At 72.5% G+C, this 57,346-nt stretch carries 46 protein-coding genes and 1 pseudogene (1 of these 47 cut by a window edge); 28 read left to right on the forward strand and 19 right to left on the reverse strand.

Annotation, left to right across the window (positions count from 1 at the left end; genetic code table 11):
* Positions 1-42: 42 nt before the first annotated feature.
* Positions 43-1,059 carry a ScbA/BarX family gamma-butyrolactone biosynthesis protein gene (locus tag ACZ6KY_RS26380; protein WP_469312760.1) on the reverse strand — a complete coding sequence of 339 codons (1,017 nt, stop codon included), beginning with the start codon at positions 1,057-1,059 and terminating at the stop codon, positions 43-45.
* Between the two features lie 376 nt (positions 1,060-1,435).
* On the opposite strand from ACZ6KY_RS26380, the gene ACZ6KY_RS26385 reads away from it, so the two are divergent.
* Positions 1,436-2,617, forward strand: coding sequence for a cytochrome P450 family protein (locus ACZ6KY_RS26385; RefSeq protein ID WP_469312761.1), 1,182 nt, complete (start codon positions 1,436-1,438; stop codon positions 2,615-2,617).
* 124 nt (positions 2,618-2,741) lie between these two features.
* Here the strand turns inward: ACZ6KY_RS26385 and ACZ6KY_RS26390 are convergent, their stop codons facing one another.
* Positions 2,742-3,743 carry an NAD-dependent epimerase/dehydratase family protein gene (locus ACZ6KY_RS26390; RefSeq protein WP_469312762.1) on the reverse strand — a complete coding sequence of 334 codons (1,002 nt, stop codon included), beginning with the start codon at positions 3,741-3,743 and terminating at the stop codon, positions 2,742-2,744.
* Positions 3,744-3,896: 153 nt separating this feature from the next.
* Here ACZ6KY_RS26390 and ACZ6KY_RS26395 point away from each other — a divergent pair, with 153 nt between their 5' ends.
* On the forward strand, positions 3,897-4,622 hold the full coding sequence (locus ACZ6KY_RS26395) for a ScbR family autoregulator-binding transcription factor (RefSeq protein WP_469312763.1): 726 nt from the start codon (positions 3,897-3,899) through the stop codon (positions 4,620-4,622).
* A gap of 21 nt (positions 4,623-4,643) precedes the next feature.
* On the opposite strand, the gene ACZ6KY_RS26400 is transcribed toward ACZ6KY_RS26395, so the two are convergent.
* A complete protein-coding gene (locus tag ACZ6KY_RS26400) occupies positions 4,644-5,636 on the reverse strand; it encodes a ScbA/BarX family gamma-butyrolactone biosynthesis protein (protein WP_469312764.1) in 993 nt (330 codons plus the stop codon).
* Positions 5,637-6,759: 1,123 nt separating this feature from the next.
* Between ACZ6KY_RS26400 and ACZ6KY_RS26405 the strand changes: the two genes are divergently transcribed.
* The 11 genes from ACZ6KY_RS26405 to ACZ6KY_RS26455 all read left to right on the forward strand — a co-directional run bounded on the left by ACZ6KY_RS26405 (position 6,760) and on the right by ACZ6KY_RS26455 (position 18,609).
* Positions 6,760-7,398, forward strand: coding sequence for a ScbR family autoregulator-binding transcription factor (locus tag ACZ6KY_RS26405; RefSeq protein WP_469312765.1), 639 nt, complete (start codon positions 6,760-6,762; stop codon positions 7,396-7,398).
* A 267-nt stretch (positions 7,399-7,665) separates the two neighbouring features.
* Complete coding sequence (locus tag ACZ6KY_RS26410; RefSeq protein ID WP_469312766.1) at positions 7,666-8,523, forward strand: AfsR/SARP family transcriptional regulator; 858 nt, start codon at positions 7,666-7,668, stop codon at positions 8,521-8,523.
* A 95-nt stretch (positions 8,524-8,618) separates the two neighbouring features.
* On the forward strand, positions 8,619-9,563 hold the full coding sequence (locus tag ACZ6KY_RS26415) for an SRPBCC family protein (protein WP_469312767.1): 945 nt from the start codon (positions 8,619-8,621) through the stop codon (positions 9,561-9,563).
* 59 nt (positions 9,564-9,622) lie between these two features.
* On the forward strand, positions 9,623-11,035 hold the full coding sequence (locus tag ACZ6KY_RS26420) for a hypothetical protein (RefSeq protein ID WP_469312768.1): 1,413 nt from the start codon (positions 9,623-9,625) through the stop codon (positions 11,033-11,035).
* Positions 11,032-11,925, forward strand: coding sequence for a 4'-phosphopantetheinyl transferase family protein (locus ACZ6KY_RS26425; protein WP_469312769.1), 894 nt, complete (start codon positions 11,032-11,034; stop codon positions 11,923-11,925). Before ACZ6KY_RS26420 ends, ACZ6KY_RS26425 begins: the two co-directional genes overlap by 4 nt.
* Positions 11,926-12,050: 125 nt before the next feature.
* A complete protein-coding gene (locus tag ACZ6KY_RS26430) occupies positions 12,051-14,096 on the forward strand; it encodes a condensation domain-containing protein (protein ID WP_469312770.1) in 2,046 nt (681 codons plus the stop codon).
* 105 nt (positions 14,097-14,201) lie between these two features.
* Positions 14,202-14,402 (forward strand): acyl-CoA carboxylase epsilon subunit, encoded by a 201-nt coding sequence (locus tag ACZ6KY_RS26435; RefSeq protein ID WP_469312771.1) that lies wholly within the window; start codon positions 14,202-14,204, stop codon positions 14,400-14,402.
* A 328-nt stretch (positions 14,403-14,730) separates the two neighbouring features.
* Entirely contained in the window at positions 14,731-15,588 is an 858-nt protein-coding gene (locus tag ACZ6KY_RS26440; RefSeq protein ID WP_469312772.1) for an AfsR/SARP family transcriptional regulator, read from the forward strand.
* A 136-nt stretch (positions 15,589-15,724) separates the two neighbouring features.
* A complete protein-coding gene (locus tag ACZ6KY_RS26445) occupies positions 15,725-16,456 on the forward strand; it encodes a phosphopantetheine-binding protein (RefSeq protein WP_469312773.1) in 732 nt (243 codons plus the stop codon).
* Between the two features lie 119 nt (positions 16,457-16,575).
* On the forward strand, positions 16,576-17,448 hold the full coding sequence (locus tag ACZ6KY_RS26450) for a 4'-phosphopantetheinyl transferase family protein (RefSeq protein ID WP_469312774.1): 873 nt from the start codon (positions 16,576-16,578) through the stop codon (positions 17,446-17,448).
* A gap of 339 nt (positions 17,449-17,787) precedes the next feature.
* Positions 17,788-18,609 carry an AfsR/SARP family transcriptional regulator gene (locus tag ACZ6KY_RS26455; protein ID WP_469312775.1) on the forward strand — a complete coding sequence of 274 codons (822 nt, stop codon included), beginning with the start codon at positions 17,788-17,790 and terminating at the stop codon, positions 18,607-18,609.
* 155 nt (positions 18,610-18,764) lie between these two features.
* On the opposite strand, the gene ACZ6KY_RS26460 is transcribed toward ACZ6KY_RS26455, so the two are convergent.
* Entirely contained in the window at positions 18,765-19,040 is a 276-nt protein-coding gene (locus ACZ6KY_RS26460; protein ID WP_469312776.1) for a hypothetical protein, read from the reverse strand.
* Between the two features lie 235 nt (positions 19,041-19,275).
* Between ACZ6KY_RS26460 and ACZ6KY_RS26465 the strand changes: the two genes are divergently transcribed.
* The 3 genes from ACZ6KY_RS26465 (at position 19,276) to ACZ6KY_RS26475 (ending at position 23,807) form a co-directional block, all read left to right on the forward strand.
* Positions 19,276-19,665 (forward strand): hypothetical protein, encoded by a 390-nt coding sequence (locus tag ACZ6KY_RS26465; RefSeq protein ID WP_469312777.1) that lies wholly within the window; start codon positions 19,276-19,278, stop codon positions 19,663-19,665.
* Between the two features lie 381 nt (positions 19,666-20,046).
* On the forward strand, positions 20,047-22,113 hold the full coding sequence (locus ACZ6KY_RS26470) for a condensation domain-containing protein (RefSeq protein ID WP_469312778.1): 2,067 nt from the start codon (positions 20,047-20,049) through the stop codon (positions 22,111-22,113).
* A gap of 458 nt (positions 22,114-22,571) precedes the next feature.
* Positions 22,572-23,807: a helix-turn-helix domain-containing protein gene (locus ACZ6KY_RS26475; RefSeq protein ID WP_469312779.1), complete on the forward strand. Its 1,236-nt coding sequence runs from the start codon at positions 22,572-22,574 to the stop codon at positions 23,805-23,807.
* 57 nt (positions 23,808-23,864) lie between these two features.
* Here ACZ6KY_RS26475 and ACZ6KY_RS26480 read toward each other — a convergent pair whose 3' ends face one another.
* Positions 23,865-24,071, reverse strand: a complete 207-nt coding sequence (locus tag ACZ6KY_RS26480) for a toxin-antitoxin system HicB family antitoxin (protein ID WP_469312780.1) — start codon at positions 24,069-24,071, stop codon at positions 23,865-23,867.
* On the opposite strand from ACZ6KY_RS26480, the gene ACZ6KY_RS26485 reads away from it, so the two are divergent.
* Entirely contained in the window at positions 24,058-25,392 is a 1,335-nt protein-coding gene (locus ACZ6KY_RS26485) for an RNA-guided endonuclease InsQ/TnpB family protein (RefSeq protein ID WP_469312781.1), read from the forward strand. The genes ACZ6KY_RS26480 and ACZ6KY_RS26485 overlap by 14 nt on opposite strands.
* A gap of 13 nt (positions 25,393-25,405) precedes the next feature.
* Here the strand turns inward: ACZ6KY_RS26485 and ACZ6KY_RS26490 are convergent, their stop codons facing one another.
* A complete protein-coding gene (locus ACZ6KY_RS26490; RefSeq protein WP_469312782.1) occupies positions 25,406-30,178 on the reverse strand; it encodes an AMP-binding protein in 4,773 nt (1,590 codons plus the stop codon).
* Between the two features lie 299 nt (positions 30,179-30,477).
* On the reverse strand, positions 30,478-30,933 hold the full coding sequence (locus ACZ6KY_RS26495) for a hypothetical protein (RefSeq protein ID WP_469312783.1): 456 nt from the start codon (positions 30,931-30,933) through the stop codon (positions 30,478-30,480).
* Positions 30,934-31,332: 399 nt separating this feature from the next.
* On the opposite strand from ACZ6KY_RS26495, the gene ACZ6KY_RS26500 reads away from it, so the two are divergent.
* The 4 genes from ACZ6KY_RS26500 (at position 31,333) to ACZ6KY_RS26515 (ending at position 35,300) form a co-directional block, all read left to right on the forward strand.
* A complete protein-coding gene (locus ACZ6KY_RS26500) occupies positions 31,333-32,586 on the forward strand; it encodes an aminotransferase class V-fold PLP-dependent enzyme (protein WP_469312784.1) in 1,254 nt (417 codons plus the stop codon).
* Positions 32,587-32,869: 283 nt separating this feature from the next.
* On the forward strand, positions 32,870-33,331 hold the full coding sequence (locus ACZ6KY_RS26505; protein WP_469312785.1) for a nuclear transport factor 2 family protein: 462 nt from the start codon (positions 32,870-32,872) through the stop codon (positions 33,329-33,331).
* 287 nt (positions 33,332-33,618) lie between these two features.
* Positions 33,619-34,374, forward strand: a complete 756-nt coding sequence (locus ACZ6KY_RS26510; protein WP_469312786.1) for a thioesterase II family protein — start codon at positions 33,619-33,621, stop codon at positions 34,372-34,374.
* Positions 34,371-35,300, forward strand: coding sequence for an AfsR/SARP family transcriptional regulator (locus tag ACZ6KY_RS26515; protein ID WP_469312787.1), 930 nt, complete (start codon positions 34,371-34,373; stop codon positions 35,298-35,300). Before ACZ6KY_RS26510 ends, ACZ6KY_RS26515 begins: the two co-directional genes overlap by 4 nt.
* Before the next feature lie 68 nt (positions 35,301-35,368).
* Here ACZ6KY_RS26515 and ACZ6KY_RS26520 read toward each other — a convergent pair whose 3' ends face one another.
* The 3 genes from ACZ6KY_RS26520 to ACZ6KY_RS26530 all read right to left on the reverse strand — a co-directional run bounded on the left by ACZ6KY_RS26520 (position 35,369) and on the right by ACZ6KY_RS26530 (position 38,568).
* Positions 35,369-36,028, reverse strand: coding sequence for a hypothetical protein (locus tag ACZ6KY_RS26520; RefSeq protein ID WP_469312788.1), 660 nt, complete (start codon positions 36,026-36,028; stop codon positions 35,369-35,371).
* Entirely contained in the window at positions 36,025-36,936 is a 912-nt protein-coding gene (gene argB, locus ACZ6KY_RS26525) for an acetylglutamate kinase (RefSeq protein WP_469312789.1), read from the reverse strand. The genes ACZ6KY_RS26520 and argB overlap by 4 nt, the downstream gene beginning before the upstream one ends.
* 279 nt (positions 36,937-37,215) lie before the next feature.
* The gene (locus ACZ6KY_RS26530) at positions 37,216-38,568 is read right to left on the reverse strand and encodes a lysine N(6)-hydroxylase/L-ornithine N(5)-oxygenase family protein (protein WP_469312790.1); all 1,353 of its coding nucleotides are present in this window, start codon (positions 38,566-38,568) and stop codon (positions 37,216-37,218) included.
* A 525-nt stretch (positions 38,569-39,093) separates the two neighbouring features.
* On the opposite strand from ACZ6KY_RS26530, the gene ACZ6KY_RS26535 reads away from it, so the two are divergent.
* Positions 39,094-39,738, forward strand: a complete 645-nt coding sequence (locus ACZ6KY_RS26535; protein ID WP_469312791.1) for an FMN-binding negative transcriptional regulator — start codon at positions 39,094-39,096, stop codon at positions 39,736-39,738.
* A gap of 28 nt (positions 39,739-39,766) precedes the next feature.
* Here the strand turns inward: ACZ6KY_RS26535 and ACZ6KY_RS26540 are convergent, their stop codons facing one another.
* From ACZ6KY_RS26540 to ACZ6KY_RS26580, 9 genes and pseudogenes are all read right to left on the reverse strand, one after another.
* Positions 39,767-40,531: an LmbU family transcriptional regulator gene (locus tag ACZ6KY_RS26540; protein ID WP_469312792.1), complete on the reverse strand. Its 765-nt coding sequence runs from the start codon at positions 40,529-40,531 to the stop codon at positions 39,767-39,769.
* A gap of 313 nt (positions 40,532-40,844) precedes the next feature.
* A pseudogene (locus tag ACZ6KY_RS26545) lies at positions 40,845-41,000 on the reverse strand (ABC transporter permease); the annotation flags it as partial.
* Positions 40,997-41,962, reverse strand: coding sequence for an ATP-binding cassette domain-containing protein (locus tag ACZ6KY_RS26550; protein WP_469312793.1), 966 nt, complete (start codon positions 41,960-41,962; stop codon positions 40,997-40,999). The pseudogene ACZ6KY_RS26545 and the gene ACZ6KY_RS26550, both read right to left, overlap by 4 nt.
* Before the next feature lie 29 nt (positions 41,963-41,991).
* Complete coding sequence (locus tag ACZ6KY_RS26555; protein WP_469312794.1) at positions 41,992-42,678, reverse strand: DUF4097 family beta strand repeat-containing protein; 687 nt, start codon at positions 42,676-42,678, stop codon at positions 41,992-41,994.
* A gap of 218 nt (positions 42,679-42,896) precedes the next feature.
* Complete coding sequence (locus tag ACZ6KY_RS26560) at positions 42,897-44,186, reverse strand: acetylornithine transaminase (RefSeq protein WP_469312795.1); 1,290 nt, start codon at positions 44,184-44,186, stop codon at positions 42,897-42,899.
* Positions 44,183-45,334, reverse strand: coding sequence for a bifunctional glutamate N-acetyltransferase/amino-acid acetyltransferase ArgJ (gene argJ / locus ACZ6KY_RS26565; protein ID WP_469312796.1), 1,152 nt, complete (start codon positions 45,332-45,334; stop codon positions 44,183-44,185). Before argJ ends, ACZ6KY_RS26560 begins: the two co-directional genes overlap by 4 nt.
* A gap of 56 nt (positions 45,335-45,390) precedes the next feature.
* Positions 45,391-46,419, reverse strand: coding sequence for an N-acetyl-gamma-glutamyl-phosphate reductase (argC, locus tag ACZ6KY_RS26570; protein WP_469312797.1), 1,029 nt, complete (start codon positions 46,417-46,419; stop codon positions 45,391-45,393).
* 39 nt (positions 46,420-46,458) lie between these two features.
* A complete protein-coding gene (locus ACZ6KY_RS26575; RefSeq protein WP_469312798.1) occupies positions 46,459-47,604 on the reverse strand; it encodes a serine hydrolase domain-containing protein in 1,146 nt (381 codons plus the stop codon).
* 294 nt (positions 47,605-47,898) lie between these two features.
* Positions 47,899-48,639, reverse strand: coding sequence for a thioesterase II family protein (locus ACZ6KY_RS26580; RefSeq protein WP_469312799.1), 741 nt, complete (start codon positions 48,637-48,639; stop codon positions 47,899-47,901).
* Positions 48,640-49,083: 444 nt separating this feature from the next.
* Between ACZ6KY_RS26580 and ACZ6KY_RS26585 the strand changes: the two genes are divergently transcribed.
* From ACZ6KY_RS26585 to ACZ6KY_RS26610, 6 genes are all read left to right on the forward strand, one after another.
* A complete protein-coding gene (locus ACZ6KY_RS26585; RefSeq protein ID WP_351867713.1) occupies positions 49,084-49,299 on the forward strand; it encodes an MbtH family protein in 216 nt (71 codons plus the stop codon).
* 142 nt (positions 49,300-49,441) lie between these two features.
* Positions 49,442-50,131: an LmbU family transcriptional regulator gene (locus tag ACZ6KY_RS26590; protein ID WP_469312800.1), complete on the forward strand. Its 690-nt coding sequence runs from the start codon at positions 49,442-49,444 to the stop codon at positions 50,129-50,131.
* A 126-nt stretch (positions 50,132-50,257) separates the two neighbouring features.
* Positions 50,258-51,826: an amino acid adenylation domain-containing protein gene (locus ACZ6KY_RS26595; RefSeq protein WP_469312801.1), complete on the forward strand. Its 1,569-nt coding sequence runs from the start codon at positions 50,258-50,260 to the stop codon at positions 51,824-51,826.
* Positions 51,826-52,053 carry an acyl carrier protein gene (locus tag ACZ6KY_RS26600; protein ID WP_469312802.1) on the forward strand — a complete coding sequence of 76 codons (228 nt, stop codon included), beginning with the start codon at positions 51,826-51,828 and terminating at the stop codon, positions 52,051-52,053. Before ACZ6KY_RS26595 ends, ACZ6KY_RS26600 begins: the two co-directional genes overlap by 1 nt.
* Before the next feature lie 76 nt (positions 52,054-52,129).
* Positions 52,130-53,317, forward strand: a complete 1,188-nt coding sequence (locus ACZ6KY_RS26605) for an NAD(P)/FAD-dependent oxidoreductase (protein ID WP_469312803.1) — start codon at positions 52,130-52,132, stop codon at positions 53,315-53,317.
* A gap of 45 nt (positions 53,318-53,362) precedes the next feature.
* On the forward strand, positions 53,363-57,346 hold the 5' portion of the coding sequence (locus tag ACZ6KY_RS26610) for an amino acid adenylation domain-containing protein (protein WP_469312804.1). The gene runs 3,789 nt beyond the window's last position; 3,984 of the gene's 7,773 nt are visible here — the first part of the coding sequence; it begins with the start codon at positions 53,363-53,365; its stop codon lies beyond the right edge, outside the window.

Consider the following 57,346-nt stretch of genomic DNA (forward strand, 5'->3'; position numbering starts at 1 on the left):
GTGGGGGGTGTTTTCCCGGTCCGGTCGGTGGTCGGTGGTCGTTCAGTTCGGGGCGTCGGGTGTGCCTGAGACGGTGGCGGTGAAGACGGTGTATTCCTGCTGTACGCCGGTGATCCGTATGCTCGAACCGCCGGTGGGTTCCTCGCGGTGCGTCGCCTCGATCCATACCGGCGAGGTGAACTCCGCGTACTGCCGGAATTGTGCGTGCACCGAGGAGGGGGTGAATCCTTTCGGTCCGCCGAGCGCGGTGGCTGCCTGCCAGGCCGCCTCCAGCAGGACCATGCCGGGGTAGTGGTCGCCGGCGTGGTCGAAGAGGACCGCGTGCCGCGGATCGGGGTCGAGGAGCCAGTGGCCGGGCCGGTCGCCGGTGGCGAGGACCACGTCGGCGGGCGCGGACTTGCCGACGGCGGCCGCGGGCAGGGTGTGCCGGGGCCGCGTCCGGGTGTACAGTCCGGCCGTCGTGGCGGTGCCGCGCAGCCGGCGGTAGGTTCCCTGCGAGATGCAGGTGAAGCGGCCGCCGCCGACGGCGCACGGCCGGCCGCCGCGCTCGATGGTGATGGCCATCTCGAAGCCCGCGAGCCGTTTGCCCCTGCGGACCACATCGGAGCAGGTGGCTGTCAGGGACAGTTCGCTTGGGCCCCGTCCGATCACCATGTTCTCGGCGGAGGTGGTCAGGTACAGCTCCGACAGCAGGAAGTGGTGGCCCAGAGGTACGTCGAACTCGGCGTGCGCGAGGAAGAGCCCGGTCTGGCGGATGGTCTCGGCCGCCTGCAGGGCGTCGTGGTGCCTGCCGTCCGCGCTGGTGAAGAACGGGTGCATGCGCGGCCACTCGCCGGTGAGGGCGAACCGGTCGTCGCCGAGCTTCTCGCAGCCGGTCAGGAAGACCTCCGCGTGGCAGGCCCGGTGCACGTACTCCCGGGGAACCGTGGTCGTCAGCATGGCCGGCAGGCCGGTCGGGCCGGCCAGGTCTGTCCAGTCGGTCAGGCCCGTCACGGGCGGTGCTTCCGGCTCTGGTGACGGGGTGACGAGAGCTGTCGTACGGGTCGTCAGAGCAGTCACGCGCTCTCCGCCTCTCTCCACAGAAGTCAAGCAGATGGGGGAAGAACTGGTAGGCCAAATAAGATACGGACTAACCGGTTTTATTTTCAACCCCAATTCGGCATACTGTGACCAGAGCTCGCGCGCCCCGCCCCCGGCGCAAGCGGTGGAAGGCCTTCCGCTAAAGGGGCGGTCCCCGGCGCGGGCCCGTCGGGTCTTTCAGACGAATACCGCACGTACGGTTTTGTTGATCGCGTGGTCCTGGACGTCTGGGCCCGCCTCGCCGACCGGAGGGTCGATGTCTCGTCAGCAACGGTGCCCGTACACATTCGATCCGTCAGGACGGGATCTCCACGGTGAGGCCGCCCGGCTGAGGGAGCGGGGGCCCGTCGCCCGGGTGACCCTGCCCGGTGGTGTCGAAGCGTGGGCGGTGACCGGTCACCAGGAGATCAAGGCCCTGCTGGTCGACCCCCGGATCTCCAAGGACGCCTACCGGCACTGGCCCGCGTGGGTCGACGGGGAGATCGCGCAGACGTGGCCGCTGGCGATCTGGATATCGGTGCAGAACATGGTCACCGCCTACGGGGACGACCACAAGCGCCTGCGCGGGCTCGTCGCCGCCGCCTTCACCGCCCGTAGGGTCGTCCGGCTGGCGCCCCGCGTCGGGCAGATCGTCCAGGACCTGCTCGACCGGCTCGCCCGGCTGCCGTCGGACCGGCCGGTGGACCTGCGGCAGGAGTTCGCCCACCTCCTGCCCGCGCAGGTGCTCGCCGAGCTGTTCGGCATCCCCGAGGAGCACCGCGCGAGGCTGCGCCGGATCATCGCCGGTTTCTTCCGCACCTCCGCCTCGCCGGAGGAGGCCCGGCAGAACGGCGTCGATCTGTACCTGACGATGAACGAACTGCTCGCCCTCAAACGCGGCACCCCCGCCGAGGACCTGACCAGCGCGCTGATCGCGTTACGCGACGAGGACGGGACCCGGCTGACGGAGAAGGAACTCGTCGACAACCTCATCCTGCTGTACACGGCGGGCTACGAGACCACGGTGAACCTGCTCGACAACGCGATCGCCCTGCTGCTGGCCCACCCCGGGCAGCTCGCGCTCGTCCGGTGCGGGCAGGCGACCTGGGAGGACGTCGTCGAGGAGACCCTGCGGATGGACGCCCCCGGCGCGAACGGGATCCTGCGCTACGCGGTGCAGGACGTGGAGATCGGCGGGGTGGTGATCCCCAGGGGCGACCCGCTGGTCATCTCCTACGTCGCCGCGGGGCGCGACCCTTCGGTGCACGGGGCGCACGCCGACCGGTTCGAGGTCACCCGGGACAGCCGCCGTGACCACCTTTCCTTCGGCCACGGACCGCACTTCTGCCTCGGCGCCCAGCTGGCACGGCTCGAAGCGACGCTCGCGCTGAGCGGCCTGTTCACGCGGTTCCCCGCGCTGGCACTGGCCGTGCCCGCGCGGAGCCTGCGTCCGCTGGAGTCGTTCATCTCCAACGGGCACCGTGAACTGCCCGTGCTGCTCGGGCCGTCCGCCGCGGCGGGGGAGCTGGGGCAGGCCGCGGTCCTCGCGCACCCCTAGGACGTGCCCCGGCGCCCGGTCGTGCGCCGGGCGCGCCCGGGCCGGGACGGGCGCCGGGCGTGCCCCGGGCCGGGACGGGCGCGGCGCGGCGGTACGGTCACCGCCGGAGGACGGTCGTGCCCGGTCAGGCGCAGGCCCCGGGCCGGGCGGGGGCGGCCGGGGGCGCTCCCGCCCGCCGCGATCGCGGCCCGGAACGGGTCGTGGCGGTCTCGCGCAGCAGCGGGCCGTACCACCCGAGGTGCGCGGCGAGGCCGTCGGCGGGGGCCGGGCCGGGATCGCAGCCCAGCTCCCGCCAGACACGATCGCTGGCGAACCAGTGGTCGGTGGCGAGCATCCCGAGGTGGTGCAGGGCCGCGGGGAAGCCCTCGGCCAGTTCCCCGGCCCGCCCCAGCGGCAGCAACTCGCGCTCCGGCAGGCCCAGTTGCTCCGTCACCAGGTCGATCAGAGCCGAAGCGGGCACCGGGCGCGGGTGGTTGACGTGGACGGCCCCCGGCAGGCCGTGTTCCCGCAGGGCGGCCGCGACGGCGGCCTCGGCCAGCACGGCGACGTCGACGGCGGAGTGCACCGAGGGGCACGCCACGCCCGCGCCCAGGAACCGTACGAGCTCCGCCAGCCCGGGAAGCACCCATCGGTCGCCCGTGCCGTAGACGAGGTGCGGGCGCAGTACCGTGCCGCCGGCGGCCAGTACGTGCCGCTCGGCGGCGGCACGGGTGCGGCTGGTGGCGGACGCCGGGGCCCGTACCAGGCCGGCGGGCTCGGCGTCGCGGAACGGGCCGCGTCCGTACACCGCGGCGGTGCTGACGTACACGATGCGGCGCACTTTGTGGCGCAGCGCCTCGTCGACCAGCGCCCGGGTGCCCAGGTCGTTGACCCTTTGCAGACTCTGCGCGTCGCCGTCCACGAGGGACGCGCAGTGCACGACGGCGTCGATCCCCTCGCACAGGCCCTTCAGCGACGCGGGGTCCGTGAGGTCCGCGCGCACGGCCTCGGCGCCCTCCTGTCCGTCAGGAGCGTTTGGACCGCGGTATACCAGCCGAACCCGCGCGGGCGGTTTTGTAAGGGCGGCGCGGACCACATGACGGCCGACGAAGCCGTTCGCCCCGGTGACCAGTACGTTCTTCGACATGTGAGGCTCCTCGGGGCGTCCGGCGGGGGCGAGGGCATAACGAAATACGTCAAGTGATCATCATCGGCTTGTGAAAATACGGACTACCTGGTTTTGTTCTAGTAGCGAGCGGGCACCTGGTGCCGTACCCAGCAACAACCAGGGAGGGCCTTCATGGCACGGCAGGAGCGCGCGATCCGGACGAGACTGGCGATCGTGACGGCAGCTGCTTCGGTCTTCGACGAGTACGGATACGAGCGCGCCACCATCGGCGAGATCCTGGCCAGAGCCGGGGTGACCAAGGGAGCGCTCTACTTCCACTTCCCGTCCAAGGCGGCCCTGGCCGAGGGCGTGCTCAGCCAGCAGTTCAGTCTGATCACGGTGGAGCCGAGCGCCTCCAAGCTGCAGGAACTGGTGGACACCGGGCTCACGGTGGCCTATCACATGCGCAGGGATCCGCTGGTGAGCGCGGTGGCGAGACTGAGCCTGGAGCAGGACGTACGGGCCCAGTTCGGCACCGCGGCCATCACCCAGTGGATCGACGCGAGCGCCTATCTGCTGACCGAGGCCAAGAAGCAGGGCGAGCTCCTTCCGCACGTCGTGCCGTCGGAGACCGCCTGGCTGTTCTCGGCCGCCTGGACCGGCGTGCAGGTCTATTCGCAGATCCTGTCGCAGCGGGAGGACCTCGAGGCGCGGGTGGTGTCGCTTTTCGGGCACCTGCTGCCCGGCATCGCGGTTCCGGGCGTCCTGACGAGCCTTGAGATCACCACCGGGCGGGCGATGGAACTCGGCGCCAGGAGCGAGGCGCGGGCACGGGAGGCGCTGGCCGACGATCCGGCGGACGACGAGGCGGCGGACGAGGGAGCGCCGGCCGGGGAAGCGGTGGCGGCGGCGAGCTGACCGGCCGGGTCGCCCGCCCGGTCAGCTCGCCGCCGCCACCGTCACCGTGGAGCGGAACACGGCCTCTCCGTCCTGATGGCCCGTCACGAGCACCGATTCCGTGGCATCCGCGCCGGTGCCGGGGACGCGGCACGCCTCGATCACACAGTGACCGGCCAGTTCGGTGGCACGTCCGAACTCGGTCGTGATGTCCAGCAGCACGCAGGAGCGCCCCAGCGTCACGGCCGTGGCCTGGCGGGCGGCTTCGAGCAGCATCATGTCCGGCACGTGGTCGATCTGGCGGTCGAAGAACACGGGGTGCCCGATGTCCACGCGCAGCAGCCACCGGCCCGGTTGTCCCATGGCGGACAGGACGGCGTCCATGGGCGAGCGGCGTCCGGCGGTCTGCGGGGGGACCGGGGCCGTCGGCGCGGTGACCTGGGGCCGGTCCTTTTCGGGCAGGTGGTGGGAGCGTATCCGCCGGTCCGCCGGCGGGGTGAGGCAGGTGAGCGCGCCGCCGCCCGTCGCCGCCAGGTGACCGTCGCGGTGGATCTCCACCTCGACGCGGAGCCCTGTCAGGGTGCCGTCGTGCCGCTCCGCCGACCGGACGGCGACGCGGAGTTCGAGCGTGGCGGGCGTCCAGCCGATGCCGAAGTGCTCGGGACGGGCGCTCACGCCGATGTCCCCCACCAGCAGCTGCCGGTCGAGTGGAACGCCGTACTCGGCGTGGGCCAGCAGGATCCCGGCCTGACGGATCGTCTCGGCGGCGATGAGCGGGTTGTAGCAGCCGTCCGCGGCGAAGAAGCTGTGCCCGCGGGGCCACTGGGCGGTCACGGCGAAGTGGTGGTCGTCCACCCGCTCCCAGCCGGTGAGCATCACCTCGGCGACGCTCGCGCGGTGGACGAGTTCCTTCGGCACGGTGGTGGTCAAGGGCCGGACGAGCAGGGCCCGCGTCCCGGAAGGCGTGGCCGGGTCGCTCTGCGCGCCTGTCGTGCCGGGTATCGCGTGATCGATGCGGAACGTGCTCACAGACATGGTTTCCCCCTGAACCCCATGGGCCTGGTGCCGAGGGAACCTCCTCGGCAGGGCAAAGATACATACCATCCGGTTTAATTTCCAGAAGGAGTCGGCAGTCGGGCCTCACGACAAGGGGAAGGACGCGTTCCCGGCCCGGATCGCCCGTCCCGGCCCGGGGCCGGGACGGGCCCCGGGGGGTCCCGTGCGGCATCGGACCGCGTGGCGGCCGCCGTCCGGCGGCGGGCGGGGCGCGCGGTCCGTTCCGTGTTCCCGGTGATCCCGGAGCCGTTCCCGGGCGGCCCGGCCGACCGCTCCTGCGGGCCCGGGGCGAAGGCCGGCGGCTGGAGGGAGCGGGGCCGGGCGGCCCGTCGAAACGGAACCGCCGGCCGGCCGGAACCCGGTGGGGCGGGGAGCGGGCGCCCCGCATCGCTCCCGGTTCCCGGATCGGCGGCAGGGGTCCTCGCAGGTCTTTACATAAACCGCCTAAGCGGTTTGTTATGATGTTCGTCCATGGGTCGGGCCGGACGTCCTCGGTCGTGTCCCAGGAAGGGACCTGACATGGCGATGGCGACGGCACCGGTCGAGCCGGGGCTGACCGGCGTGCGGGGCCGGGGGGCCGCACCGCGTACGGTCCTGGGGTCTTTCCCGAGGGCCGGGCAGCCGCCCCCGGCCCCCGGGCCGCCCCCGGCCCCCGGGCCGGGCCCGGGGACCGGGAGGCCGGACGCGGACGGACGCGGACGCGGCCGTCACGGCCGGTGTCCCCGGCCCGGCCGCCGCCGGGGCGGTGACCTGTGAGGAGGGCACCCGCAGCGATGCGGGCGGCGTCGGCGCCCCCGCTTCGTCCCCGCTTCCACGGGAACGGCCGGCAGGCCCTGCCGGCGGCGCCCGGCGGTGACCGCGCGGACCGGCGCGGCGACGTCCCGCCGGACCCGGTGCCCGCCGTCGCCGGCGGCGGCGAGTACCCGAAGGCGCCCGGGCGCCGCTCGCGCGACGGGGCCGGGGGACCGGCCGTTGCCCCGCGACGCCCCGTGCCGGTCCGTCCCCCGGCGATCCCCCCGCGCGCACAGCAAGCCGCCGTATCAGGAACGACCCGAGGGCGGGCCGGTGGCGTCACCGGCCCGCCCCAGTCAGGAGAACCGTCATGGTGAAGCAGGAGCGTGCCGCGCGCACGCGGCAGGCTTTGGTGCAAGCGGCCGCCGAGGTGTTCGCGCAGGACGGCTTCGCTCTGGCGTCGCTCAACTCCATCAGCAGGAAGGCCGGGGTGAGCAACGGCGCGCTGCACTTCCACTTCGAGAGCAAGCAGGCCCTGGCCCGCGCCGTGGAGGACGAGGCGGCCGCGGTCGTGCGCACCGTCGCCGGGCCGGCCCCGGCCGACGGGCCGAATCCGCTGCAGCGGCTCATCGACGCCACCCATGCCCTGATGGGGCGGCTGGACCGGGACGTCGTGGTCCGGGCCGGTTTCGAGCTGGGCAACGACCTGCCGCGCCGGGACGGCGCCGTGGACCTGCGGGGGGTGTGGCAGGGCTGGGTCGAGGAGGTGCTCAGGGACGCGGAGCGCGAGGGCGTGCTCGCCGAGGGCGTGTCCGCGGCCGACGCGTCGGTCGCCGTGGTGGCGGCGACGGTGGGCTTCGAACTGCTCGGCGCGGACGACCGCACGTGGATGTCCCCGGCCACGATCATGCAGTTCTGGGACCTGCTGCTGCCCCGGCTGGCGGCGGCCGACGGTCTCGGCCGGCTGGTGTCCGGCGGCACACCCGTCACCGCGTCCGGCCGAGCATAAACAGCACGGAAGGTCTGTCAGTGAACCCTCGATCGCTTGACTCGCGGTGGAATCTCCAGGGGTCCCGCCGTCGAGGCCGACCCTTCTGCCGCGGCACCCGTGACGGGAGTTCGGCTGTTTTCCCTGGTCGGGCTGATTGACCTGGGCCTGAGGATCAACCCGGAAGGAGAAAATAAAACAGCTCAAGCGGTTTGATATTGACAGACTGTGTGTGCTGTTTTTTACTGGGCGGGGCCGGACACCGCACAGGGAGCAGGGGGAGACGGCGTGGACATCGATGTACTCGGCACACTCGCCGTACGGCACAACGGCGTGTCCATCACGCCGACGGCACCCAAGCCGCGCCAGGTGCTCGCCCTGCTGGCACTGCACGCCGGCCAGGTCGTCCCGGTGGGCGTCCTGACCGAGGAGTTATGGGGGGCCGAGCCCCCGCGCAGCGCCCGCGCCACCCTGCAGACCTACATCCTGCAACTGCGCGAACTCATCACCGCCGCCCTGCAGGACGGCGCCCGGGACGGCACCGGGGAGGACACCCGGGACGGCACCGGGCCCCGCCGCACGGCCAAGGACCTGCTGCTGACCGTACCCGGCGGCTATCTGCTCAAGGGCGACGACGGCATCAGCGACGCAAGGGAGTTCGGCCGGCTCGCCGGCACCGGATACCGGGCCATGGACGCCGAGGACCACCCCCGGGCCGCCCGGCTGCTGCGCGAGGCACTCGGTCTGTGGACCGGTCCCGCCCTCGCCGACGTGCACTGCGGTCCCCATCTGCGGCCGCACGCCAAGCAGCTGGAGGAGAGCCGGCTGTGCGCCATGGACCAGCGCGTCGAGGCGGACCTGCGGCTCGGCCGGCACCGGGAACTGCTCGCCGAACTGACCGTGCTGGTCAACCAGTACCCCACCCACGAGAGCCTGTGCGGTCAGTACATGCTCGCGCTGTACCGGTCCGGCCGCCGCGGCGAAGCGCTGGGCGCCTACCAGCGGCTGCGGGCCACCCTGGTGCGCACCATGGGCCTCGAACCGTCGTCCGCGCTCGCCAAGCTGCAGCGGTCCATCCTGGTGTCCGGCCCCGACCCCCTCCCGGCCCGCCCCGCGACGAGCCCGTCCGTGGCTCGCGCGGGCTGACGCCACGCCGCCCCCCCGCGCCCTCTCCATCAGGAATCGAGCGCCGCTCAGGCCCGGCCGTGCAGCGTTGATCACATCGGGAGGAGGGGTCGCGCATGGCGTCGCAGCGAGTGCACTCCGCCCAGCACACGGTCTCGGTCACGGCGCCCGCCGGGGTTGTCTACGGGCTGCTCGCCGACGCCCCGCGCTGGCCGGTCCTGCTGCCCGGCTTCGTCCACGTCGAGCGTGTCGACTTCGACGGCACCGAGGAGAGACTGAGGCTGTGGCAGCTGCGCCACGGCCAGGTGTGCTCCGCGCTCGCCCGTCGCGTGCTGCGGCCGCGGGAGCGCCGTATCGAGTTCGAACTGCAGGACGCCCTTCTGCCCGGTGCACCGACGTCCGGAACCTGGAGCGTGGCATCCGACGGCGCCGACCGGTGTCTGCTGACCCTGCGCCACGAGCGGCCGGCCGAACCCCGGCGGACCTGCGAAGCACTCGCGAGCGGTGTGAGAGCCGAGCTGGCGGCACTGCGCGAGGCGGCCGAGCGCTGGGACCGGCTGGACGAACTGCTGCTGTCCTTCGAGGAGAGCGTGTACGTCTGCGGGGCCCCGGAACTCGTCTACGACTTCCTCTACCGCATCGAGGACTGGGCCGAACTGGTTCCCGACGTGGAGTGGGCACAGGTCACCGAGGACCAGCCGGGAGTACAGACGGCGGTCCTGCACACCTGTGCCCCGGAGACGGGGGAGACGCTCGTGTCCCAAGCCGTACGGCTGTGCTTCCCGGCCGCGGGGCGGATCGTCCACAAGGAGACCGTGACGCCCGACCTCCTCGCCGCACACTACGGGGAGTGGTACCTGGAGCCCGACGCGACCGGAGTACGGGTCGTCTCCACCCATCAGGTGATGCTCCGCGAGAGCGCCGTGGAGGCGGTCCTCGGCGCGGGAGCTCTCCTCGTGGATGCCCGCAGGCACACGCGCGAATGGCTGGGCAGGTCGAGCACGCAGGCACTGGTCCTGGCCCGGTGGCACGCCGAGAGCGCCGTACGCCGGCTGCGATGAGAGTCCGCCTGGCAAAGACCGTCACGGCGACCGGTATCACGACGACGAGGAGATCGGTGATGTCCCTGACCCGGCCGCTCCCGCCCGCCGGGCAGCCCCGGACCACGCGCGACACCCCGGGCGCCGCGGGTGAGGCGGCCGGCGCGGCACCGTGCGCGGCGCGCCTCGAAGCGCTGCTCGGCGACTTCCGGGACCCCCGCAACCCCTACGGCCGGCAGGCCCTGTGGGCCACGGGGCGGGCGGACCCGCCCGCCCCGCCCGCCGGCCTGCCCGGTGTCGTGGACGTGCCGGCCGCCGACCGGCTCGCCCGGGTCCTGCGCCCGCTCTTTTGCCGGGATCTCGCCCTTGCCCACGCCTGGAGCATCAGCCCGCTGCTGAGCACACCGGTGCCGCACCCGGCCGCCGCGCTGCTCGGGCCGGCGGCGCTCCTCGCGGTGACAGGCGGCGTCCTGCGCAGCACGACCCGCATCGTGGACGGCCTCGGCAGGCACGAACCCGCTGCCAGACAGTGGCAGCCGGTCCTGGCCTCGGTCTTCGCGGACCTGCTGGCCTGCGAGAGCCTGACCGCCGTGGCCCTGCGCTCCTGCCCCGGCCCGGACACCGCCGGCCCGGCGACGCCGGAGCGGGAGGCCGAGCGGCCGCTCGCCGCCGTCGTGGGGTACCTCGTGCCCGAACTGGTGGGGGAACTGCTGGGCGATCTCGAACTGGTGCTGACCGAGTGCGGTTTCAACGGCGACAGCCTCGAACGGCGCACGCTGGCCAGGATCCTGCGGGACCGTGGCTTCGCCCGGACCGACCGGACGGCCGCCGGTGCCGCCCGGACCCGGATCGTGCAGGGGCTCAGCGCGGCGGGCGGCTCCCGGCCGGACGACGGCCCGCAACGCGCGGCGCTGTTCCGGATCACCGAGGAGGCCCCCGCCGGGACATCGGGCACCGGCGGCCTGCGGTTCGTCGCGGCGGCACTCGCCGACGCCGCCGGCCGTCCGGTGGGCGAAGGCGGCACCGGAGCCCTCGCCCGCGCCGCCCGCAGACTGCTCGCCGAGCAGCGGGCGCTGCGGGCCGCCTGCGCGGCCACCGCCGTGCACGACCCCGCGGACCCGGCGGCGCGTGCTCTGGCGGACCGGCAGGCCTGGCTGACGCTGGCCGCGGCGACGCTGGGCGTGCGGGAGGCGGCGGCCGGGGGGCCGAAGACCACGGCAGGCGGGCGCGAGAGCGCGGCCGGGGGGAGCGGTCGGCCTCCACGCCGGTCATGTGATGAATCTGCCGTACGCAGGACGGCGGCCGGGGAGCGTACGGCCTTCCTCGGCGGAACCGACTGGGCGCTGCTGGCACTCGGGCGGATCATCGCGCGGCTCGCACTGCCCGTGCCCGACCGTTCGCCGGACCCGCAGCCGGGCGTGTGGGAGGAACTGGCCCGGCGCGCGGCGCACGGCGTGGACTGCGACCTGTACGCGACGAGCCTGCCGTGGTGAGCGGAGCCGGCGCGGCGCACGGCCGGACCCCGCAGGCGCTGTTCCCCCCGCCGTACCACGTTCCCGGGCCGGACGGGCCGTGGGAAGAGGTCCAGGAGCGGATCGAGCGGACGGGCCGGGCGGTGGTGCACACCACCTGGGGCCAGTGGCTGACACCGGTCCTGCTCGATCCCGGGCTGCGCACGCTGCTGGGCCGCGACTGGCCCCGCTACCGGCAGCATCCGGCCCCGGACGGGCGGCTGGGCATCGCCGTCTCCCGGACGGTGCTCAAGCACACGGCCGCCGCGGCTCTCCAGGTCCCCGCCGAACGGCTCGACCTCGCCTCCCTGCCCGGCGGACGGCCCGTGCTGCGTGGGCTCGGCGAGGACCTGCAGGTGAGCCTCAGTCACACCGGCGAGCTGATCGTGGTCGGTGTCGGCCGCACCGGTCCGGTCGGTGTGGACGCCGAGCCCGCCGGGCGCCGGATCTCCTTCGAGGCGATGCGCGACCACGTGTGCACCGCCCGGGAGGCCGAACTGCTCGCAGCCCTGCCCGAGGAGGAGCGCACCGAAGGGTTCCTGCGGCTGTGGACGCTGAAGGAGGCGTACACCAAGGCGCTCGGCCACGGAATGCGGCGCCGGTTCTCGGCGGTCGGCTTCGAGCGGGACGCGACAGGAACCGTCCGGCTCACCGGGGACACGTCCGGGCAGTGGTCCTTCGCCACCCATCTCGTCGAGGGGCGCTTCCTGGTGAGCGAGGCACACCGGCGGGACGCCGCGCCGGAGACGCCGCAGGGGACAGGGGCTCCACCGCCCGCGGACGGGCCGGCGCGGCCGCCTTCGGCGAAGCCGCCGCAAGGTGCCCGGGTCATCGGTTTTCCCGGGCGGCGGCAGGGCTGCGGGCCGTGGTGAGCGCACGCGTCCGCCGGAACTGTCGGGGTGCGGCCGCAAGAGCCGTGCAGAAACGATTCGAAAAGGGGGGTCGGGGTGCCGGACACGGCTGCTGAGGCAGACGTGCCGGCTACCCCGGGGAGCGGATGAGGAGTCATTACTCGCCCGACGGCGTCGTCCCCGCCGTGGTGCACGAACCGCCCGGCACCCAGGCCTGGTCGCCGCTCGTCTTCGAGCTGTGCGGACTCACCCGCACGCATGCCGAGGCGGTCGCCGCCCGCGTCGCCGAGCGCCATCGCGCGTACGACGTCGAACTGGCCGCGGTACCGGACACCGAGCGGTTTGGCAGGCATCTCCTGCGGCTCGTGTCCCGTGCCCCGGCCCGGGCGGACGGGCCGCTCACCGACGACCTGCTGGCCGACCTGCTGGCGCCGCCCGCGGCGGACACGGTCGCCGTGAGCGGACATCAGCGGGCGCTGCTCACGGCGGCGCTGAGCAGCCCGGCAGGCCCCGGCCGGTATGTGGAGCAGATCTTCTGGGACTGGTCGGGGCCGCTGGATCCCGGCCGGTTCGCCGCCGCCTGGCAGTCCGTCGCCGAGCGCGAGGCGGTGCTGCGCGCGTCCTTCGACTGGGCCGGCGCCGCCCGCCTGGTGCTCCACGACCACGCGGCCGTGGAGGTCGTACGCCATGGGCACGCCGACATCGGCTGGAGCGGACTGCTCCGCCAGGAGCGGGCCCGCGGCTTCGAGCCGTACCGGCCGGGTCTGCTGCGTGTCTGCCTGCTCGAGGGGAAGCGGGACACGGGCGGCGCCCAGCGGCCGCCCACCCGGGTGCTGATGACGTATCACCGGGCCCTGCTCGATGAGCGCGGGGCACGTCTGCTGGCCCGGCAGTTCTACCGTTCCTACCTCGCCGGGGGCGTGCTGCCCGGCGGGGACCGGCGGCCCGACATCCGGGACTACGCCCAGTGGCTCGGCCGCCAGGACCCGGCCGGGGCCCGGGAGTACTGGGCGGCCGCCGCACCGCCCGTCGGCGCCGCCGTCCGTGTGGGCCGTTTCGGCGGGCCGCCGCGCAACACCGGGGGGCCGGACAGGATCAGGTTCAGGCTCGAACCGCCCCACACCGCCCGGCTGCGCTCGTGGGCCGCGGTCCGCGGCGCGGGGGAGAGCGGCGTCCTGCACGTGGTGTGGGCCCTGTTGCTGTACCGGGCGGCCGGGGCCGAGGGGCCGCTGCCGGTGGCCTTCGGCGTGCATCTGTCCGGGCGGGACATGGCGCTGCGGGCCGCGGCCGACATGCCCGGACTGCTGGGCGGCCCGCTGCCGATGACGGTCACCGTGGACCCCGCCGCGCCGCTGACGGAACTGCTGCTGCGGGTGCGGGACACCGCGCTCGACCTCACCCCCTACGCCTGGGTCTGCGGCAGCCGGATCCGGGAATGGAGCGGGCACCCCACCGGATCCGGCCTCACCGAGACCACCGTCCGCTTCGACCGCCACCCCGAACTGCCGCAGAACCTGCGGGCCGAGCTGACGGCGCAGGGCATAGGGGCGGGCGCGCCGCACAGCGCCGGAGGTGACACGAGTCCGCCGGTCACCCTCGTCGCGCACTGCGACGCCGACGGAGCCCTCGCGCTGAGCGCTCTCTACGACAGGGCCAGGTTCACCGGCACCGCCGTTTCCGGCATGCTCGCGCAAGTCCTGCACCTGCTGCGCAGTCTGCCCGGACACCCGGACGAGGGGTTCACCGTCGGCGACGCGCTGAGCCTGCTGGGCACCTTCGACGTGCCCCTGATGGCACCGCCCGAACCCGTCGGCACCGGGTCGGCGCTCACGGTCCTTCGGGCCGGGGAGCCCGGGGCGGACGTCGTGTGCCTGGTCTCCGTTCCCGGTGTCACGCCCGGTGCCTACGAGACGTTCGCGCGCGGGTACGACGGACCGGAACGCGTGGTGCTGCTCGGTACGACGGGCCGTCAGGTGCTGTCCGGCTCCCGGAGCGAACTGCTCCATGGCGGGCGGCGGTTGATTCTGTGCGGGGCCGGTCCGGCCGGCCGGACCGCCCATGAGATCGCCCGTCGTACGGCGGCGCGGACGGGTGCCGCCCCGGCCGTGGTCATGACCGGGGTCGGTGGCGCCGCCGAGAGCGCGAAGGCGTTGTCCCGTGCCCTGCGGGCGGTGCGGGCGCGCAGCGTCTGACCGGTGGCTCCGCTCCCGCGCCTCTGCTGGGCCGCATCGCCTCCAGCGGGCCGAGAGCACCCCTTGAGCGCCATGGCCGACGGTGACCGGGACGGAGGAGGCGCCATGGGCGGCACGGACCGCGCGGAACCGGTTCTGCGTGTCGAGCGCGGCACGGCGACCGGCGAGGAACTGGCCGCACTCGTCCTCGTGCTGCTGGCCCGGTGCGGCCGGGGGGCGGCCGGGAGCGTACAGCCGCGGCGTGCGGCCGTTCCGCGCTGGTGGCAGCGGCCAGGGGACCACGAGGAAGCGCGCAGCCGGCGGTAGGTGACGAACACCGCCCCCGGTCTTCCCAGCAGGCGAAAGAACAAGACCTTGTGGTCTGTTTGAGAGGCCTTGACGGAGGTCATCGGCCTGTTCTCTGGCGGGAGATTCCTCCCTGTATGCGAGATGCGCACACGCCTCCGTGCGGGCGGGAGGGGTGTCAAGGTGGCGGCAGAATGCGAAAGTTGGCAGGTGGGCGGTCGTTTTCGAGATCTGCCACACTTCTGCTCGAGGGCAAGAAAAACAGGACGTGCGGTTTCGTATTGACATACCGTTCGTGCTGTTTTTAACTCGTGAAGTGCCAGGAGCACACATGGACTGAGGAGACGGCGTGGACATCGACGTACTGGGTGCACTGGACGTGAGGGAGAACGGGGTGTCCGTCGCTCCGACGGCGCCGAAACCCCGCCAGGTTCTGGCGCTGCTCGCGGTGCACGCGGACCGTGTGGTGCCGGTCGCCTCGCTCGTGGAGGAACTGTGGTCGGGCCGGCCACCGCGCAGCGCACGCACCACCCTGCAGACCTATGTGCTGCAACTGCGCGAACTCATCGGGGCGGCGCTGGCCCGCGGCGCCGGACAGCAGGCCGGTGCAGGGCCGGAACACCGCACCGCCAAGGACGTCCTGATCACCCTGCCGGGCGGGTACCTGCTCGCCGCCGGCGGCGGTACCAGCGACGTCCGTGAGTTCGACCGCCTGGCGGGACTGGGCTATCGAGCCATGGACGCCGGTGACTTCGCGGCCGCCTCCCGCACCCTCGGCGCCGCCCTGGACCTGTGGTCGGGATCCGCCTTCGCGGACGTGCAGACCGGGGTCCAGCTCGCCATGGAGGCCAGACGCCTCGACGAGAGCCGGCTGTGCGCACTCGACCAGCGCATCGAGGCGGACCTGCGGCTCGGCCGGCACCGCGAGGTCCTCGCCGAACTCACGGTCCTGACGAGCCGCTACCGCACCCACGAGAACCTGCACGCCCAGTTCATGATCGCCCTGCACCGCTCGGGGCGGCGAGGCGAGGCGCTCAACGCCTACCTGCACCTGCGCACCACCCTCGGCCGCGACCTGGGCCTGGAACCCTCCCCGCGGCTGCGCCGGCTCCAGCACTCGATCCTGATGGCCGAACCCGAGACCCCGTCGGCGCCGACCCGCGCCGTGCGCCACCCGGACGCCGGACCCCAGGCCGTCGGCCGGTAACCGGCGTACCCCTGATCGCTCCGACGGCGATGCGGACATTCCCGCCCTGCTCCGCAGGAGCTTCGTCTCTCCCCCGCAAGCGGGAGGCACCCCCGCCCCGGCCGAAAGCCGGGGTATCCACGAAAGGGACGACCTGATGACCAGCGAGCCGACAGCATCTCCCGACGGCCGCGGAGACATCCTCGCCGAACTCACGGCCGTGCTGGCCGGTGTCGTGCACGCCGACCCCGACCGGGTCGACCCCGAACAGCCCTTTTCCGTCCTCGGCCTGGACTCCCTGCTCACCGTCGAGTTCGTCTCGGCCCTCGCCCAGCACTTCGGCGTCCGGATCGCCGGGGCGGACCTCTACGCGTACGCCACACCCGCCCTCCTCGCCCGCCATCTGGCGGCTCTGCGCCATGGCGCGGACGACGCCCCCGCGGTTCAGGACCCCGGTGCCGCAGCGGCGGTGCTGGAGGTGCTGCGCCACCAGCTGGCCCGGATCCTGCACTGCGACCCGTGGGAGATCGAGGGCGGCGCCGCCTTCGCGGAGCTGGGCATCGACTCCATTCTGGCGGCGGACTTCGCCGCCGGCGTCAACCGCGCCTACGGCCTGAGCGAACGTCCGGTCACCGTCCACGAGCATCCCAGCCTCGCCGCGATGGCCGCCTACATCGCCTCCCGCACCCGGGACACACCGGCCTCCACGGCACCGGACACCCGCAGCGACGCACCGGCCGCGGCGCCCGCCCCGCAGCAACCGCCTGCCACCACGGCACAGCGGCCCACGCTGTCCCCGGAGGAGGTGGTCGCGCTCCTCGACGCGGTGCGCGGCGACCGGATCGGCGTCGGCGAGGCCGCCGCACTCCTGGCGAACCGTCCGGCCTGAACGGCAGCCACCACCTGCGGGGCACCGGCAGCTCTCCGCCCGTTTTCGCCCCGGCGTCCCCGCACCGCGACGTCGCTCCGTCCGCAGCGGGACGGCGAACCGAGACGGACTGGAACGACATGACCATCACCGCACCGCAGCCGCCGGGCACCGGACCCGCCCCGCACCACGAGACGGTGCCCCCGGTGAAACTGTGGCTCTGCCCCAACGACGCCCTTCCGCCCGCCATCGCCGCCATCCTGGCCTCGCACTGGCTCGACGAGCGCGAGAACGAGACCGCGGCCCGGTTCCTCTTCGAACGCGATCGCCGGCAGTACCTCGTCGCCCACACCCTGGTGCGCCGCGCGCTGGCGCTCGAGGCCGGACTCGCCGAGGCCGAACTGGTCATCTGGCGCTCCTCACGCGGGCGGCCCTTCCTGCAGCCCCTTCCCGGCGGCCTGCCCAGAGGCGGCGGCCACCTCGACTTCAACCTCTCCCACTCAGGTGGCTACAGCCTGCTCGGCATCGTCCGCAGTCAGCGCGTCGGCGTCGACGTCGAGAGCCTCGGCCGGGAGACGGGCGCGCTGGAGACCATCCTGACCACCTTCACCCCCCAGGAACAGCGCTGGGCGGCCGAAGTGCCCAAAGGACGGCGGCGGGACCGCCGGGTGCTCAGGCTCTGGACGCTGAAGGAGGCCTACTCCAAGGCCCGCGGACTCGGACTCGGCCTGCCCTTCGACGAATTCGCCTTCACCCTGGACGACGACCGGGGAGTCCTCGCCTTCCAGCCCCCCGCAGACGACCTGACCGGACGCTGGCGATTCCTGGAACTGGAACCGGTGCCCGAGGTGCTGGCCGCGGTGGCCGTACCCGCGGACGACAACCCCGCCCCCCACCTGGAACTGCTCCAAGGATTCCCCTGGGACCGGGCCGCCCCGCACACCATCGCCCTGCCGGAGCCCGTGGGCGCACCGCACGGCCATGTTTCCGGGGTGATCGCCGCACAGGTCTGATCCGGCCTGCCGACGCGCGCGAGGGGACCGGTCCGCACGAAAACACGGTGCGAACCGGCCGCGCCCTGTCCGCGCCGGCGAGCGGAAAAAGAAAAAGGGTGCATGCGGCCGGAGAACGGCCGCCGCCTCGGAAACCGGACCGGAATCCAGCGTTGATTTCCGGTATGGGCATGTTCTCGAGCGCCGCGCGCTCAGCGCAACACCCCACGTGGAGCACCGCTGGAGGACCGCTACAGGAAACGCTCGCGGGGCACGGACACGGCTAGCGTGCCTGGCGGCGGAGATTTCCGGCCACCAAAAGGAACTGGACAAGGAACTCGACGAGGTGGGGAGGCCACCATGGAGATTCAGGTTCTGGGTCCGTTGAGTGCCGAGGTCAACGGGGGATCGATCGTTCCGACGGCCAGCAAACCGCGACAGATCCTGTCGCTGCTGGCGCTCCATCCGGGACGGGTCATGCCTGTTCCCACGCTCATGGAGGAACTCTGGGCAACCGAGCCTCCGGCGAGCGCACTGACGACCCTTCAGACATACATACTCCAACTGCGCAGGAGGCTCGGCACGGCCATGGGCCCGGGCGCGCCGGGCGGCGCGAAGGACGTTCTCGCCACGCGGCACGGCGGGTACCTGCTGCAGATCGACAAGAGCTGTGTCGATGTGCACGCCTACGAGGAACTGATCCGCCAGGGTCAGTCCGCGTTCACGGAAGGGGACGACGAGGTGTCCGCGGCGCGGTTCCGCGCGGCACTCGACCTGTGGACCGGCGCACCGCTGGTCGACGTGAAACTCGGTCCCGTCCTCGAGATCGAGGTGATGCGGCTGCAGGAGAGCAGGCTGGTCACCGTCGAGCGGCGCATCGACGCCGACCTGCGGCTCGGCCGCCACTCACAGCTGATCGCCGAACTGACCGAGCTGACCGCCCGCCATCCGCACCACGAGGGCCTGCACTCCCAGGCCATGGTGGCGATGTACCGCTCGGGCCGGCAGGCCACGGCGCTGGAGGTCTACCGCAGGCTGCGCATCCGGCTCATCGACGAGCTGGGCGTGGAACCCTCCCCGCAGCTGCAGCGCATGCACCAGGCCATGCTGGCCGTGGACCCGCAGCTGGACATGCTGGCAGGGCCCCGCCACGGATCGACGTTCGACCTGTTCGCGGCGTGAGGGACGGCGCCGTCCGGCCCACGGCCGGCGCGGCCTCCACGCCCCACCGCACCGCCACCGATCCGTCGCCGAACGGCCGAACCTGCCGTCGGCTCCGGCCGTTCGGCGCTGTCCCCGCGATGCCGTCGTCCTCCTCGTCGGCGTACCGCCTGCCGCTACCGGGGCCGACCGATGCCGGCCGGCGCAGGGGCGGCGCCCGACCCGCCGGGGACGGGCGGGGCAGTGGACAGGGCGCCGAGGATCACGGCCCGCACGGCGGGGCGCGGGACACCGGTGCCGCCCAGCAGACCCGCGGCATACAGGCCGGCCACATCCTGCCGAACGGCGACAGGCGCGATGCCGGTCAGCTGCGCGATGCGTTCAGGCGTGGCCGTGTCGTCCAGCAGGGCGCCGGCGCGGGCGACCGCTGCGGCGGTGGAACCGTGGCGCAACGCGGGGCGGAATCATTGCCGGGGAGGCCACATCACATGCGGCGAGTCGCCGACGAATCCGAGCGAGGTGATTTTCGAAAAAGAGGAGAAGGGGGATCGGCTGCGGGATCATCGCAATGAATTTCCGGGGACGACAGCAGGCCATTTCCTCGCGCCTCACCGGGTTTACTCATCCTCCGTTCCCGTTCCAGCACGGACGGCCATGATTTCCGGGTCGGCCGTACGACCGTACGGGATGACGGACCACGAGGAAGGGCTTCTCGTCATGGAGCTGACGCTGACCGAGCCCCTCAGCGGGGCGCTCCACGAACTTCTCACCGCGCGCAGCCTGTGCGAACGCAACAGGGAACTCGTCCTCGCGCTGGTCGCGGCGGGCAACCGGGGCGAGGTCAATCACCTCACCCGCCACTGGGCAGGCGCCGCCGGAGCGGACGAACGGACTCTGCCCGACGGTCTGGGGCTGGCCATCGAGAGCGTCATCGCCGACAACGACGCCGTCGTCCTGCGGGCGACCGCCCGCGCCGAAGGGGCGGCCTGGTCACTGGTCGCCGAGCTCCACTTCGACGCCACGGGCCGAGTCGAGCAGTGTCATGACCTGCTCGTTCCGAAGAAGGCAGCGAGCTGACGCGGCTTCAGACCTCCGCCGGCCGCCCTGCCAAGCAGACGGCTTCGGGCCGGCACCGGCCGATGCCCGGGCGCCGGAAGCAACGGCCGGGCCATGGCCGGGATCGCCGGGCCGGGATCCAGCTGATCGAGGACATCCGGGCGTTCCGCCTGACCGGCTTCGACGTGCCCGGCCGTCTTCGCCCCCGGCGCACCGCCTGAATCGAGGACCGTTCGGGGGCCACTGGAGGAAACGGACGGCCAGGACGCGGCGGAGCTAACGTGACGGGGCTGGGCCCTGGCTCCCTCAGCGCGCGCCGGCCCGCCCAGGCCCGCACGCCGACTTCCCGAGCCGAGGGAGCAATTGCTCGTTCCGTACGGGGGTGTCCGGAAGGGGGAGGCGATGAACAGCGACCGGTCCGCCGGTGTGTGCGCGGTGATCGACCCCGAACAGGGTGACCACGGCACCATGGAACTGCACGGGACGCTGGAGACCGCCTCCTTCCACCGCGCCCTGCACCGCGTCGCGGAGATCCGTCCGGGTGCCCGGCACCCGCAAGCCCGGCTGGTGCGGCACGGACCCGGCCTGCACACCGTCGAACTCCCCGGCGGCGGAGCGTCGGCGCCCGCCGTCGCCGGTCTCCTCGCCGACCTCCTCACCGCAGCCCGCGAGCCCTGCCCCGGTGCCGGGCCGGCCGCCGGACCGGCGGGCCCGCTCTGCCGGACGCTGCCGCGCACCGAGCCGGTCACCCCCCTGCAGCAGCAGCGCCTCGCCGACGCTCTGGCCTGGCCCGGCCACCAGGTCGAGCAAGTCCTCTGGCGCTGGTACGGCCCCCTGGACACCGAACGCTTCGAGGCGGCCTGGCACGCCGTGCGCGAGCGGGAGAGCGTACTGCGCACCGCCTTCGTATGGGACCCGCGGCCGCGTGCCGTCGTCTTCGACCGCGGCTTCACACACATCGTCCGTCACCCTCACGGCACGGTGATCCGGCGCGCGGCACTGGCGGCCCGTGAGCGTGCCCGCGCCTTCGACCTGCGACACCCGGCAGCGGTGCGCCTGGCACTGCTGGACAGCGGCCCCGAAGACACGGCGGCGCCCTTCACCGACGTACTCGTCACCTATCACCGTGCCCTGCTGGACAGCTGGAGCGCGCGGCTGCTGATGCGCGAGTGCTGCCGCGCCTACCTCGCCGACGGGGCACTGCCCGGCGGGGAACGCCGTCCCGACCTCGGCGACTGCGCCCGCCGGCTCGGCTCCCAGGACCCCGGCCCGGCCCACGACTTCTGGCGCGGGCCCGCCCACCGGACCGCCGCGCCCCCGTCAGGACCGGCCCGGTCCGCAGGCAGCGGCGGCACCGGTGTGCTCCGTGCCACCCTGTCCCCGGCCCGCAGCACGCACCTGGCCCACTGGGCGGAGCGCTGGGGCGTCACGGAGAGCAGCGTGCTCCAAGCGGTGTGGGCGCTGCTCCTCTACCGCGCCCGCGGCACCGCGCCCGCTCCCGCGACCGTGGGCTTCGGCCTGGACCTTCCCGGCCGCGGGCTGCTCCTGGAGGGCATCGAGGGCGTCCCCGGCCCGTTCGAGAACGCGCTGCCCGTCACCGTCTGCGTCCACCCGGCACTGGAACTGCCCGGCCTGCTGCGCGCACTGCGCGACCTGGTGATCGACCTGTCCGCCCACGAACGCATCACGGCCGGCGGACCGGCCGCCGCGGGCGGCTCCGGGGCACGGGCCGGCGGCCTGCTCGCCTTCGGCTGCGGCCCGCGACTCGAAGCCGCCTGCGGCGACGAACTCGCCGCGCACGGCATACGCCTCGAGGAACAGGAGGCCGCCGGGGCGCCCGCCGGGTACGCCCTGCGCCTGCGCGCCGGCCACGACGCCCGCCGCGGTCTCGTCCTGACCTGCGTGTACGACCGTGACCTCGTCAACGACGGCGCCGCCCGCACGCTGCTGGCGCACACCGTACGCCTGCTGCGCCTGCTGCCCGCCACGGCCACCGCGACCACCACGGTCGCAGACGCACTGGCCTTGATGCCGGACACGGCCACACCCCGGGTACCGGACGGTCCCGTCACCTGGGACGCGGCGCCCCTCGTGCCGCTGCGCGGCGCGTCGGCGCCCGCGGCGGCCACCGTGTGCCTGATCGACGCCCCGGGCGCGCCGCGTACCGGGCACCGGGAACTGCTACGGCACTACCGAGGACCAGAGGCCCTGACCGCGCTCCCGGTCACCACCGGCCGGCAGGCCGCCCAGGCCGACGTGCTCGCCCGGCTCGCCCGCTCCACCGGCCGGCTGGTCCTCGGCGGGTACTCCGGCGCCGGCGCCCTCGCCTGCGAACTGGCCCGGCAGGTCACCGGACCCGGGGTGCGCCCGCCCCTGGTCGTGATCGGCGGCGACGAACACGATCCGGACGGGCCCCGGCGCCTGGCGAGTGCTCTGCAGCGGGCGAGCGCGTCAGCCGCCCAACCCTGAAACATCCCCTCCGTCTCGTTCACCCGCCCTACCCGCACGATCGCGGGAAAGACCGTTTCTAGGGCCAGTCGATGTCGTCGTCGCACGACGTGCCGTGCATCGGTGCCGGTCGGCCGGCGGGGCCCTTGCGGGCGGCGCGGCGGGCAGGAACCGCGTGTTTCATGGGGACTCCCGTGGACGCGAACGAGGACAGCTCCCGTGAGCGAGGACGGGCCGGTGCGCAGGTACCGCCTCCCGGCGCTTGAGATATTGCCTGCAACCGCTGGAGAACCACTCGAGGAACACCGGACGAATCCATGAGATTCGCACGAACTCCGAGGCACGCCATCTGGCAAAACATTGCCTGCCCCTTGCCCCGACCCCTACGCTCGTTGCGACCCCCGGTGGCACCGGGGCGACGGTGCGCCCGGTCCTGCCCCACGGGCCACCCCCACCCGCCCGTCCCAGGGAATGGTCCTATGCTGCGTCAGCCCGCGTTCGGCCGTCGTCTTCGCAAACTGCGACAGGCCGGCGGGCTGTCCCAGACCGCCCTGGCCGGTGACGGCATGTCCACGGGCTACCTCTCCCGTCTGGAGTCCGGCGCACGCCAGCCCACCGACCGGGCCGTCGCCTATCTCGCCGGACGGCTCGGCCTGGACGCGGCCGACTTCGAGGAACCCGCCGGCGGCTCGCTGGCCCACGCGCTGTCGCTGGTCTCCTCCACCGGTTCCGACGGGGCGATGGAAACGCTGCGCGAAGCTCTGGCGGCCGAGGGACACGAGACGCCGGTGCTGCGCTGGCAGGCGCTGTGGCAACTCGCCGGGCAGCGGCGGGTCCAGGGCGACCACGACGGCGAGCGGGAGTATCTGGACGAACTGGTACAGCTCGGCGAATCGGTCGGGCTGGTCGCCCTGCGGGTCCGCGGCCTGACCCGCTTCGCCCGCTGCCTGCGCACGCTCGGCGAGATCGCCGCCGCCCTCGACGCCGCGATGGCGGCCCACCACCTCGCCCGTGAGGACGACCTCGACGCGGAGGACCGCGCCGCGGTGCTGCTGGCACTGGTCTCGGTGGAGGCCGAGGCGGGCCGGATGCCAGATGCGCGGGCCCACGCCGACGAACTGGTGGAGCTCGTCGCGGGCCGCTCCGACACACTGTGGGCGGAGGCCATGTGGACCGCCGCGGCGGTACGCCTCAGACAGGGCGACCACACCGCCGCGCAGGGCTACCTGGAGGAGGCGCTGGAGAAGTTCAGCAGCCGGGACGACCTCGTGCTGTGGCTGCGCCTGCGGTTCACGGCCAGCCGGCTGTACCTGCAGAAGCAGCCACCCGACCCCCGGGCCGCCGAGCGGTGCCTCACGGACGCCGAGCCCGCACTCGCGTTCGTCGGCACCCCGGGCCTGCGCCAGGACATGCTCGCGCTCAAGGCGGACGTCGCCTTCTCCTGCGCCCGCTACGACGAGGCCCGTGTCCTGCTCGGCGAACTCGCCGAGATGGAGCTGATGATGAGCTACCGGGACCGGGTGCACCTGGACATCCTCCGCAACCAGCTGCGCATCCGCTCCGGTGACCGCAGCGGCGTCCAAGGACTGCGGGACCTGGCCGAGCAGGCCCAGGCCAGTGCCAACATCGACCTGGCCGCGGAGATCTGGCGCATCCTCGCCGAATCCCTGGCGGACTCCGCCACGGAACGCGGCCCGGCCACGTCCGGAGCGTGACCGCCCGGTCCGCAAGGGTCCCTCACCACCTCGTTTCCTTGCAGGGTGTCCCGGCCTTCAGGCCGGGGGTGAATGCGAGCTACTGCGGAGCAGGGCAGGGGCAGAGGAATCGCCGTCAGGGCGATTCGTCGTCGCCTTGACGGCGTCGAGGGCGATCTCGGGCAGGTGCAGGATCTCGGCGTTGAGGGCTGCCCGGTCGGCGGCCGCCCGGGCGGTGAGCCGGGCATGGCGTTCCTTGGGAATGCGAAGCGTGAATTTGAACATTCCGCTGTTATTGCGCTATTACCGTGACGGCATGGCGAAGTTCCGCATGTACCCCACGAGTGCGCAGGAGCAGCAGATGTTGCTGCACTGCGCGCATGCCCGGTACGTGTGGAACCTGGCGGTCGAGCAGCATGCGCACTGGTATCCGGGCCGCAGGTCAGCGCCGGGTTTCGCTGAGCAGTGCCGGCAGCTCACCGAGGCGCGGCGCGAGAGCGAGTGGCTCGGCAGTGGGAACGTGGACGTTCAGCAGCAGGCCCTGAAGGACTTCGCCACGGCGAAGAACGCCCGCTTCACGTCCGGGTTCGGTGAGCCGACGTGGCGTAAGAAGTACCGGCACGAGGGCTTCCGTGTCATCGGCACCGACCGCGTCCCGGAGGTGACCGAGGATGGCTCGCCGAGGCTCAACGCGAAGACCGGCAGGCAGGTCATGGGCCGCTCGGTGGTGGTGCACCGGCTGAACCGGCGGTGGGCGCGGGTCAAGGTGCCCGGCTGTGGCTGGGTCCGCTTCCGCCTCACCCGGCCCGAGCTGCCCCAGGCGAAGACGTTCCGTGTCACCTTGCGCAACGGCCGCTGGCACATCGCCTTCGCGATCGTTCCCGTACCGGTTGCCGCGCCCGGTGCGGGAGAGGTCATCGGTGTCGACCGGGGCGTGAACATCACGGCCGCACTGTCGGACGGGCAAAAGCTGAACTGCCCGCAGCTGACCGTGAAGGAACGCGCGCAGGTCCGTAAACACCAGCGACGTGCCGCACGCGCCCCGAAGGAAAGCGGACACAAGACCGCCGCGTACGCCGAGGTGGCCAGGCTCACAGCGCGTGAGGCCGACCGGCGCAAGGACTGGTGCGAGAAGACCTCGACGATGCTGGCCCGCACCTACCGTCTGGTGCGGTTCGAGAAGCTGAACATCAAGAACATGACCCGCTCGGCCAGCGGAACCACCGAGCAGCCCGGCAGGCAGGTCAGACAGAAGGCCGGACTGAACCGGGCGATCCTCGCCCAGGGCTGGGGCCTGCTCCGCCAACGCACCGAACACAAAGCTCCGGGCCGGGTCGAAGACGTCCCCGCCCCCTACACCAGTCTGCGTTGCAGTGTCTGCGGTTGGATCGACAAGAACTCGCGCAAGAGCCAAGCCGAGTTCGTCTGCTCCTTCTGCGGCTTCACCTGCAACGCGGACACCAACGCAGCCATCAACGTCGCGGCAGGACAGGGTGGGATTCCCCGCCCCCGGCGATCAGCCGGTGCCGGAGGGACGACAGCGGTCACCAGCCGTTCGAGTATCCGTGAACCTCAACCCAACTGGGTTGGAATCCCCCTATCTTAAGAGGGGGAGGATGTCAATCGTACAGATCCTGCGCCTGCGTCTCGTACCAGCCCTTTGGCACCGCGGCCGCCACCGGCCACGCGGCCCGGTGGCCGCTCGCGTCGGCCAGCACCACGAAGGCGGCGGACGCGTCGTCGAACGGGTCGTCGTGGGCCGCAACGTCGAGCACCCGCAGATTGCCGTACTCGTCCAGGCGGGCGGCGCGGCCGGTGCGCCACATGCGGGCGGTCGTGCCGTCCTGACCGCCGAACGGGTCGGGCAGGAACCGCCTGCCGCTCGCTGCGGGCGCCCCGGTGTAGCCCCGGGCCACGCCGGCGCCCGCGATGTAGAGGGATCCGGTCCCGCCCGGGCCCACCGGGCGCAGCCTCGCGTCCAGGAGGTAGGCCCGGTGGCCGGGGGCGGGGCGGGCCGGGGCGCCGGGCACGTGCTCGACGACGAGCCTGGCCTCGGCCCAGCCGCCGCTCACGGTCAGTTCGGTGCCCTCGGTCCGGGCGAGCGACACCAGCGCGCTCAGCACGTCGTCGGCGCCGCCCAGTACCACCCGCGCTCCTTGCCGGCGCAGCCATCCCAGCACCTCGTGCGGCACGTCGCGGGTGAGCGAGCCGTCCGGGACATGCACGCGCGCGCCGTGGACCAGGACGCTCAGCAGCCCGATCGCCGTGTCCCCGTCCGGATAGCCGCGCACCAGCCAGGCCGCGTCGGCCGGCCTCGCCGTGGTGACGGCCTCGTCGCCCACCGCGACGGTGCCGTGCTCGCCGGGCAGCAGCAGGAGCGGGTCGCCGCCGCCCAGCGGCCGGGTCCGGTCGGCCTGCGCCACCGGCCAGTGCCCGGTCGCCGGCCGGCGGCCGGCGACCTCCTCGCGCACCAGCCGGACCGCGCCGGGCACGGCCGGCAGCAGCAGGTCCGCGGTCTCGTCGAGCAGCAGCACCACGGGATGCAGCGACTCGTCGAGGTCCAGCGACGGGTCGGCCGGCAGCAGCGCGGCTCCCGTCTTCGCCACGGCCACCGCGGCCACCGCGAACCCGGCCGGTGAGGACAGCGCGGTCAGCACACAGGTGCCGGGACCGGCCTTGTGCTCGATCAGGGCGTGCGCCAACAGGTCCGAGCGGGCGTCGAGTTCGCCGTAGGCCAAGCCCTCCAGAGCGAGCGCCTCCGGGGTCCGCGCCACCTGCGCCGCGAACAGTGACGCCACGTCCTGCTGCGCGAGCGGCACCTGGGCACCCGCCCACACCCCGCCCCCGGCGGCCGCACCGGGCAGCAGCCCCAGCCGGCTCAGCCGCGCCGTGGGCGCATCGAGGGCCGAGCGCAGTACGGCGGTCAGCTGACCGGGGAAGGAGGCCGCGGCCGTCTCGCCGACCGTCTCGTGGCGGAAGGTGACGGTGACGGCGATACCGGCCGGGTCGCCCGCCGGGCTCTGCCGTTCCGTCAGCGTCAGCCCCAGGTCCGCGGCCGGCACCGCGGGCGTGCAGTGCTCGGCCTGCACGGACAGCCCGGCCGCCTCGAACCGGCCCACGCACTCCTGCACCACGGCCAGCGCGACCCCGCCGGGCAGCGCCGCCAGTGCCGCCTCACCGTCCCGGTACGCGGCCAGGTCCCGCTCGCGGACCCGGCGCAGCAACTCGGTGAAGGCCGGATCGCCCGAGGCGTCGACCGTCAGCGCCAGCACCCGGCCGTAGGGGCCCACGGCCTCGCGCAGCGCGGCCGTGTCCCGCGCCGGCACGGGCGCGGCCACGGTGACCGGGTCCTGCGCACCGAGCCGGCCGAGGAGGGCGACGAGCGCGGCGTGCACCACCATGAACAAGGTGGTGCCCTGCTCGGCGGCCAGCCGCGTGAGCCGCGCGTGCAGTTCCGCGTCCAGGCCGGTCTCCAGGGTGCCGTAGGAGGCGTGGCCGGAGCGCGGCCCGCTGCCCGGCAGTGCGGCGGGCCGCCGATCACCGAAGCGCGCACGGGGCGCCGCGTCCAGCCCGGCAGGGCAGCGGTGCGGGGCGCCACCGGTGGCCCGCGCCCCGTAGGCCCGGGCGAGGTCGGCGGCCAGCGGCACATGGGACCACAGGTCGACCGAGTCGGCGGGCAGGGCCAGTTCCAGCAGGTGGTCGTCCACCGCCAGCGCGCGCAGCCGGGTACCGGCCGAGCCCAGCCGGGAGTTGCGCAGTGACGTATGGCGCCGCCCGAGATCCTCCAGGGCCGCCTCCAGGGCGCGCCGGTCCAGCGGACCGCGCAGCCGCAGCGAGAACTCGCGGCTGTCGCCGGCCGTGTCGCCCGGCCCGATCACCGCCGCGGGCGCGTCGCCGACGAGAGCGGCGAACGCGGCCGGAGTCGGCGCCTCGTACAGCGCCCGGCTGCCCGGGTCGGTGCCCAGAGTCTCGCGGACCCGGGACAGCAGCCGGGCCGCCGCCGACCAGTGGCCGCCGATGCGGAAGAAATCGGACTCGGCGTGCACCCGGTGCCGGGGCAGGCCCACCACCTCGGCGAACAGATCACGGACGATCTCCTGGACCGGCGTGCCGGGCCGGGTGCCCGGGCGGTCGGCGGTGCGGGCGGGTTGTGGCAGGGCCGCGCGGTCCACCGCACCCGCGGCGTCCAGCGGCAGCTCCGCCAGGGTCATCAGCACGGACGGCACCATGTGCTCCGGCAGCCGCTCCTGCAGATGGGCGCGCAGGACGACCTCCAGATCGACGGTGTGCTCGAAGGCGGCCGGAGTGCTGGCGCAGTCCTCCGCCCCGGTGCACTCCGCTGTCCCGTCGCCGCCGTCCGTCCCCGTGCCGGGCGTCGTGTACACGCCCGTCACCACACCTGCGGGCACCTGCGCGGGATCGAGGAGGACGATGTCGAGGAGCTCGGGGCTCTCGCCCCAGGTGGGCAGGGCCCGGTAGCCCAGACGCTCGGCCCTCTCGCACAGTGCCTCCGGGTCGGGGGCGGGCGCGTCCTGCGGCGGCAGGTCGATGCTCTCGCGGGGATCGAAGAGGGACTGCATGGCCGCGTACTCGTCGCACACCCGGCGGTTGGGCACCCCGGCCAGCCGCAGCACGGCAGGACGCGCCGCCGTGAGCCGGTCCACGGCATCCAGGCCACCGGCGACGTCGGTGCCCCAGCGGACGACGGGCGCACCGGAGAGGTCGGCGACCGGCTCGGCGGTGGAGAGCACCACGTCGTAGCGGTAGCGGGTCAGCTCGTTGTGACGCACGCCCCGCTTGACCCGTGCGTCGACCGCGCGCACGGCGGACAGGTCCCGGGCGAGCGCGTCGAACAGGGCGGGGGAGAGCAGCAGTTCGGTCTCCGTGGCGGCCTGATGATCGATGGTGCGGCGCAGCGCCTCCCGGTCGCCCTCGGCGGCACCCGGCCGGGCCAGCGCGATCCCGGTCCGCAGGCAGCGGGCGAGGTCGAGGCTGCGCACATCGCCGAGGAGGAGCGAACCGCCCGGGGCGAGCAGCGGCAGCAACCGCTCGACGACGGTACGCAGACGGACGAGGCCCGGGAAGTACTGGATCACCGAGTTGACGACGATCGTGTCGAAGTGGCCGACGGGCAGTCCACCGGTGTCCTCGGCGCCGCGGCAGTCCAGCCGCACCTTGTCCTTCAGGAACGGATCGGTCTCCACCTGCGCGGTGAGCGCGGCGACGGCGGCGGGGGAGAAGTCGGTGGCCCAGTACTCGTGGACCTCCTCGTCGCGGGCGAGGTGGGCCAGCAGCAGTCCGGTGCCCACACCGATCTCCAGGACCCGGCGGCGCGGCAGCTCCCGTATCCGGTCGACAGTGGCGTACTGCCACTCCCGCAGGTCCTCCAGGGGGATCGGCAGACCGTCGTAACTGCTGTTCCAGCCGGTGAAGTCGTCGCCCGGCTCGCGCAGCGCGGCGTCGGCGTGCAGCGCTTCGTGGATCTCCTTCCACCGGGCGATCTGCGCGTCCTCATCGCCGGCCGCCGGAGCCGCGGCGGCCGGCACCACATGGGCCACCAGCCGTCGGTCGCCGTCCTCGCACTCGCGCAGGGAAACCGCGGCGGCGGACACCGCCGGGTGCGCGCTCAGCACCGCCTCGACCTCACCGAGTCCGAAGCGCCGGCCGCACAGCTCGACCCGGTCGTCCGTCCGTCCGGCGAGCTGCCGCCCACCGTCCTCGCCCGGGCGGCCGACCAGCCGGTCGCCCGACGCCAGGGCGGTCCACACCCCGAAGGCGACCGCCTCGAAGGCCGGGTCGGCAACAGCCCGGGCCGCCATGCCGTCAGGGTCCGGCCGCGGGCAGCCGGTGGAGCGCACGAGGTCCAGCACCGCGCGGTGCGGTACGACGATGCCCTCGGGGGCACCGGTGGTGCCGGAGGGGTAGCAGACGCACAGGGTGTCGTCCGGGCCGGTGCTCCGCTCGGGCAGGGCGTCGGCGCGCCGGGTGATCTCGGGCGCTTCGGCGTCCAGCGCGAGGACCACCGTGTCCAGGCCCGTGTAGTCCGCGGCGTCCGTGCTGTCGGTCAGCACTGCGGCGGCCGCGCTGTCGCGCACGATCAGCCGGCGCCGCTCGGCCCGGTCGGCGGGGTCGACCGGGACATAGGCCGCTTCGGCCCGCACGATCCCGAGGAACGCGGTCACCGTCTCCGGGCCCGACCGCAGCGAGGTCACCACCCGGTCGCCACGGCCGATGCCGCGGGCCCGCAGGTGGGCGGCGAGACGGTTGGCCGCGCGGTCCAGTTCCCGGTAGGTGAGGCGGCCGCCACGGCCGTCGGCCTGGTGGGGGTGATGCACCGCGACCGCGTCGGGGTGTACCTGGGCCTGCTGCTCGATGAGGTCGGAGATGGACATCGGGTACCCGCTCCTTGGTGACAGCGCCTTCCGGCTTGGCAAAAAGTTGCCTGAATATTGGCAAGAGTTACCTGAGGTGGCGTCCTGAAGTGGTCGAGCGGTGCTGGAGTCGCTGGTGGCGAGGGGGTGTTGTCGCCAGAGCGAAAGGCGCGGGTTGCCAAGGCGCACGGATCGGGTGATCGACCGACGATCATCCGGACGTCCTGCGTAAGGACTTCGCCCCGAAAACGCCGAAGCCCCCGCTGGGCATGGCTGCCTGCGGGGGCGTCACGGGGCGGGCACGGCTGCCCAGACGTGGATCAGACGCTGGCGACGGCCGGGGCGGTGGGCCAGTTGATGTCGCCGGCCTGGACGGCGGTGGGGGCGACGGGCCAGCGGGTGTCGGCCTGGACGGCGGTGGGGGCGACGGGCCAGTTGGTGTCGGCCTGGACGACGGCCGGGGCGGTGGGCCAGTTGATGTCGCCGGCCTGGATGGCGGTGGGGGCGACGGGCCAGTTGGTGTCGGCCTGGACGGCGGCCGGGGTGGTGGGCCAGTTGATGTCGCCGGCCTGGATGGCGGTGGGGGCGACGGGCCAGCGGGTGTCGGCCTGGACGGCGGTGGGGGCGGTGGGCCAGTTGATGTCGCCGGCCTGGACCGTGGAAGCCGTCTTCGCCGTCGTCGGCCAGCCGATCGCATTCGCGGCGGTGGCGTCGGCGGCGGCGGCGAAGGCGGTGAGGGCGGTGGCGGCGATGGCGATGCGGGCGATGCGGTTCATGGCGGGCTCCTCTGTGTCAATTTCGTTTTCGTTGCTTGGCAACCTTCTGCCAAGAAGATTGGCAACAAAGGCTCGCAAATCGGTCGTGAATGGGTCGATTCGGACTCAAGGTGCACGCCAGGAGCGCTTCAAGGGGTGGCTCAATGCGGCGGAGTTGCCTAGAAAAAGCCGCTCTGAGCTGCGGAAACAGGGATTCTTGGCAAAGCTGGAAATGCTCTGGCAACGCTTGGCAATTCCTGGGGGACCAGGCTGGACGCGGTCGAGATCCCTGCCATCGATCCCGTACTAGAGCCACGCCTGAACCGGTGTTGCCCGAGGTTGTCAAACCTACGACAGGCAAGGCAATCTGTTGCCACGAACTAGGCAATCATTTGCCACGCCTGTGGGAGGAGGCCTGAAGTGAACGAGAAATCCCACGATGACCGCAGGATCCACCTCGACCCGGCCGGCGCGGGCCGCATGCCCGCCGCCGTACGGGCGGTCCTCACCGAGTGGACGCGCTTCGAGGACCGCTACGGCCCGTACGAGCTGGACGAACGCCTCGACGACGTCCTGCACCGGGAGATCCACCAGCGGCTGGCCGCCCGGCTCGGCGTGCTGCCCGAGGACACCTTCCTGTGCACCGGCGCCGCCGACGCGTTCGCTGCCGTGCTGTCCAGGCTGCCGCTCGGCCCGCGCGACCGCGTCTGGACGACTCCCTACGAGTCGGCCGCCAACCTCAGCGCCGTCTTCGCGCTGCGCGCGCGCACCGGCTGCCGGCTGGAGGTCGTACCGCTGCGCCCCGACGGCGACCTCGACCTGGAGTGGATGGCACGGCACATCGGCGACAACGTCGCCCTCGTCTGTGTTCCGTATGTCCCCTCGGGCTGCGGCATCGTCCAGCCCGTCGAGGACATCGGGCGCATCCTCGCCCCGCACCGCTGCCTGTACGCCGTCGACGCCTCGTACGCGGTGGGCCAGCTTCCCGTGGACGTCGCCCGCATCGGCTGCCACCTCCTCACCGTGGACGGCTGGAGGTTCCTGCGCGGCCCGCACGCGGCCGGATTCGCCGCCGTGGCACCGCGGTTGCGTGAGGCGCTGGCCCCGCATGGCGGTCCGCCCCTCGTGCCGCCGCACGGCGCCGCGGCCGCCGCGCTGAACGAGGCCCTGGCCCTGCACACGGCCGTGTCCCCGCGCAACGACCTCGCCGCCGGCCTGCGTGCCGCCGTCCAGGACACGGCCGGCACCGAACTGATCGCCCCCGGACGCCTCCAGAGCGGCATCGTCACCTTCCGGCACGAGAACGTGCCGGCCGCGCTGGTGCGCCGCCGGCTCGCGGACCGCGGAGTGGTCGTGGGGAAGACGGTCGCCGAGGAGGTCCCGCTGTACCTGCCGAAGCTCGGTGTCGTCACGGCCGTGCGAGCGTCCGTCCACCACGACAACTCGGCCGAGGACATCGAGCTGTTCGCCGACACCCTCAAGGACGCCGTGACCGGGACACGTCCGCTTCCCGCGCCCGCCCGGCACCCGCGGCCTGCCGCACCGGCGCCGCACGCCGTGCCGTCCCGGCCGGCGGCGGCCGGGACCCCGCACGGGCCGGCGGCCGGCCGGCGGCACCTGACTCTGGTGCCGGGCCGGCCGCGGGACACCGGCCTGCTCCGACCCGGGGCTTGAGCGGCACGCGGACCGGCCGGTGCGGACGCGAACGCCCCTCTGACGTCCGTCACCGGCCCCCGGCCCGGGCGCACGCATGGTCCGGTGCGGCCGCGGGGGAGACACGGACCGGCAGGAGCCCGGGGAACGGACCGGCGCGCAGGAGCGCTTGAGGCGGTTTTGAAAGATGCTCGATCGCAGCCTCGAAGACTGTCCGTACCGAATGCGGATCGCGGGGAGACCCCGGGATCCGCCCCCGATGTCCCCCACCCCGAGGACGCGGACCAAAGCGGAGGCTTGTGGCATGACCGTCGAGCTTGTGGGCACCGCCGAACGCACCCTGCCCGGCCGGGAGTTCGCCGCCCTGTACGCGCAGGCGCAGCGGTTCTACGCACACCAGATGCGGCTTCTGGACGCCCACGACACCCAGTCCTGGGCCGAGACCTTCGCCGAGGACGCCCTTCTGCAGCTGCTGTCCCTGCCCGGGCCGGTGCGGGCGCGCGCGGGACTGGACGGCTACGTGCGGGCCGGCGCGGCACGGCAGCGGCGGGCCGACAGCTGCCTCCACCACTGGGTCGGCATGCTCGACGTACAGCCGCAGGCGGACGGGTCGCTGCACACCCGCTGCTCGGCGCTGGTGTACGTCACGCCGAGCCAGGGCGGCCCCAAGGTGCTGTACGTGTGCGTCATGGAGGACGTCCTGGTCCGCTTCGCAGACGAGTGGCGTATCGCGCACCGCAGGGTGACCCGCGACGACCTGGCCTGAGCCCGGAACCTGCTGCAACTGAGCTCGAAGTTCCGTACAAAGTACGGGACTTGGGGTCGGATCCTGCCTAGGGTCGTGCTTGCGCATCTCCTCCCCGCCCGCGCCCGCCCGCCGACTTCGACGAGGGCGGGCGCGTCGACGCACGAGGGAAAGTCCACGAGGACTCGAGAGCGGTTCGAGGCCCGCTCATGACGGCGGGCGCTGCGGGCGGGACGCCGATATCCTCGTCATTCCCCTGGTTCGGGGCGTCGTGCCGGACGCCGGAACGTCTCGTTGATGGAGTCCCCATGCAGAAGGCGGAAGAGCCGAAGCTGCGCCTGTTCGTGTTCCACCACTCCGGCGGTTCGCATCTGGCGTACCGAGACTGGCCGTCCTGCTTCCCGGCCGGCTGGGACGTGCAGGCACCCGACGCCCCGGGCCGCGGCCCACGCGACCGGCGCCCTGCACTGACCGACGCGGGCGCCCTGCTCGACCACTTCCTGCACGAGCTGGACACCCGGCTGACGGGCCACTACGCGTTCTTCGGGCACAGCATGGGCGGACTCGTCGCCTACGAACTGACCCGCCGTCTCCTCGACATGGGCCGCACGCCGCCGGTCTGGCTCGGCGTGTCCGCGCGCGGCACGCTGCACCCCGACGGGGACCCCGTGCGCCGGCACCTGCTGACCGACGCGGAACTGCGTCACGAACTGGCGACGATGGGCGGCACACCGTCCGAGGTCATGGACCACGACGAGCTGTGGGAGCTGTTCGAGCCGACCATCCGCGCCGACCTGCGCATGAGCGAGACCTGGCGCACCACGCCCCTCACCGCGCCGCTGCCGGTGCCCCTCTCGGTGTTCGGCGGCACCCGGGACCAGGTGGCGCCGCCGCACCGCCTGGACGGCTGGGCCGACGCCACCGAGCACTTCCTCGGCCGGCATCTGTTCGACGGCGGCCACTTCTACTTCCAGGACCACCTCCCCGAGGTCGTCCGGCAGATCCAGGACGACGTGCGCCGCGCCCTGCTGACCGCCCGCGCGCCGTCCGCGGGGGCGCGATGACCGTCCTCGACCTCGCCGCACCGGCCCGCGTGCGGACCGAGGTGACCGAGGTGACCGAGTTCCGGCTGCTCGGTCCGGTGGTCGTGTACGACCGGGGGACCGGGACGCGCATCGTGCCCTCCGGTCCCAAACAGCGGGCTCTGCTCGCCACCTTGGTCGCCCACGCGGGCGAACAGCTGTCCGCGGACCGCTTGGTGGAGGAGCTGTGGGGCGACCGGCCCCCCGCCAACGCGCCGAGCGCTCTGCACACCCACGTCGCCCGGCTGCGCCGACTGCTGCCCCCGGGGCACGAGTGGATCAGCACTCTGCCCACCGGCTACCTGCTGAGCCTGGGGCGGGCCTCGACCGACGTGGCCCGCTTCACCCGTCTGTCCGGCCAGGGCAGGGCGGCTGCCCCCCAGGACCCCCGGTACGCGACCCGGCTCCTCGACCAGGCGCTCGCGCTGTGGCAGGGGACCGCCCTGCAGGACAGCTGTCACGGCCCCCTGTGCACGGCCGAGGCGGACCGCCTCGAGGAGCAGCGCCTCACCGCTCTGGAAGCCTTGTACGAGGCGAGCCTGAACTGCGCCAGACATGCCGAGATCGTCTGTGACCTGGAACGGTTCACCGCCGCCCATCCGCTGCGCGAGCGCCCCTACGACCTGCTGATGGTCGCCCTGTACCGGTGCGGCCGTCAGTCGGAGGCTCTCGGCGTCTACGAACGCGCGCGCCGCCGTCTGGTCGGCACGCTCGGCGTGGAACCGGGCCCGGCGCTGCGGTGCCGCCTGCAGGCGATCCTCAACCACTGCCCCACGCTGACGGCATCGCGTCCGCGCCATCCGGACCTGGCGGCAGAGGTGGCGCGTCTCCAGGACCGGATCGACCAGCTGGTTCGGGACCAGACGGACTTGCTGCGCAGAGTTCGGGAACAGGACGCGGGCCGCTGACGCCGGGGCCGCCACCGCCCGGTGCCCGGTGATCCGGCGCATCGGGCCGGCAGCGGTTTGCCGGAGGTTCAGAGCAGACCGGTGAACGCGGCGAAGACGTCGTCGAGTTCGTTTGTGTGCACGGTGAGCGACTCGGGTGCGAGCGCTTTCGCGTCGAGGACCGCGAGCACGGCCCGCAGCGTCTCGACGCCGGCGTCCGCGGGGACCTGGAGGGTGAGCGTCTCGGGGTCGCTCCACGCGCCGTCGAAGCAGGCGCCGGCACGGTCGAGCGCGATCGCGTCGGCGAACCGCAGGCGGACGACGGCGGCGGGCGGGTCGTTGCGGGGCTCGGGCCACGTACCGCCGTCGCCGGGCTCGGGGACCGCGACCGGCTGGTTCGGCCCGGGTTCCCGGTAGGCCGGCAGGAGGCTCAGGTTGGAGCGGGCCGGGGGCGCCGCGTATTCGGGCCCGTCGAAGCAGAGCTCGCCACCGGTTCCGTACCCGTCCGGTTCGTTGCCGTCGTGCCACGTGTGCGCCTCGGTCAGGGCGGTCAGCAGGATGGACCTGGCTTTTGGTGACAGAGATGCGGCGAGACGGCGGGCGCACTCCTGGGCCTCGTCCGCGTCGGTCCCGGCCGCGGTGACCAACTCGTGGACGAGGACCGCCGGCTGCGGGGCGTGCCCGGCGCCCGGCGGCCGGCGGAGAGTGTCCGCCGGCCCGGCGGCTTGCGGTTGCCATCGCTCGTTCACGGCAGGACCTCCTGCTCGTCGTCCGGGTCCGGCACGATCACCGTCCCGATCCTGTCGTCGGTGAACATCTCCAGGAGGACCGAGTGCGGGATCCGCCCGTCGATCACCCGGGCCGTGCCCACCCCGCCCCGCACGGCTTCCAGGCAGCCGGTCATCTTGGGCACCATGCCGTCGTTCAGCTCCGGCAGGAGCTTCTCCAGCTCGCCGGCCGTCAGCCGCGGGATGACCTCGGTACTGTGCGGCCAGCCCGCGCACAGCCCCGCGACGTCCGTCAGCATGACGAGCGTCTCGGCCTGCAGCGCGGTCGCGAGCGCCGCCGCCACGGTGTCGGCGTTGACGTTGTAGACCAGGCCGTCCTCGGTGCTGCGGGCGAGCGGCGAGACCACCGGGATCCGGCCGCTCGCCAGCAGGCCCTCCAGGGTGCCGGTGTCCACGCCGGTGATCTCGCCGACCCTGCCGACGTCGACGGGTTCCCCGTCGATCCACGGCACGTGCCGTACCGCGGTGAGGGTGTCCGCGTCCTCGCCGGTCATACCGACGGCGAGCGGGCCGTGCCGGTTGATCAGCCCGACCAGTTCGCGCTGTACCTGGCCGGCGAGGACCATGCGCACCACGTCCATCGCCTCCGGCGGGGTGACGCGCAGGCCTGCTCTGAACTCGCCCTTCATGCCACGGCGTTCGAGCTCGGCGTTGATCTGCGGGCCGCCTCCGTGGACCACCACGGGCCGCAGCCCGGCGTAGCGCAGGAAGGCGATGTCGCGGGCGAAGGACGCCGTGAGGTCCTCGTCGACCATGGCGTGTCCGCCCAGCTTGATGACGACCGTCCGGCCCTGGTGGCGGGCCAGCCACGGCAGGGCGTCGCCTAGGGACTGGGCCTTGACCTGGGCCTGGTGCACGCTGACGGTCATGAAACCCTCACCCGCCGAACGAGGCCGCCGACCGGGAAGTTGGCGCTCATTGGGTCACGACTCCTTCTGTGGGGGACCCCGGCCAGGGGCTGGGCCCCATGTCCGGTGGACATGCGCTGGAAAACTGCACGAGAGAACTTGGCTGGGATGCGGGTTCTTGGGACGGTGAACACCGGTCGGCCCGAGGGGTGTGCCCGCCGCGGTCGTCGCGCGCGGGTTCTCGAGTGTCCTGCCGCGGGGTCACGTCCTGTCAACGGGACAGTGGCTCGGCCTGCGGCTTCAGGCGGCCGAGCGGGCGGTCTGCACGGGGCGGGTACGGCTCAGCTCCCGTTCGGTGCGCCGCAGCACGATCGAATCGGCGATCTCGCCGCTGCGGACCGCGATGTTCGACAGCAGGGCCGAGGACAGGCCATGGGTGTGCTCGGTGCCGCCCTGGAGGTAGACCCCGCTGGTCAGCCCTGATCCGCTGACGAGGCGGTAGTCGCGTTCCACCTGGTGCCTGCCCGCCGCGTCACGCAGGAAGTGCCGGTCGAAGTCGCCGAGCAGGCGGGCGGGGTCCAGACCGTCGTAGCCGGTGGCGAACACCAGCGCGTCGACGGCGAGTTCCTCCGTCCCGTCGTCGAGCAGCGAGCGCAGGGTCACCCGTGTCTCGCTGCCGGCGCGCTTGACGTCGGTGACCCGGGTGAGATTGCGGAAGTGCAGCCGCCGGCTGTCACGCACCCGCTCGTCGTAGGAACGCCGGTACAGGTCCCGGATGACGTCGGAGTCGACCACCGAGTAGTTGGTGTTGCGGTGGTAGCGCCAGAACGCGTCCCGCGCCTGCTCGGTTCCGAAGTAGTGGTCGTCGACCGCGCCGGGGTCGAACACCTGGTTGGCGAAAGGCGTGTCGTCGGCGATGGCGTAGCCGTAGGACGGAACGACCGCGGAGACCTGGGCGTGCGGCAGCGAGTCGTGGAAGAACCGGACGATCTCGGCCGCGCTCTGTCCGGCACCGACCACCGCCACGCTCTTGAGGTCCTCGGGGTCCTGCGCGTTGAACCTGCTGAGGAACTCCGAGCTGTGCCACACCCGCTCGTCGGACGTCAGGCCGTCCGGCATGCGCGGCACCAGACCGGTGGAGATGACGACGTTGCGGGCGGTGACCACGCGGGTGGTGCCGTCGCTGCCGCGCACCTCGATCTCGAGGAGACCGGACTGTGGGGCTCCGGCTTCGGCGACGGGCCGGATCGAGGTGACCTCGGTGCCGTAGGTGACGCGGTCGCTCAAGGCGGCGGCCGCCCACTCCAGATACTGGTGGAACTCCTGGCGGGTGGGGAAGAAGTCCTGGTTGTTCACGAACTGCACCAGCCGGTCGGAGGCGTGCAGGTACGAGACGAAGCTGTAGCGGGACAGCGGATTCCTGTACGTCGCCAGGTCCTTGAGGAACGAGATCTGCATGGTCGTCGACGGCAGCAGCATGTTCCGGTGCCAGCCGAAGGCGGGCTGCCGCTCGAAGAAGTGGGCGGTGACCGGATGCCGCGGAGTGCTCGCCCCGTGTTCTTCCAGAGCGATTGCGAGCGACAGGTTGGACGGGCCGAACCCGATACCGACCACGTCGTAGACCTCTTCGCTCCGCCTGCCCGTTGTCTCCATGTGAATGCTCCCGATGCGTCTGGAAATCGACCGGTGGCTCACAGCGCCTTCCGGCTTGGCAAAACCTTGCCATGATGTTGGCAACTTGATCCTGAGATCTGGTCTCGTCGCACTGGAGTGGTGGCGGAGTCGCTGGTGAGAGAGGTGATTTCTCTGCGCCACGGTGGAGGAAACCTTGCCAGGGGCCGCTGTGTGCGCTGTGCGCCGTGCTCATGGTGGCGCTCGTCGGCACCGCGTTCATGCCGGCATCGGCGTGGTGCCGGCCGGGCGGAAGGCGTCCGCCGCCCCGCAGCTCCGGGAGGCGGAAGGCGCCGGGGCGGACGACGTGCCCCGGGGCGGGCGTGAAAAGCGAAAAAAGAGAGAGTGTTCCCGGAGCATTTCTCGAAGAAAAGTCGAAGACCGCTGGAAAGCTCCTTCAGAACTTCTCCAGGAGTGCGAAATGTGGAAGCATTGTCCTGGCGGCGGGACGGCCGTATGGTCGGCTGGGATCCTCGAAACAAACCATTTCCGAAAAGGAGAATGCGAATGTTTGTGCCCAGCTTTTACCGCGAGCCGAATAATTCCTGGAAGGCGGATCTGATCCGCGACAACCCATTGGCTCTCGCGGTGACGAACGGCAGTCCCGAGGACGGTCCCTTCGCCACACACCTGCCGGTCATCTTCGACCCCGAGGCGTCCGGCGACGCCGACGGCGAGCTGACGGGAGCCACACTGCTCGGGCACCTGAACCGGGCCAACCCGCACTGGGCGGCTCTGCAGTCGGGCAGCGTGCTCCTGCTGACGTTCACCGGCCCGCACTCGTACGTCTCACCCACGGTGTACGAGAAGACTCCGGCCGCCCCGACCTGGAACTTCACCGCGGTGCACGTCCGGGGCGTGGTGGAGAAGATCGACTCCACGGAGGAGACGCTGGGCGTGGTGCAGTCCACCGTGCGTGCCTTCGAGGGGGCCTTCGGCGACGGCTGGGACATGACCGACTCGCTCGGCTACTTCCGCAAGATCGTGCCCGCGGTCGGAGCCTTCCGGTTCACGGTCACGGGCGCCGAGGGCATGTTCAAGCTCAGCCAGGAGCAGCCGGACGAGGTGCGCGAGCGGGTGCGGACGTCGTTCGGGCAGAGCGGGTGCACGTACAGGCGCGAGGTCGCCGGGCTGATGAACCGCCTGCCGTGAGACGCCGGTGGCCTCGGCGCCGGGAACGTCAGGCGCTGATGGCCACCGGCCGGGTCCGCTGCCCGGCGAGCCGCTTCATGTCCTGCACGCCTTTGAGTTCGGCGACCTCGGGGTGCTCCGCCGACGTACCGATCGCCTCCAGGGCGGTCGCGGCCGCGCTGTCCAGCGTGGCCGTCACCCACTGCTCGAAGTCCACGCCCAGCAGCTGCGCGGCCTGGTGCCACCATTCCAGCCGGCTGCCCGGAACCTCCAGACGCCGGCTCGGCTCGGCGGGAGCGGCCGGCTGCTGCTCGCCCTGGCGCGCGGCACGCAGGGCGGTCCGCAACTGCTTGGTGGTCCACTGCCGCTGCTCGGCGCGGTCGAGCCACAGCTCCTGCTCCGAGAGCGGCATGGAGGCCAGCTCGGCATGGTGCTGGAAGCTCAGGGCGGCACGGCGCCGGGTGAGGTCGAAACGCCGCGAGACCCACGCGTAGTTGCGCAGGGTCTGGTACGACAGCCCGGCCGCGCGTATACCGCGCTGGTAGCGGTCGGTGTAGTGGTCCTTGCCGTACACCATCCAGTCGCCCAGCCACCAGGAGGACGAGTCGAGGACGTCGGCGAGCTGCCGCCCGGCCCGCTCCCACTCGTCGTAGGCCATTTTGGCCGGCATCTGCAGGCCCACCCTGGTCGTCAGCACCGGAACCCGGCGCGGTCCGGGCACCGAGGCGCGCGCCTGCCGCGGCGTCACCTGCGGAACGGCGGCCGCCGTGTCGCCGTGCGCTGCCGCGGTCTGTCCGGCCCGATGCGCCATCATGCCTCCTGAGAACGGTGCATATAACCGTCGATAAGCGTCGCAGCACAGTCTGGGGTGGCACCGGAGCGGCACTCGAACCGTTGCAGGCCGAACTTCTTTGTCGAATGGCACCCGCATTTCCCGCCGAGAAATGCGGCAGTCGCAGATCGGCCGCGCGAGCGTCGGAAAGGGAATCGGCGGGCGGGTTCTTTTACGGCGGAAGGGGCGGCGTACTGCGGCTTGGCGCCGGTGTGTACGCCGTCCTGGGCGGAACGAGGATGCGGGAGGCCGCCCGCCGCGCATGGCGTCAGTTCGCGTCCTGGTCGAACTTCGAGGCCGACCAGAAGTCGCCGAAAATGTAGACGAACAGCAGCAGCATCACCGGGGTGAGCAGCAGGTTCAGGGTCAGCGAGGGATAGCGGCGGGCGTGCAGCAGGTTGCGGCGCAGCATGGTGGAGGAGTCGCGCACGGCGAGGGAGAGGGAACTCATCGCAGGGTCTCCTTGGGCTGGTTGGGCTGGCCGGGCAGCTTGCCGTTGCCGGTGAGGGCGAAGAACACGTCGTCGAGGTCGGGGGTGTGCACGGTCAGCTCGTCCGCCTCGATGCTGACCGCGGCCAGCCAGTCGAGGATGGAGTGCAGCTCCTGCTGGGTGCCGTCGCTGACGATCTTCAGTACCAGCGCCTCGTCGTCCCGGGTGGCCCCGCGCAGCGCGGAGGCGGCGCAGCGGTACGCGACGGGGTCGGTGAAGCGGAGCCGCACGTGCCCGCCCGGGATGAGCTGTTTCAGCTCCGAGGCGGTGCCCTCGGCGGCGATCTTGCCGTTGTTCAGCAAGGCGATGCGGCCGGCGAGCTGGTCGGCCTCCTCCAGGTACTGGGTGGTGAGGAAGACGGTGGTACCGCCGGCGACAAGCTCGCGGACGATGCCCCACATGGTGTGGCGGGAGCGGGGGTCCAGGCCGGTGGTCGGCTCGTCGAGGAAGATGATCCGCGGGCTGCCGACCAGGGTCATGGCGATGTCCAGGCGGCGCTTCATACCGCCGGAGTAGGCGGAGGCGGGCTTCTTCGCGGCCTCGACCAGGTCGAAGCGCTCCAGAAGAGCGGCGGCGACCCGCCGTCCCTCGGCCTTGGACAGATGGTGCAGGTCCGCCATGAGGAGCATGTTCTCCTCGCCGGTGATCAGGTTGTCGACGGCGGAGAACTGCCCGGTGACGCCGATCGCGGCGCGTACGGCCTGCGGGTCGGCGGCGAGGTCGTGGCCGCCGACCCGCAGCTCGCCGGCGTCGGCGCGAACGAGGGTGGAGAGGACGTTGACGGCGGTGGTCTTGCCGGCGCCGTTCGGGCCGAGCAGGGAGAAGACCGTTCCTTCCGGGACGGCCAGGTCGATGCCGTCGAGCACGACCTTGTCGCCGTAGGACTTGCGCAGCCCGTGCGCCGCGATGGCCAAAGCGCTCATGAGGGGTGCTCCTTCGGGGCCGCGGGCGGTCAGAGGCTGCGGGCGGTGATGTCGCCGTAGGCGGTGGTGGCGTGGAAGTCCAGGTCGGAAGTCCCGTCGTTGCGCAGGGAGTTGTTGATGCGGCCGTGGCCGGTTCGAGCGTCCAGGGAGGCGGAGACGCCGCGGGCGGTACCCACCGTGATGTCGCCGTGCTGGATGTCCAGGGTGACCGTGCCGCGCACGGCCTCGCCGATCTGGATGCCGCCCTTCTGGACGCTGATCTCGGCGGGGCCGTTGAGGCGGCCGACCGAGACCTCGCCCTCGTGGACGGTGAGGCGGGCGCTCGCGGCCTCGTCGAGCTTGACCGAGCGGTAGCCGCCCGCGAAGGTGACGTCGCCGAGGCGTCCCACGCCCCGGAACTCGGCGGCGGCCGCCTTCGCCTCGACCCGGGAGCCGGCCGGCAGCTGCACGGTCACCTCGACGGACCCGGAGTGCCCGAGGAACCTGTGGGCCGTCTTCGTGGACCCGATCCGCAGGACGCCGTCACCGAAGGCGGCCTCGATCTCCTCGACCGCCTTCACGTCGCGGCTCTTGGCCGGGTTGGCGGGCCGGATCTCGACCACGGTGTCGGCCCGGTCGGCGGCGATGAACTGGATGCGTCCGGCGGGGATGTCGACCACGGCGGAGATGGGGGCGGAGGTGTCGAACTTCTGTGTCGCGTACTCGGTCTTCTGCATCGGGACTCCTCGGTCTCGTGTTTTCCGATGTAGAAAACGCTACGTTGCATTCATGAAGTTGGCAACAAGCTTGTTGTGTACTGGGTGCATCACCAAAGCTCAATGCCGTTTATTTGTTGCAATGGTTTGAATCTAATGCAACGTTACTGACTGGCTTGTTGCAATGATGTGGGAGTTAATGCTCCACGGTGACACCGGTCGCCCGTGCGGCACGCGGTTCAGGGCGCCGTCGGCCCGTCGTCGCGGACCTCGGACAGCGCCGCCCTGAACCCTTCCAAAAAGGTGTCCACCTCGCGATCCGACACGATCAGCGGCGGGGCGAGCCGGATGACGTCCGGCACCGTCGCGTTCACCAGCAGACCCCTGTCCTGGGCGGCCCGCTGCACGTGTGCCGCGAGGTTCTGGTGGAGCACGACGCCCACCAGCAGGCCGGCGCCGCGGACTTCGCGCACCAGCGGATGGGCCGGATCCTCCAGGCCGCGCCGCAGCCGCCGCCCGGCCCGGACCACCCGGTCGAGGATGCCGTCCTGCTCGATGGTGTCCAGTACGGCGAGGGCGGCCGCGCACACCACGGGGTTGCCGCTGAAGGTGGAGCCGTGCGCGCCGGGTGTGAGCAGGCGCGCGGCGGCACCGAAAGCGAGTGTCGCGCCGATGGGCAGACCACCGCCGAGGCCCTTGGCGAGCGTGACGACATCCGCCTCGACGCTTTGGGCCTGGGCCGCGAACCAGTGGCCCGTGCGCCCGATGCCTGTCTGCACCTCGTCCAGGACGAGGAGGGTTCCGGTCGCCGAGGTGATCTCGCGGGCCGCCCGCAGATAGCCGGGCGGCGGCACGACCACGCCGTTCTCCCCCTGCACGGGCTCCAGGACCAGCAGCGCGGTGTCCGGGGTGACGGCGGTGCGCAGGGCCTCCACGTCCCCGTACGGCACATGGGTGACCTCGCCCGGCAGCGGCAGGAACGGGTGCTGTTTGGCGGGCTGGCCGGTCAGCGCGAGGGCCCCCATGGTGCGGCCGTGGAAGCCGCCGGTCGTCGACACCATGTGCGTACGGCCGGTGAGCCTGCCGATCTTGAAGGCCGCCTCGTTGGCCTCGGCGCCGGAGTTGGAGAAGTACACCCGGCCCTCCCGCCCGGCGAGCTGCAGCAGGCGTTCGGCCAGGCGCACGGTCGGCTCGGCGATGAACAGGTTCGAGACGTGCCCGAGTGAGGCGACCTGCGCGGAGACGGCCCGTACGACCGCAGGATGCGCGTGGCCGAGCGCGTTGACCGCGATGCCGCCGAAGAAGTCCAGGTACTCGTTGCCGTCGGCGTCCCGGACCCGGCAGCCCCGGCCCTCGACGAGGGGCAGCCGGGGGGTGCCGAAGTTGTCCATCATGGCGTTCCGCCAGCGGCTGGTCAGCGCCGCGTTGGCCGACTCGGTGCCCTCCGCGCCCTCCCGTGTGCCGTTCCCCGGGGCCGTGCTGCCGCCGTGCGGCACGGCGGCGGTGTCCACGCGTTCGAAAGGGCTCATGACGAGTACTCGCTGTTCTCGTGGACGTAGTCGGAGGTGAGGTCGTTGGTCCAGATGACGGCGGAGTCCGTGCCGGCGCCGAGGTCCACGGTGATGCCCACGTCGCGGCCGGTCATGTCCACCAGCGCGCGGTCCTCGCCGATGCTGCCGCTTCGGCAGACCCGCACCCCGTTGATGGCGACGTCGAGCCGGTCGGGTTCGAAGGCGGCGGAGGTGGTTCCGACGGCGGCCAGGACCCGGCCCCAGTTGGGGTCCTCGCCGTGGACCGCGCACTTGAGGAGGTTGTTGCGGGCGATGGAGCGGCCCACCTCGACGGCGTCGTCCTCGCTCGCGGCGCCCGTGACCTCGATGCGGATCTCCTTGCTCGCGCCCTCCGCGTCCCCGATCAGCTGCCGGGCCAGGTCGGCGCAGACCGCGTGGACGGCCTCCGCGAACTCGCCGTACGCGGGGGTGACCCGGGCGGCGCCGGAGGCGAGCAGCAGCACGGTGTCGTTGGTGGACATGCAGCCGTCGGAGTCGACCCGGTCGAAGGTGACGCGGGTGGCGTCCCGCAGTGCCGTGTCGAGCGAGGCGCTGTCGAGGTCGGCGTCCGTGGTGAGCGCGACCAGCATGGTGGCGAGCCCGGGGGCGAGCATGCCCGCGCCCTTGGCCATGCCGCCGACGGTCCACCCGTCCCGGGTGACGGCGGCCGTCTTGTGCACCGTGTCGGTGGTCGTGACGGCGCGGGCGGCGTCCTCGCCGCCGGAGGCCGACAGCAGGGTGACGGCGCTCTCGACGCCGGGCAGGAGGCGGTCCATGGGCAGCGGTACGCCGATGAGCCCGGTGGAGCAGACCGCCACGTCGCCGGAGTCGAGGCCGAGCAGGTCGGCGGCCCGTTCGGCGGTGGCCTGCGTGTCCTTCAGGCCCTGTGCTCCGGTACAGGCGTTGGCACCACCGGAGTTGAGGACGACCGCGCGGATCCCGCCGTCCGCCAGGACCTGCCGGGACCACTGGACGGGGGCCGCCTGTACCCGGTTGGAGGTGAAGACGCCGGCCGCAGTACAGCTGGGCCCGTCGTTGACGACCAGCGCCAGATCCGAGCTGCCGTTGCTCTTGATCCCCGCGGCGATGCCCGCCGCCCTGAAGCCTTGTGCTGCGGTGACGCTCACTGCATCTCCCTCGTTCGCCCCGCCGCGTCGGCGGCTGATGTTCGTGCCGCCCCGGATCACGGTGCGACTCCGGTCGTGGAAAGCCCCAGTCCCTCGGTGAGACCCAGGGCGATGTTCATGCTCTGCACGGCGCCGCCCGCGGTGCCCTTGGTGAGGTTGTCGACGGCGCTGATCGCGATGATCCGGCCGACCGCCGGATCGAGGGCCACCTGTACCTGGACGGTGTTCGACCCGTGGACGGCCCCGGTGCTGGGCCACTGCCCCTGCGGCAGCAGCCGTACGAAGGGCTCGCCGGCCAGCGTCTTCTCGTACGCGGCCCGCACGTCGTGGGCGCCGGTGCCGGGCCGGGCCGCGGCGGAGCAGGTGGCGAGGATGCCGCGCGGCATGGGGGCCAGGGTCGGGGTGAAGGAGACGGCGACCCGACGGCCCGCCACGGCGCTGAGGTTCTGCACCATCTCCGGGGTGTGCCGGTGACCGCCGCCCACGCCGTAGGGCCGCATGGACCCCATGACCTCGCTGCCGAGCAGGTCCGCCCGGGGCGTCCTGCCGGCACCGGACGTGCCGGAGGCCGCGACGACCACCGCCTCCGGTCCGGCCAGATCCGCCGCGTAGGCGGGAAAGAGCGCCAGGGACACCGCGGTCGGATAGCAGCCCGGCACCGCGATACGCCGGGCACCCGCCAACTTCTCGCGGGCGCCCGGCAGTTCGGGCAGTCCGTAGGGCCAGGTGCCCGCGTGCGGTGTGCCGTAGAACGTCTCCCAGTCGGCCGCGTCCGCGAGACGGAAGTCCGCCCCGCAGTCGATGACGAGCGTGTCGTCGCCCAACTCCCGTGCCACGGCGGCGGACTGGCCGTGCGGCAGGGCGAGGAAGACGACGTCGTGCCCCTGAAGGGCGTCGGCGGTGGTGGGTCTCACCTCCCGTTCGGCCAGCGCGGCCAGGTGCGGCTGGAGGGTACCCAGCCGCTGTCCCGCGCTGGAGTGCCCGGTCAGGGCACCGATCTGCACTTCGGGGTGGGCCAGGAGCAGGCGCAGGAGTTCGCCCCCCGCATAGCCGCTCGCTCCGGCCACGGCTGCTCGCACTGTCATCGGCTCTCCTGGTCGGACGCGGTCGGGTTCCGTCGGGTGTCAGCCGGACGTCTGGCCGCAGAACTCGGCGTTCAGAATGGGGAGGATCCCCGATGCGTCCCAGTCGCCGTTGTAGTTGAAGGTGAGCTGATGGCGGCCGTCCTCGGTGAAGGCGGCCAGCGTCAGCGACCCCACCACGCCCCCGTCGTGGTACCAGATGTCGCCGCAGCTCATCGTGAGCTTCTCGATGCCGAGCCCGTAGGACGTGATCGGCAGGTCGGGGTTGACGACGGTCGTCTTCAGCTCCTTCAGCTGCTGCGCCGGCAGCAGCTTCCCGTCCATCAGGGCCCGGTAGAACAGGTTCAGGTCGTGGGCGCTGGAGATGATGTCGCCGTCGCCCCAGTTCTGGGAGCCGTTCAGCTCGGTGACGTCGTCGATCCGGTCCGGCTGGGTGTCGTAGAAGAGCTTGGAGTAGCCGCGGCTGCTCGGCCGGGGCAGGGCGCTGCCCGTGCCGGGGTTGGACGTCGACTTCAGCCCCAGGGGCTCGACGATGCGCCGGCGCACCTCGTCCTCGTACGTCCTGCCGCTGACCTTCTGGACGATCAGTGCCGCCAGGACGTCATTGGTGTGGGAGAACGAGTGCCGGGCGCCGGGCTGGAACAGCGGCGCGTGGGAGAAGGCCACCTGCAGGCGCTGCTGGGCCGTCAGGGTGTCGTAGCGGTGCTGCAGGAAGCTGTCGCCCATGGTGTACGTCTGGTAGTACGGCACGTCGGCGAGGTAGTCGAACAGGCCGCTGGTGTGGTTCAGCAGCTGACGTACGGTGATCTTGCTGCCGTCGTTGCCGTTGCCGGTGACCACGCCCGGCAGGTAGCGCTCGACCGGGTCGTCGAGGCCGATCTTCCTCTCCGCCTCCATCTGGAGCAGGACCGTTGCCACGAAGGTGTTGGTGATGCTGCCGGTACGGAACCGGTCGTTCTTGCCGCGCGGCGCGCCCGTCTCCCGGTTGCCGACGCCCGCCGTGGTCTTCCAGACTCCGGCGGCGTCCCGTGCCTCGGCGGTCACGCCGGGGACACCGGCCGTGACGGCCGCGTCGATCGCCGCCTGCGTGTTCTGGTGGCCGGCCGCCCCCGCGGCCGTGTCACCCGATGCCCGGGCGGGACCCGTGAAGACGGTGGCTGTCAGGGCCACCGCTGCCAGGCCGATCATGCCGGCTCTTGGCCTGTTCCGCATCGTCATCGTCGTTTCCCCGTCTCTTCGTCTCGTCCGCACATTGGCTGGATCCGTACAGGTGCGGTTCGTGGCGGCACCGTAGGTCACCTGGCTCGCGGGCAACTCGTGCGGCGGCACCGCGGCCGAAAAGGTGCAGGTGCGCTGCCGTCCGGCCGTTTCCGTCCCGTCCCGCGGAAGGCCGGAATCGATCGTTCTGGCGGTACGGGGACGGCCGTTCGGGACACCTCGGGTGTGGCCGGGCCCCACGTCCTGCGCCGCGCGGCGCGGGGGTCACCGCAAGGGAGCGGCGGACGGCTGTGTCCGGGCCACGTCCCGCGCGATCTGCCGCAGCAGGGGGGCGGGATCGCCCTGGAAGTAGAAGTGACCGCCGTCGAAGACCCGCAGGCCAAGGAAACGTTCGGCGTGCTCCGCCCAGCCGGCCATCCGCTGCGGTGACGCGGAGTGGTCCGTGCCGCCCGCGTAGGCGGACAGCGCGACGGGCAGGGGAGCGGCACCGGGGGCAGGGCGCCAGCCGTCGACCAGGCGCAGGTCGGCCCGGATGACCGGGTCGAACAGGGCCCACAGGTCCGGGTCGTCGAAGACGGCGCCGGGTGTGCCGCCGAGCAGCTTCAGACGCGTGCGCAGCTCGGCGTCGGGCAGCTCGTGGTACCCGCTGCGCGGCCCCGCCGATCGAGGCGAGGCACGTGCGGAGACACCGACCCACACCGGCAGGGGCAGACCCCGCTCCACGGCCCGCCGGGTGATCTCGTACGCCACGAGGGCGCCCATGCTGTGCCCGAACAGGGCGTAGGGGCGATCCAGTTCGGACTCGATGCTGCGCAGCAGGAAGTCGGCGAGACGGTGCGCGTCGTCGATCTGCGGCAGGTCGAGGAGGAGTCCGTGGCCCGGGGCGTCGAGCAGCCGCACGTCCCAGGTGTGAGGCAGCCCGGCCGCCCAGTGGCGGTAGAGCACGTGGGAGCCGCCCGCGTGGTGCAGGACGAACAGGCGCAGGGCGGGTGGTGTGCTGTCCATCGCTCCCCTTCGGATCGGGCCGCACGACTTCGCACCATAGAACGGCGCCGGGCCCGGGCGGATGCGGCACAGGGGGGACTCCGCCACTGGTCAGGCGGCTCTCGAGCGAGCCTCAGGTGTGCCCGGCCGAGTCCGTGGGCGCGGCATCGTGGCACACGGAACCGGCCCGGTACAGAGGATCACCGCGGGGCGCGGGTGCGGGCCGACGGCAGGGGGCCGGCGGGGCTGCCGCCCTTGTAGCGCCGACGGCGCGCTCCCTACGGTTTCGAGACATCGCCAGGGGCCGCCCCCCGGCGCCGGCTGTCCGGTCGACCGGACAGCGCGGGTGTCCCGTCGACCGGACGGACACCGGCCGGCGGACCCATCCGTGCCCGGTGCCCCTGCGCACCCGGCCGGGCGATTTCCATCCCGAGTCACCCCCTGACCGACAAGGACGGTGCCCAGTTGAGCACGAACCCCTTCGATGACGCGGACGGCCGTTTCCACGTGGTCGTCAACGACGAGGAGCAGCACTCCCTGTGGCCGGTGTTCGCCGAGGTGCCCGCGGGCTGGCGTGTGGTCTTCGGTGAGGCGGCCAAGGCCGAGTGCCTGGAGTACGTCGAGCAGAACTGGACCGACCTGCGGCCCAAGAGCCTGCAGGAGGCCATGGCGGCGGACTGACCGCCGCCGCTCCCGCGGACCCGGCCGGCACGACGCTGTCGTCCGCCCCGGACCGGTCCGCACCCAGGAAGACACTTCGAGTGGGGAGTTGAAGGTTGTGACGGGGGCTGTGAGAACCGCGGGCAGGCACCGGCCGGGGCCCGTGGACGCCGGCCGTGCGCCGGCGCAGGGCGACGTGGTCCTGTCCTTCGTGGGGTCGCAGGCCACGGTGCAGAAGTCGGGGATGGTCTTCCCTCCCGACCTGCCGGAGCGGTCCTGGGAGCGGATCGGCGCCAACCTGCGCGAGCTCGTGAACTCCTCCGCGTGGTGGCTCGCCGACTGGCTGCTCTACGGTGAGGCCACCTACGGGTGGCGGCGCTACAAGGAGGCGATCGAGCGCACCGGGCTCGACTACCAGACCCTGCGCAACTACGCGTGGGTGGCCCGGCGGTTCGAGCACCACCGCAGGCACGACGGCCTCAGCTTCGCCCACCACGCCGAGGTCACCCGCCTCTCGCCGCCGGAGCAGGACTACTGGCTGCGCAGGGCCGAACAGCAGAAGTGGTCGCGCAACGAACTGCGCAGGGCGCTCCGCGCCGGCCTGGCCGCGCAGAGCGCCGAGGCCGGCAACTCCCCGGGCACGGACGCCGGGAAGCGGGAGGTGCCCCGGCCCGTCGAGCCGGCCGCCACCGAGCAGCGCCGGCAGGTCACCACGCTCACCATCGAGCTGTCCGCCGACCAGCTGGAGCACTACTCCCGGCAGGCCGCCGCACACGGCCTGCCCGTCGGCCGGTGGGTCACCCAGACGCTCGACACCACCGACCGGCACACCGCCGACCGGCGCACCGCCTGAACAAGCAGCGCGCACCGACGCACCGCCCGAAGCCGCACCGCACCGCCCGAAGGTGCCGACAAGCCCGTACCGCGCGGTGGGCCGGCGGCTCGTCCGACCGGACACCCCTCATATCGGAGTCAGTTGATGATCCTTCAGGGAAAACGGGTCGCCCTGCCCCCGGCGCCCGTCGTCCACCAGCAGTTCGAGGCGCACGCGCAGGCCACCCCCGACGCCGTCGCCGTCGTCCGGGCCGGCCGGCAGGTGACGTACGCCGAACTGGACGCGAGGGCGAACCGGTTCGCGCACTTCCTCACCGCGCGCGGACACGGCCGGGGCGCGAAGGTCGGCGTCTGCCTCGACTACTCCGTCGACCTGCTCGTCGCCATCCTCGGCACACTGAAGGCGGGCGCGGCCTACGTGCCGTTCGACCCGGCCTACCCGGCCGCCAGGCTCCAGCAGCTGCTGGGCCAGGTCCCCGGCCTCGCCCTGATCGTGGCCTCCCCGGCGACGGCCGCCATGGTCGCCTCGGCGGCCGTCGACGTCGTCGACCTCGACGAGCTCGGCGAGCACCTGGCGGGCCTGCCGGCGACCTCTCCCCACGTCCCCGTCACGGGCGACGACATCTGCTACGCCGTCTTCACCTCCGGCTCCACCGGCACGCCGAAGCTGACCGCGGTGCGCCACGAGGGCTGGTTCAACCTGATGAACTGGCTCAAGCTCGAGTACGGCCTGCACAGCGGCTCGGACAACCTCGTCGTCAGCGCGTTCGGCTTCGACCTCTCCCAACGCGCGCTGATGACACCGCTGTTCTGCGGCGCCACCCAGTACCTGCTGGCCAGCCGCAACTTCGACGCCATGCTGGCCTACCGCGTCCTGCGCGAGCACGACATCCGCGTGGTGCACTGCGCCTCCAGCACCCTGTACGTGCTCATCGACTGGGAGAGAGCGCGCGGCGGCGACGCCCTCACCCGCCTCGACTACGTCCTGTTCGGCGGGGAGGCGCTCAAGCCCGAGCGGCTCACCGACTGGATGCGCCGCGAGGGCAACACCTGCACCCTGCTGCACCAGTACGGCGTGGCCGAGTGCACGGACGTGGCGACATCGTTCGACCTCGCCGGGTACCGGACGGGCGAGCACGACATCGCCCCGGTCGGCCGGCCGGCGTACAACACCGACATCCACCTCCTCGACGAGCGACTGCGCGGTGTCGCAGCGGGGGAGGAGGGCGAGATCTGCATCGCCGGGGCCGGTGTCGGCGCCGGCTACCTGGGCGCCGCCGGCCCCGAGAACGCGAAGTTCACGACGGTCGAGGTCGACGGCGTGCCGGTCAGGCTGTACCGCACCGGCGACCGCGGCCGGGTGACCGAGGCCGGTGACCTCGTCGTCGCCGGGCGGATGGACGCACAGGTGAAGGTGCGGGGCATGCGCATCGATCCCACCGACATCGAACGCGCGCTCGGCAGGCTGGCCGAGGTGCGGGAGGCCGCCGTGGCGGTCACCCACACCGACGCCGGCGAGGCCGAGCTGACCGCGTTCGTGGTACCGGAGGCGGGCGCTCTCGCCGAGGACGCCGTGCGCGCCCGCCTCCTTCGGACGCTGCCGCGCAACATGGTCCCGGCCCGCTTCATCGACGTACCGGCGATCCCTTTGAGCCCGCACGGGAAAGTCGACCGCGCGGCGCTGGTCGACGCCCTCAAGAACCGAGGACAGTGATGACTGCCGACAGCGTGCGCGCCATCTGGCGCCGGGAACTGAAGCGCGACGACATAGCGGCCGACGACGACTTCTTCGCCCTCGGCGGCCAGTCCGTGATCATGGTCCGGATCCAGGGCGCCTTCCTGGAGGAACTGGGCGCCGAGGTCCCCATGGACCAGATGTTCCTCCACCCCACGGTGGCGTCGATCTCCGCGTACATCGAATCCCTGCCGCTGCATCGATAGCGCGCTGAATTCACAAGGATCTCCCGGCCGCAGGCCGCGTTGCGTGCAAAAAACTACCTGGTCAGAGAGGCGCGCCATGTACGACGTGATTGTCATCGGTGCCCGTTGTGCGGGTTCGCCGACGGCCATGCTCTTCGCCCGGCAGGGCTACCGAGTCCTGCTCCTGGAGAAAGCGCGGTTCCCGCAGGACACGCTGTCCTCGCACTACATCCACATGCAGGGCATGGGGCTGCTGAACCGGTGGGGGCTGCTCGACAAGCTCCGCGACGCGGGCTGCCGGCCCATCACCCGCCAGAGCTACCAGGGCCCCGGGGTGCGCATCGAGGGCTTCTCCCTGCCGGTCGACGGCCTGCACCACACCTACGCGCCCCGGCGCTACGTCCTGGACCCGCTGCTCGCCGAGGGGGCCGTCGAGGCCGGCGTGGACTTCCGTGAGGGCTGCGCGGTCAAGGACCTGGTGTGGCAGGACGACCGGGTCACCGGCGTGCGGTACACGACACCCGAGGGCACCGAGACGACCGAGCGGGCACGCCTGGTCGTCGGCGCGGACGGCATGCGCTCGCTGGTGGCCCGCAAGGCGGGCGCCCGCAACGTCATCGAGCACCCGCGGGTGAGCTGCACCTACTACAGCTACTGGGAGAACGTCCCCTCGCACTTCGAGCTGTACGAGCGGCCCGGCCGCTGGATCGGCGTCATCCCCACCAACGACGACCTCACGCTGCTCATGACCTACTTCCCGCAGGACCTCTACAACGAGGTCCGCAAGGGAGTGGAGCCCTTCTACCTCGACTCCTTCCGCACGACCGCGCCCGAGCTGTACGAGCGGATGCGGGCGGGCCGGCGGGTGGAGCAGATCTACGGCACGGGCCACCAGGAGAACTACTTCCGCAAGGCCTACGGCCCCGGCTGGGTGCTGGTCGGCGACGCGGTCAACCACAAGGACTCCATCACCGCCCGCGGCATCACCGAGGCCTTCGCCCAGGCCCAGTCCCTCATCGACCACGTCGGCACGCAGCTGCACGACGACGCCGCGCTGCGCACCGCGCTCAAGCGCTACGAGAACGACCTGAGCGGCGAGGCCCTCAGCCACTACCAGGGCGCCCTGAACGTGGCCGAGCTCAAGCCCGAGGGCCGCGTGGAGATGCTGCAGCAACTGGTCGGCCACCAGGAGCACATCGACCGCTACTTCTCGACCCTGTCGGGGGCGTGCTCCATCGACGACTTCTACAACGACGAACTTCTGGACCTGCTCGACCTGAGCTGAGTCGCGGCCCGCTCCCTCCTGGTTCTGCCGATTTGGAGAAACACAATGATCCCGTTGTCGTTCGCGCAGCGCCGGCTGTGGTTCGTGGACCGGTTCGAAGGCCCCTCGCCGACCTACAACGGCGCCTTCGCCCTGCGGCTGACCGGTGAGCTGGACGCCGACGCGCTGCGGGCGGCGCTCGGTGACGTCGTCGACCGGCACGAGGTCCTGCGCACCGTGATCGTCGAGGGCGACGACGGCGTCCCGCACCAGCAGGTGCTGGCGTCGGGGGAGAGGCCCTTCGACCTGAGGGTCCTCGACGTCACCGAGCAGGACCGGGCCGCGGCCGTCGAGGACGTGGCCACCGCCACCTTCGACCTGGCCGCCGACACCCCGATCCGCGCCCGGCTGCTGCGCTGCGCACCCGACGAGCACACCCTGGTCGTCGTCGCGCACCACATCGCCGTGGACGGGGAGTCCTTCGGGCCGCTGTTCCGCGATCTCACCACCGCCTACGCCCTTCGCGCCGAGGGCAGGGCACCCGAGTGGGAGCCGCTTGCGGTGCAGTACGCGGACTACACCCTGTGGCAGCGCGACGTGCTCGGCGACGAGTCCGACCCGGACAGCCTCTCCGCCCGCCAACTGGCCTACTGGGGCAAGGCGCTGGCCGACCTCCCGCAGCCGCTGGCACTGCCCACCGACCGCCCGCGCCCGCGGGTGATGAGCCCCGACGGCGACCGGATCCCGTTCACCATCGACCCCGACCTGCTCGGCGCCGTGGAGAAGCTGGCCACCGGGGCGGACACCACGGTGTCCATGGTCATGCACGCGGCGCTGGCGGTCCTGCTGCACCACCTGGGATGCGGCGACGACCTGTCCATCGGCGCCCCGATCACGGACCGCACCGACGAGGAACTGCGCGACCTCGTCGGCTTCTTCGTCAACACCTGGGTGCTGCGCGTCGACCTCTCCGGCAACCCGACCTTCCGCGCCCTGCTCGACCAGGTCCGCGACCGCTCGCTGGCCGCCTACGACAACCAGGACATGCCCTTCGAGCGGCTGGTGGAGCTCCTCAACCCCGACCGCTCCACCGCCTACAACCCCTTCTTCCAGGTCATGCTCTCCTGGCAGCCGCCCGTGCCGCCGCTCGAGCTGCCCGGCCTCGGCGTCCAGGTCGAACGGCTGGAGACCGGAACCGCCAAGTTCGACCTGTTCTTCGACCTCCTCCCGGACAGCTCCGGCGGCGCCCGGTGCCGACTGGAGTACGCCACCAGCCTCTTCGACCAGGACACCGCCGACGCCATCGCGCAGCGGTTCGTCCGCGTGCTGGGCCGGCTCGTGGCCGACCCCGAGCGCGCCGTCGCCACCGTCGACGTCCTCGGCACCACCGAGCGCGAGCAGCTGCTCGCCCGCACCGACGACACGGCCGCGGTGGCGCCCGCGGCGACGATCCCGCAGCTGTTCGAGAGCCAGGCCGCCCGCACCCCCGACGCCCCCGCGCTCGCGTGCGACGGCCGGACGCTGACCTACCGGGAACTGGACGAGCGGGCCGACGCGCTCGCCCGGGAACTCATCCGGCGCGGCGCCGGCCCGGAGGACCTGGTGGTCCTGGCGCTGCCGCGCACCGAGGACCTGGTGATCGGCCTGCTCGGCATCCTCAAGTCCGGTGCGGGCTATGTGCCGTTGGACCCGCAGTACGCCCAGGGGCGGGCACACAGCGTGCTGGCCGAGGCGGCCCCGCGCTTCGCGGTCACCGACACCGCGACCTGGCAGGAGATCCCCGCCAACACCATCGACGCCGTCGTCCGCCTCGACCGGAGCGCCGACTGGGAGCCCGCCACGGGCGCCCCCGACGACACGGCCCGCCGCGCGCCGCTCGGCCCGGACAACCTGGCGTACGTGATGTACACCTCCGGCTCCACCGGCAAGCCCAAGGGCGCGGCCATCACCCACCGGGGCGTCGTCGACGGGGTGCGGGAGCTGGTGGACGTCCTCGACACGCCGCCCGGGTGGCGGATGCTGGCCGGCACCTCCGTCAACTTCGACGTCTCCGTCTTCGAGCTGCTGACCACCCTGACCACCGGCGGCACGGCCGAGATCGTCGCGAACACACTGGCACTGGCGGAGCGCGACAGCTGGGACGGGCACATCGTCAGCGGCGTCCCCTCGGTACTGAGCGAACTCGTTCCCCACCTCGGCAAAGCACCCGGCATCCGCACGGTCGTCCTCGCCGGCGACGTGCTCCCGGGCCGGCTGGTGCGCCAGCTGCGCGAGGCCCTGCCCGACGCCCGCATCATCAACTCCTACGGCCAGAGCGAGAGCTTCTACGCCACCGCCTTCTCCCTCGCACCGTCCAAGGAGTGGGCCGACAGCGACGTCGCCCCCATCGGCACCCCGCTGGGCAACATGCGCGCCTACGTCCTGGGACCGGGCCTGGCCCCGGTGCCCCAGGGCGTCATCGGCGAGCTGTACGTCGCCGGCACCTGCCTGGGCCGCGGCTACCACGGCCGCGCCGCCCTGACCGCCGAACGCTACGTCGCCAACCCCTACGGCCGGGCCGGGGAGCGGATGTACCGCACCGGCGACCTCGCCCGTCGGAACGCGCAGGGGCAGCTGGAGTGCGTGGGCCGCGGCGACGGCCAGGTCAAGGTGCGCGGCTTCCGTATCGAGACCGCCGAGGTCGAGGCGGCGATCACCCAGCACCCCGGCATCAGCGAGGCGGTGGTCATCAGCCGGGAGGTGCCCGCGGGCGGCAAACGGCTCGTCGCCTACGTGGTGCACACCGGTGAGGGAGCCGTCGGCGACGACGGCGCCGGCGGCATCGGCGACGTGGACGTCCTCGCCGGAGCCTCCTCCGCCGAGCTGCGCAAATTCGTCGCGGCCCGGCTGCCCGACTACATGGTGCCGGCGGCCTTCGTGGCCGTGGGCCGCCTCCCGCTCGGTCCCACCGGCAAGCTGGACCGCTCGGCCCTGCCCGAACCGGAGTTCCTCGGCGAGGCCTACCGCGAGCCGCGCACCGAGGCCGAGACGATCATCACCGCCGCCTACGCGGACGTCCTCGGTGTGGAACGGATCGGCGCCGACGACGACTTCTTCGCGGTCGGCGGCGACAGCCTGCGCTCCATCCAGGTGGTCGCCCGGGCCCGCGCCCGCGGCCTGGAGCTGTCCACACGGGAGATCTTCGAGTGCCGCACCGCGGCCCGCCTCGCCGAGGTCGCCTCCGCCCGCCAGGGACAAACGCCCGTCCTGGAGGAGGACGAGGACGGCGGCATCGGCCCGATGCCGCTGCAGCCGGTCGCCCGGCACGTGTTCGAACACGGCGGCGGCACGGACCGGTTCGCCATGTCGATGGTCCTCGAACTGCCCGCGGGCATCGACGCGGACGGCCTCGCCGCGACCCTGGACGCCGTCCTGGACCGGCACGACCTGCTGCGCGCCCACCTGGTGCGCGGCGACGAACCCACCCTCGTCGCCCGCCCGACGGGCACCGTGCGGGCCGCGGACCTCATCCGCCGGGTCGACTGCCAGGGCCACTGGGAGGAGCCGTCCGCACTGGCTGCGGCCAAGGCGGAACTGCACGACGCTCTCGGCCGCCTGGACCCGCAGGCCGGAACCATGGCCGACTTCGTCTGGTTCGCCGCCCCGTCCGGCGAGGGCAGGCTGCTGGTGGTGCTGCACCACCTGGTGGTCGACGGCGTCTCCTGGCGCATCCTCATGGCCGACTTCGCCGAGGCCTGGCAGCAGATCCGCACAGGCACCGCACCCGAACTGCCCCCGGTGGGCACCTCCGCCCGCCGCTGGGCGGCCGCCCTGGCCGACGAGGCGCTCACCGAGCGGCGGGAAGCGGAACTGCCGTACTGGCGCGACCTCCTCGAATCGCCCAACCCCCCGCTGGGCACGCGGGCGTTCGACCCCGCCGTCGACGTGTGGTCCACCGTCGACACCGTGCGGGTGCAGCTTCCCGCCGACGTCACCGACGCCGTGCTGACCACGCTCCCCGCCGCGTTCAAGAGCACCGGCACCGACGTGCTGCTCGCGGCCCTCGCCCTG

The organism is Streptomyces sp. NPDC042002 (assembly GCF_055588305.1).

What these genes read in the sequence shown, in the direction of transcription:
- ACZ6KY_RS26600 (WP_469312802.1), top strand. Translation starts at nt 51,826, where the DNA reads ATGACTGCCGACAGCGTGCGCGCCATCTGGCGCCGGGAACTGAAGCGC.
- ACZ6KY_RS26505 (WP_469312785.1), top strand. Translation starts at nt 32,870, where the DNA reads ATGACCGTCGAGCTTGTGGGCACCGCCGAACGCACCCTGCCCGGCCGG.
- ACZ6KY_RS26550 (WP_469312793.1), bottom strand. Translation starts at nt 41,962, where the DNA reads ATGAGCGCTTTGGCCATCGCGGCGCACGGGCTGCGCAAGTCCTACGGC.
- ACZ6KY_RS26420 (WP_469312768.1), top strand. Translation starts at nt 9,623, where the DNA reads ATGTCCCTGACCCGGCCGCTCCCGCCCGCCGGGCAGCCCCGGACCACG.
- ACZ6KY_RS26555 (WP_469312794.1), bottom strand. Translation starts at nt 42,678, where the DNA reads ATGCAGAAGACCGAGTACGCGACACAGAAGTTCGACACCTCCGCCCCC.
- ACZ6KY_RS26430 (WP_469312770.1), top strand. Translation starts at nt 12,051, where the DNA reads ATGAGGAGTCATTACTCGCCCGACGGCGTCGTCCCCGCCGTGGTGCAC.
- ACZ6KY_RS26455 (WP_469312775.1), top strand. Translation starts at nt 17,788, where the DNA reads ATGGAGATTCAGGTTCTGGGTCCGTTGAGTGCCGAGGTCAACGGGGGA.
- ACZ6KY_RS26475 (WP_469312779.1), top strand. Translation starts at nt 22,572, where the DNA reads ATGCTGCGTCAGCCCGCGTTCGGCCGTCGTCTTCGCAAACTGCGACAG.
- ACZ6KY_RS26405 (WP_469312765.1), top strand. Translation starts at nt 6,760, where the DNA reads ATGGTGAAGCAGGAGCGTGCCGCGCGCACGCGGCAGGCTTTGGTGCAA.
- ACZ6KY_RS26470 (WP_469312778.1), top strand. Translation starts at nt 20,047, where the DNA reads ATGAACAGCGACCGGTCCGCCGGTGTGTGCGCGGTGATCGACCCCGAA.
- ACZ6KY_RS26605 (WP_469312803.1), top strand. Translation starts at nt 52,130, where the DNA reads ATGTACGACGTGATTGTCATCGGTGCCCGTTGTGCGGGTTCGCCGACG.
- ACZ6KY_RS26415 (WP_469312767.1), top strand. Translation starts at nt 8,619, where the DNA reads ATGGCGTCGCAGCGAGTGCACTCCGCCCAGCACACGGTCTCGGTCACG.
- ACZ6KY_RS26390 (WP_469312762.1), bottom strand. Translation starts at nt 3,743, where the DNA reads ATGTCGAAGAACGTACTGGTCACCGGGGCGAACGGCTTCGTCGGCCGT.
- ACZ6KY_RS26490 (WP_469312782.1), bottom strand. Translation starts at nt 30,178, where the DNA reads ATGTCCATCTCCGACCTCATCGAGCAGCAGGCCCAGGTACACCCCGAC.
- ACZ6KY_RS26435 (WP_469312771.1), top strand. Translation starts at nt 14,202, where the DNA reads ATGGGCGGCACGGACCGCGCGGAACCGGTTCTGCGTGTCGAGCGCGGC.
- ACZ6KY_RS26560 (WP_469312795.1), bottom strand. Translation starts at nt 44,186, where the DNA reads ATGAGCCCTTTCGAACGCGTGGACACCGCCGCCGTGCCGCACGGCGGC.
- ACZ6KY_RS26540 (WP_469312792.1), bottom strand. Translation starts at nt 40,531, where the DNA reads ATGATGGCGCATCGGGCCGGACAGACCGCGGCAGCGCACGGCGACACG.
- ACZ6KY_RS26535 (WP_469312791.1), top strand. Translation starts at nt 39,094, where the DNA reads ATGTTTGTGCCCAGCTTTTACCGCGAGCCGAATAATTCCTGGAAGGCG.
- ACZ6KY_RS26395 (WP_469312763.1), top strand. Translation starts at nt 3,897, where the DNA reads ATGGCACGGCAGGAGCGCGCGATCCGGACGAGACTGGCGATCGTGACG.
- ACZ6KY_RS26450 (WP_469312774.1), top strand. Translation starts at nt 16,576, where the DNA reads ATGACCATCACCGCACCGCAGCCGCCGGGCACCGGACCCGCCCCGCAC.
- ACZ6KY_RS26480 (WP_469312780.1), bottom strand. Translation starts at nt 24,071, where the DNA reads ATGTTCAAATTCACGCTTCGCATTCCCAAGGAACGCCATGCCCGGCTC.
- ACZ6KY_RS26495 (WP_469312783.1), bottom strand. Translation starts at nt 30,933, where the DNA reads ATGAACCGCATCGCCCGCATCGCCATCGCCGCCACCGCCCTCACCGCC.
- ACZ6KY_RS26595 (WP_469312801.1), top strand. Translation starts at nt 50,258, where the DNA reads ATGATCCTTCAGGGAAAACGGGTCGCCCTGCCCCCGGCGCCCGTCGTC.
- ACZ6KY_RS26400 (WP_469312764.1), bottom strand. Translation starts at nt 5,636, where the DNA reads ATGTCTGTGAGCACGTTCCGCATCGATCACGCGATACCCGGCACGACA.
- argB (WP_469312789.1), bottom strand. Translation starts at nt 36,936, where the DNA reads ATGACCGTCAGCGTGCACCAGGCCCAGGTCAAGGCCCAGTCCCTAGGC.
- ACZ6KY_RS26530 (WP_469312790.1), bottom strand. Translation starts at nt 38,568, where the DNA reads ATGGAGACAACGGGCAGGCGGAGCGAAGAGGTCTACGACGTGGTCGGT.
- ACZ6KY_RS26575 (WP_469312798.1), bottom strand. Translation starts at nt 47,604, where the DNA reads ATGATCGGCCTGGCAGCGGTGGCCCTGACAGCCACCGTCTTCACGGGT.
- ACZ6KY_RS26510 (WP_469312786.1), top strand. Translation starts at nt 33,619, where the DNA reads ATGCAGAAGGCGGAAGAGCCGAAGCTGCGCCTGTTCGTGTTCCACCAC.
- ACZ6KY_RS26580 (WP_469312799.1), bottom strand. Translation starts at nt 48,639, where the DNA reads ATGGACAGCACACCACCCGCCCTGCGCCTGTTCGTCCTGCACCACGCG.
- ACZ6KY_RS26465 (WP_469312777.1), top strand. Translation starts at nt 19,276, where the DNA reads ATGACGGACCACGAGGAAGGGCTTCTCGTCATGGAGCTGACGCTGACC.
- ACZ6KY_RS26445 (WP_469312773.1), top strand. Translation starts at nt 15,725, where the DNA reads ATGACCAGCGAGCCGACAGCATCTCCCGACGGCCGCGGAGACATCCTC.
- ACZ6KY_RS26515 (WP_469312787.1), top strand. Translation starts at nt 34,371, where the DNA reads ATGACCGTCCTCGACCTCGCCGCACCGGCCCGCGTGCGGACCGAGGTG.
- argC (WP_469312797.1), bottom strand. Translation starts at nt 46,419, where the DNA reads ATGACAGTGCGAGCAGCCGTGGCCGGAGCGAGCGGCTATGCGGGGGGC.